The organism is Olleya sp. 1-3 (assembly GCF_002836085.1).
Classification (GTDB): Bacteria; Bacteroidota; Bacteroidia; order Flavobacteriales; family Flavobacteriaceae; genus Olleya; species Olleya namhaensis.
In genome coordinates, this window is sequence record NZ_PJBW01000001.1 from 403699 (window position 1) to 461369 (window position 57671).

General features: G+C 33.9%; 51 protein-coding genes (2 of these 51 only partly in view). 10 read left to right on the top strand and 41 right to left on the bottom strand.

The genetic code is table 11. The features are described from left to right. The 3 genes from CXF54_RS01745 to CXF54_RS01755 all read left to right on the top strand — a co-directional run. Window positions 1-678, top strand: partial view of an efflux RND transporter permease subunit gene (locus CXF54_RS01745; protein WP_101202193.1) — the end only. Its footprint begins 2574 nt before the window's first position; 678 of the gene's 3252 nt are visible here — the last part of the coding sequence; its start codon lies beyond the left edge, outside the window; the stop codon is at window positions 676-678. Beyond that, window positions 671-2119 (top strand): TolC family protein, encoded by a 1449-nt coding sequence (locus tag CXF54_RS01750; protein ID WP_101202194.1) that lies wholly within the window; start codon window positions 671-673, stop codon window positions 2117-2119. Before CXF54_RS01745 ends, CXF54_RS01750 begins: the two co-directional genes overlap by 8 nt. Window positions 2120-2189: 70 nt before the next feature. Then, window positions 2190-3101: an ABC transporter ATP-binding protein gene (locus CXF54_RS01755; RefSeq protein ID WP_101202195.1), complete on the top strand. Its 912-nt coding sequence runs from the start codon at window positions 2190-2192 to the stop codon at window positions 3099-3101. Here the strand turns inward: CXF54_RS01755 and CXF54_RS01760 are convergent. The 20 genes from CXF54_RS01760 to pdxA form a co-directional block, all read right to left on the bottom strand. Continuing rightward, complete coding sequence (locus CXF54_RS01760; RefSeq protein ID WP_101202196.1) at window positions 3091-3648, bottom strand: 4'-phosphopantetheinyl transferase superfamily protein; 558 nt, start codon at window positions 3646-3648, stop codon at window positions 3091-3093. The genes CXF54_RS01755 and CXF54_RS01760 overlap by 11 nt on opposite strands. Further along, on the bottom strand, window positions 3645-3899 hold the full coding sequence (locus CXF54_RS01765; protein WP_101202197.1) for an acyl carrier protein: 255 nt from the start codon (window positions 3897-3899) through the stop codon (window positions 3645-3647). The genes CXF54_RS01760 and CXF54_RS01765 overlap by 4 nt, the downstream gene beginning before the upstream one ends. A gap of 3 nt (window positions 3900-3902) precedes the next feature. Further along, entirely contained in the window at window positions 3903-5174 is a 1272-nt protein-coding gene (locus CXF54_RS01770; protein WP_101202198.1) for a beta-ketoacyl-[acyl-carrier-protein] synthase family protein, read from the bottom strand. Window positions 5175-5234: 60 nt separating this feature from the next. Then, window positions 5235-5675 (bottom strand): 3-hydroxyacyl-ACP dehydratase FabZ family protein, encoded by a 441-nt coding sequence (locus CXF54_RS01775; protein WP_101202199.1) that lies wholly within the window; start codon window positions 5673-5675, stop codon window positions 5235-5237. A gap of 2 nt (window positions 5676-5677) precedes the next feature. Then, complete coding sequence (locus CXF54_RS01780) at window positions 5678-6475, bottom strand: SDR family oxidoreductase (RefSeq protein WP_101202200.1); 798 nt, start codon at window positions 6473-6475, stop codon at window positions 5678-5680. 131 nt (window positions 6476-6606) lie between these two features. After that, window positions 6607-7659 (bottom strand): type III polyketide synthase, encoded by a 1053-nt coding sequence (locus tag CXF54_RS01785; RefSeq protein WP_101202201.1) that lies wholly within the window; start codon window positions 7657-7659, stop codon window positions 6607-6609. 1 nt (window position 7660) lies between these two features. Continuing rightward, a complete protein-coding gene (locus CXF54_RS01790) occupies window positions 7661-8374 on the bottom strand; it encodes a methyltransferase domain-containing protein (protein WP_101202202.1) in 714 nt (237 codons plus the stop codon). Then, complete coding sequence (locus CXF54_RS01795) at window positions 8371-9498, bottom strand: NAD(P)/FAD-dependent oxidoreductase (RefSeq protein ID WP_101202248.1); 1128 nt, start codon at window positions 9496-9498, stop codon at window positions 8371-8373. The genes CXF54_RS01790 and CXF54_RS01795 overlap by 4 nt, the downstream gene beginning before the upstream one ends. A gap of 63 nt (window positions 9499-9561) precedes the next feature. Continuing rightward, the gene (locus CXF54_RS01800) at window positions 9562-10023 is read right to left on the bottom strand and encodes a 3-oxoacyl-ACP synthase (protein WP_101202203.1); all 462 of its coding nucleotides are present in this window, start codon (window positions 10021-10023) and stop codon (window positions 9562-9564) included. Next, on the bottom strand, window positions 10016-10699 hold the full coding sequence (gene mtgA / locus CXF54_RS01805; protein WP_101202204.1) for a monofunctional biosynthetic peptidoglycan transglycosylase: 684 nt from the start codon (window positions 10697-10699) through the stop codon (window positions 10016-10018). The genes CXF54_RS01800 and mtgA overlap by 8 nt, the downstream gene beginning before the upstream one ends. A 4-nt stretch (window positions 10700-10703) precedes the next feature. After that, window positions 10704-11816, bottom strand: coding sequence for an NAD(P)/FAD-dependent oxidoreductase (locus tag CXF54_RS01810; protein ID WP_101202205.1), 1113 nt, complete (start codon window positions 11814-11816; stop codon window positions 10704-10706). A gap of 22 nt (window positions 11817-11838) precedes the next feature. Next, window positions 11839-13191: a hypothetical protein gene (locus tag CXF54_RS01815; RefSeq protein WP_101202206.1), complete on the bottom strand. Its 1353-nt coding sequence runs from the start codon at window positions 13189-13191 to the stop codon at window positions 11839-11841. Between the two features lie 6 nt (window positions 13192-13197). Then, on the bottom strand, window positions 13198-15084 hold the full coding sequence (locus CXF54_RS01820) for a hypothetical protein (protein WP_157823370.1): 1887 nt from the start codon (window positions 15082-15084) through the stop codon (window positions 13198-13200). Between the two features lie 26 nt (window positions 15085-15110). Then, window positions 15111-15782 carry a hypothetical protein gene (locus tag CXF54_RS01825; protein WP_101202208.1) on the bottom strand — a complete coding sequence of 224 codons (672 nt, stop codon included), beginning with the start codon at window positions 15780-15782 and terminating at the stop codon, window positions 15111-15113. A 95-nt stretch (window positions 15783-15877) separates the two neighbouring features. Then, window positions 15878-17230 carry an acetyl-CoA carboxylase biotin carboxylase subunit gene (gene accC, locus CXF54_RS01830; protein WP_090836975.1) on the bottom strand — a complete coding sequence of 451 codons (1353 nt, stop codon included), beginning with the start codon at window positions 17228-17230 and terminating at the stop codon, window positions 15878-15880. Between the two features lie 85 nt (window positions 17231-17315). Next, the gene (gene accB / locus CXF54_RS01835; RefSeq protein ID WP_101202209.1) at window positions 17316-17792 is read right to left on the bottom strand and encodes an acetyl-CoA carboxylase biotin carboxyl carrier protein; all 477 of its coding nucleotides are present in this window, start codon (window positions 17790-17792) and stop codon (window positions 17316-17318) included. Between the two features lie 32 nt (window positions 17793-17824). Continuing rightward, complete coding sequence (locus CXF54_RS01840) at window positions 17825-18820, bottom strand: beta-ketoacyl-ACP synthase III (RefSeq protein ID WP_101202210.1); 996 nt, start codon at window positions 18818-18820, stop codon at window positions 17825-17827. Window positions 18821-18995: 175 nt separating this feature from the next. Beyond that, window positions 18996-19196, bottom strand: a complete 201-nt coding sequence (gene rpmF / locus CXF54_RS01845) for a 50S ribosomal protein L32 (protein WP_027879374.1) — start codon at window positions 19194-19196, stop codon at window positions 18996-18998. 9 nt (window positions 19197-19205) lie between these two features. Then, the gene (locus CXF54_RS01850; RefSeq protein WP_090836981.1) at window positions 19206-19745 is read right to left on the bottom strand and encodes a YceD family protein; all 540 of its coding nucleotides are present in this window, start codon (window positions 19743-19745) and stop codon (window positions 19206-19208) included. Window positions 19746-19817: 72 nt separating this feature from the next. After that, window positions 19818-20864 carry a 4-hydroxythreonine-4-phosphate dehydrogenase PdxA gene (gene pdxA / locus CXF54_RS01855; RefSeq protein WP_101202211.1) on the bottom strand — a complete coding sequence of 349 codons (1047 nt, stop codon included), beginning with the start codon at window positions 20862-20864 and terminating at the stop codon, window positions 19818-19820. A 66-nt stretch (window positions 20865-20930) separates the two neighbouring features. On the opposite strand from pdxA, the gene CXF54_RS01860 reads away from it, so the two are divergent. Then, a complete protein-coding gene (locus CXF54_RS01860; protein WP_101202212.1) occupies window positions 20931-21521 on the top strand; it encodes a riboflavin synthase in 591 nt (196 codons plus the stop codon). Here the strand turns inward: CXF54_RS01860 and CXF54_RS01865 are convergent. Together CXF54_RS01865 and CXF54_RS01870 are read right to left on the bottom strand one after the other, a co-directional pair. After that, on the bottom strand, window positions 21510-21722 hold the full coding sequence (locus CXF54_RS01865; RefSeq protein WP_101202213.1) for a PID-CTERM protein-sorting domain-containing protein: 213 nt from the start codon (window positions 21720-21722) through the stop codon (window positions 21510-21512). The genes CXF54_RS01860 and CXF54_RS01865 overlap by 12 nt on opposite strands. 244 nt (window positions 21723-21966) lie before the next feature. Continuing rightward, entirely contained in the window at window positions 21967-23511 is a 1545-nt protein-coding gene (locus CXF54_RS01870; protein ID WP_101202214.1) for a hypothetical protein, read from the bottom strand. Window positions 23512-23660: 149 nt separating this feature from the next. Here CXF54_RS01870 and CXF54_RS01875 point away from each other — a divergent pair, with 149 nt between their 5' ends. From CXF54_RS01875 to leuB, 4 genes are read left to right on the top strand one after another with little or no spacing between them, the layout of a single operon-like run. Next, on the top strand, window positions 23661-24836 hold the full coding sequence (locus CXF54_RS01875; protein WP_101202215.1) for a 2-isopropylmalate synthase: 1176 nt from the start codon (window positions 23661-23663) through the stop codon (window positions 24834-24836). A 2-nt stretch (window positions 24837-24838) separates the two neighbouring features. Then, window positions 24839-26221 carry a 3-isopropylmalate dehydratase large subunit gene (gene leuC, locus CXF54_RS01880; RefSeq protein WP_101202216.1) on the top strand — a complete coding sequence of 461 codons (1383 nt, stop codon included), beginning with the start codon at window positions 24839-24841 and terminating at the stop codon, window positions 26219-26221. Window position 26222: 1 nt separating this feature from the next. Then, window positions 26223-26813 carry a 3-isopropylmalate dehydratase small subunit gene (leuD, locus tag CXF54_RS01885; RefSeq protein ID WP_101202217.1) on the top strand — a complete coding sequence of 197 codons (591 nt, stop codon included), beginning with the start codon at window positions 26223-26225 and terminating at the stop codon, window positions 26811-26813. 10 nt (window positions 26814-26823) lie between these two features. After that, window positions 26824-27942, top strand: a complete 1119-nt coding sequence (gene leuB, locus CXF54_RS01890; RefSeq protein ID WP_101202218.1) for a 3-isopropylmalate dehydrogenase — start codon at window positions 26824-26826, stop codon at window positions 27940-27942. A gap of 138 nt (window positions 27943-28080) precedes the next feature. Here the strand turns inward: leuB and CXF54_RS01895 are convergent, their stop codons facing one another. From CXF54_RS01895 to CXF54_RS01905, 3 genes are read right to left on the bottom strand one after another with little or no spacing between them, the layout of a single operon-like run. Further along, on the bottom strand, window positions 28081-29313 hold the full coding sequence (locus CXF54_RS01895; RefSeq protein WP_090836997.1) for an ammonium transporter: 1233 nt from the start codon (window positions 29311-29313) through the stop codon (window positions 28081-28083). A 6-nt stretch (window positions 29314-29319) separates the two neighbouring features. Further along, window positions 29320-29658, bottom strand: a complete 339-nt coding sequence (locus CXF54_RS01900) for a P-II family nitrogen regulator (protein ID WP_090836999.1) — start codon at window positions 29656-29658, stop codon at window positions 29320-29322. Between the two features lie 12 nt (window positions 29659-29670). Then, complete coding sequence (locus CXF54_RS01905) at window positions 29671-30657, bottom strand: outer membrane beta-barrel protein (RefSeq protein ID WP_090837000.1); 987 nt, start codon at window positions 30655-30657, stop codon at window positions 29671-29673. A 445-nt stretch (window positions 30658-31102) separates the two neighbouring features. Here CXF54_RS01905 and gltB point away from each other — a divergent pair, with 445 nt between their 5' ends. Both gltB and CXF54_RS01915 read left to right on the top strand, forming a co-directional pair. Beyond that, entirely contained in the window at window positions 31103-35599 is a 4497-nt protein-coding gene (gene gltB, locus CXF54_RS01910) for a glutamate synthase large subunit (protein WP_101202219.1), read from the top strand. A 3-nt stretch (window positions 35600-35602) separates the two neighbouring features. Then, entirely contained in the window at window positions 35603-37069 is a 1467-nt protein-coding gene (locus CXF54_RS01915; RefSeq protein ID WP_101202220.1) for a glutamate synthase subunit beta, read from the top strand. A 293-nt stretch (window positions 37070-37362) separates the two neighbouring features. Here the strand turns inward: CXF54_RS01915 and argH are convergent, their stop codons facing one another. The 16 genes from argH to CXF54_RS01995 all read right to left on the bottom strand — a co-directional run. Further along, window positions 37363-38637 carry an argininosuccinate lyase gene (gene argH, locus CXF54_RS01920; RefSeq protein WP_101202221.1) on the bottom strand — a complete coding sequence of 425 codons (1275 nt, stop codon included), beginning with the start codon at window positions 38635-38637 and terminating at the stop codon, window positions 37363-37365. Window positions 38638-38775: 138 nt separating this feature from the next. Further along, window positions 38776-39837, bottom strand: a complete 1062-nt coding sequence (locus CXF54_RS01925) for a M20 family metallo-hydrolase (RefSeq protein ID WP_101202222.1) — start codon at window positions 39835-39837, stop codon at window positions 38776-38778. Then, complete coding sequence (argB, locus tag CXF54_RS01930) at window positions 39834-40610, bottom strand: acetylglutamate kinase (RefSeq protein ID WP_198551033.1); 777 nt, start codon at window positions 40608-40610, stop codon at window positions 39834-39836. The genes CXF54_RS01925 and argB overlap by 4 nt, the downstream gene beginning before the upstream one ends. A 217-nt stretch (window positions 40611-40827) precedes the next feature. Beyond that, a complete protein-coding gene (locus CXF54_RS01935) occupies window positions 40828-41763 on the bottom strand; it encodes an N-acetylornithine carbamoyltransferase (RefSeq protein WP_101202223.1) in 936 nt (311 codons plus the stop codon). Window positions 41764-42146: 383 nt separating this feature from the next. Next, complete coding sequence (locus CXF54_RS01940) at window positions 42147-43277, bottom strand: aspartate aminotransferase family protein (RefSeq protein ID WP_101202224.1); 1131 nt, start codon at window positions 43275-43277, stop codon at window positions 42147-42149. Further along, window positions 43274-44074, bottom strand: coding sequence for a pyrroline-5-carboxylate reductase (gene proC, locus CXF54_RS01945; RefSeq protein WP_028282578.1), 801 nt, complete (start codon window positions 44072-44074; stop codon window positions 43274-43276). Before proC ends, CXF54_RS01940 begins: the two co-directional genes overlap by 4 nt. 156 nt (window positions 44075-44230) lie before the next feature. Further along, window positions 44231-45214, bottom strand: coding sequence for an N-acetyl-gamma-glutamyl-phosphate reductase (argC, locus tag CXF54_RS01950; RefSeq protein WP_101202225.1), 984 nt, complete (start codon window positions 45212-45214; stop codon window positions 44231-44233). Between the two features lie 122 nt (window positions 45215-45336). Then, on the bottom strand, window positions 45337-46524 hold the full coding sequence (locus tag CXF54_RS01955) for an argininosuccinate synthase (protein WP_101202226.1): 1188 nt from the start codon (window positions 46522-46524) through the stop codon (window positions 45337-45339). Next, a complete protein-coding gene (locus tag CXF54_RS01960) occupies window positions 46514-47143 on the bottom strand; it encodes a GNAT family N-acetyltransferase (RefSeq protein ID WP_101202227.1) in 630 nt (209 codons plus the stop codon). Before CXF54_RS01960 ends, CXF54_RS01955 begins: the two co-directional genes overlap by 11 nt. A gap of 401 nt (window positions 47144-47544) precedes the next feature. Then, window positions 47545-48813, bottom strand: a complete 1269-nt coding sequence (ilvA, locus tag CXF54_RS01965) for a threonine ammonia-lyase IlvA (RefSeq protein ID WP_101202228.1) — start codon at window positions 48811-48813, stop codon at window positions 47545-47547. A gap of 84 nt (window positions 48814-48897) precedes the next feature. Continuing rightward, entirely contained in the window at window positions 48898-50400 is a 1503-nt protein-coding gene (gene ilvC / locus CXF54_RS01970; protein ID WP_101202229.1) for a ketol-acid reductoisomerase, read from the bottom strand. A 12-nt stretch (window positions 50401-50412) separates the two neighbouring features. Further along, the gene (ilvN, locus tag CXF54_RS01975; RefSeq protein ID WP_090837020.1) at window positions 50413-50943 is read right to left on the bottom strand and encodes an acetolactate synthase small subunit; all 531 of its coding nucleotides are present in this window, start codon (window positions 50941-50943) and stop codon (window positions 50413-50415) included. 1 nt (window position 50944) lies between these two features. Beyond that, window positions 50945-52678 (bottom strand): biosynthetic-type acetolactate synthase large subunit, encoded by a 1734-nt coding sequence (gene ilvB / locus CXF54_RS01980; RefSeq protein WP_101202230.1) that lies wholly within the window; start codon window positions 52676-52678, stop codon window positions 50945-50947. A 112-nt stretch (window positions 52679-52790) separates the two neighbouring features. After that, entirely contained in the window at window positions 52791-54467 is a 1677-nt protein-coding gene (ilvD, locus tag CXF54_RS01985; protein WP_101202231.1) for a dihydroxy-acid dehydratase, read from the bottom strand. A 223-nt stretch (window positions 54468-54690) separates the two neighbouring features. After that, entirely contained in the window at window positions 54691-55911 is a 1221-nt protein-coding gene (locus tag CXF54_RS01990) for an aspartyl protease family protein (RefSeq protein ID WP_101202232.1), read from the bottom strand. 290 nt (window positions 55912-56201) lie between these two features. Continuing rightward, window positions 56202-57671, bottom strand: partial view of an OmpA family protein gene (locus tag CXF54_RS01995; RefSeq protein ID WP_101202233.1) — the 3' portion only. The gene runs 495 nt beyond the window's last position; the window shows 1470 of its 1965 coding nt (coding positions 496-1965); the start codon falls outside the window, past its right edge — the gene reads right to left on this strand; it ends in the stop codon at window positions 56202-56204.

The following is a 57671-nucleotide window of genomic DNA, read 5'->3' on the forward strand; positions in this document are numbered from 1 at the left end:
GGACTGTCTTATGACGAAGCAAGTAGAGGTAACGAATCCACTTATATTTTTATAGTAGTACTAATATTTGTGTACTTTGTTTTAGCCGCACAATACGAGAGTTTTTTATTACCATTTGCAGTAATATTATCACTACCTGTGGGTGTTTTCGGGTCATTCTTCCTGTTAAAATCAATGGGGTTAGCTAACGATGTTTATGCACAAATTGGAGTCATCATGCTGGTCGGATTACTTGGTAAAAACGCAGTACTAATTGTCGAATTTGCAGTACAAAAACAACGTGAAGGTGCTACAATTCTGGAAGCAGCTATTGAAGGTTCTAGAGCCAGATTTAGACCTATTTTAATGACGTCCTTTGCCTTTATCGCTGGATTAATTCCGTTAATAGTAGCATCCGGAGCAGGTGCTATTGCCAATAAAACCATTGGTAGTTCTGCTTTAGGAGGAATGCTTATTGGAACCCTTGGTGGTGTTTTAATTATCCCTGGCTTATACTACATTTTTGCTAAAATGGCTGAAGGAAAAAGTCTTATTAAAGATGAGTCTCATGAGCCATTATCTGAAGAATTTATTAGAAATAGTGAATCTGCTGGTAAACAAACAAAAGAAAATACCGAACAAATAAGCAAATTGAAAAGTCTATTTAAAAAACTAAGCAAAAGAAACAAAGATGAATAATTTTAAAAAACATATAAAGATCAGAAAACGTTTCGTAATAGGTGTTTTAACAATACTATTCTTGTATTCTTGTGCACCTACCAGAATTGTTAGAGCAGAAAACAAGACCGTTCCTGAGCAGTATAAAAGTCAGTCAGAAGACACGACAAATACGGCCAATATGCAATGGAAAGATTTTTTCAAAGATCCTAATTTAGTCGCGTTAATAGATAGCGCTTTAGTTAATAATCAGGAGCTAAACATTATGTTACAGCAAGTGGATATAGCTAAAAACGAAATAAAAGCTAAAAAAGGAGAATACCTCCCTTTTGTTGGTGTTTACGCTGGAGCTGAAGTTGAAAAAGTTGGTGAATACACTAGGAGTGGTGCAGTAGAAAAACACTTAAATATCCGTGAAGGTGAAGAATTCCCGGAGCCTTTAACTAATTTTTCAATCGGGCTTTCTGCCTCTTGGGAACTTGATGTTTGGAAAAAACTTCGCAATGGTAAAAAAGCAGCAGTTTTAGAATATCTAGCGACTATTGAAGGTCAACATTTTATGGTAACGCAACTGGTTACAGAAATTGCAAGCTCGTATTACGAGCTTATGGCTTTAGATAATCAATTAGAAATTATTGAAGAAAACTTAGAGATCCAGCAACAAGCATTAAAAATGGTGAAACTCCAAAAAGAGGCAGCTAGAGCTACTTTATTAGCTGTAAGACGTTTTGAAGCGGATGTTTATAAAAACCAAAGCAGCAAGTTTAAAATTCAGCAAAAAATAGTTGAGACAGAAAATTTAATTAACTTTTTAGTTGGACGTTACCCACAAACAATAACTAGAAGTTCTAGCAATTTTATTACAAAAACGGTTGATAGTATATCTGCAGGAATTCCAGCTCAACTTTTAGCTAATCGTACAGATATTAGACAAGCAGAGTACGAGTTGTCTGCCTCTAAACTAAACGTGAGTGTTGCAAAAGCTAATTTTTATCCTTCTATCGGTCTTAAAGCTGGTGTAGGATTAGAAGCTTTTAAACCTAAATTTTTGACAAGCACACCTGAATCTTTACTTTACAATTTAGTGGGCGATATTGTAGCGCCATTAATTAACAGAAATGCGATAAAGGCAGAATATAAAAATGCAACTGACCAACAATTGCAAGCTCTTTTTGAATATGAAAAAACCATTTTAAATGCGTTTATTGAAGTTACAAATCAGTTGTCTAATGTGGATAATCTTAAAAAAAGCTACCAGCTTAAAGAAGATCAAGTGCAAGCACTTGCAGAATCTATAGACTTATCGCTTAGGTTATTTAAATCTGCTAGAGCAGAATACACAGAAGTGTTGCTAACCCAAAGAGAAGCTTTAGATTCTAAAATTGAAATTATAGAAACTAAAAGGGACCAGTTATTAGCTAACGTAAAACTATATCAGGCTTTAGGTGGCGGTTGGAATTAAATTGTCATGTTTTTTTAAATTTAAAAACCGCTCAAGTAATTGAGCGGTTTTTTTATATTATTTTTGTCTTATGCTGACAGTTAAAAATCTTACCTTTTCTTATAATAAAACACCTGTTTTAAAAAACCTTTCTTTTACTGCTAAACAAGGTGAAAACGTAGCCATTATAGGAGAAAGTGGCTCAGGAAAAAGCACACTATTAAATCTTATTTTTGGCGAATCCGACTTAAATCAAGGTCAGATTTTTTGGAAGGATGAACAAGTTTTGGGACCAAAATATAATTTAGTTGTAGGTTACGACTTTATGAAATACGTAAGTCAAGAATTTGACTTAATGCCTTTTATAACTGTTGAAGAAAACATTGGTAAACACCTTTCTAATTTTTTTCCAGAAGAAAAAAAAGAACGTACTGCAGAGTTACTAGAAGTTGTAGAACTTACTGAACTTGCTAAAACAAAAGTAAAAACCTTAAGTGGTGGTCAAAAACAGCGTGTAGCATTAGCACGTGCATTGGCAAAACAGCCAGAAATTATTTTATTAGACGAGCCTTTTAGTCATATTGACAACTTCCAAAAACAATCACTTAGACGTAATGTCTTTAGATATTTAAAAGACAAAAACATTACATGTGTTGTTGCAACACATGACAGAGAAGATGTTTTAGGTTTTGCAGACAGAATGATTGTTTTGTACGACAACAAAATTGTTGTTAATGATAGCCCAGAAAATTTATTTAAAAATCCAGAAGCACCAGTAATAGCTTCGTTTTTTGGCGAGTTTAATATTATTGGTGATGCTATAATATACGCACATCAATTAAAAATGGTGACCAATTCTGAGCTTAAAGCTACAGTAATACACGCTTATTTTAAAGGACACTATTACTTAATTGAAGCCTTATTAGATGATGATGTTGTGTTTTTTGAGAGTAAAACAAACTTAGAAAAAAATACTACTCAGTATTTAGAAATCACAAGATAGCATAACCACTAAAAGCACCATGATGTGTCAACGAAAAAGAGGCATCTAACAAGTCACTGTTATGCTGTAGTTTAGGCACACCAATATTGTTTTTAATAATAGTTACTTCATCTAAATTTAAAGTTTTTAAAAAGCTCCTTTTTAGGCATTTACTCTGTGCGCCATAGTCTTGACTATGATCTAAAAACCATTCACTTTTATAACTTTTATCAGACGCTATTAACGCAATAGAATAAATAAAATCTTCAGTAATTGTAGATTCTATAAAATAACGATTGTCTTCAATAATTACCTCTCCTTTAAAATTAGACAGTAAAGTACATTCCAAACGTTTTGGATTAAAAAACCGTGTCCCAAACTGTTGTACATTTACTTTATACGCAGCTTCTTTCATGCTCCAAAGTAGCCAAACCATTTGGTCTTGATCTTTAGCAGACCAAATTAATTGCTGCTCTCTTGGCGTAAAAATTTTATCTAAAAAACGTGGACGTTTCCAATTACTATCTTTAGCAGCTTGTTTTAAATCGACAATATCATTGCCTATCATTTTGCTGCTAATTTTTCGTTTACAATATCCATTGCTGCTTTTACGGACGTCATTTTTTCCATGTCGTCGTTTTCTATTCTAATATCAAATTCGTCTTCTACATCCAGAATAACATCTACTAAATTTGCTGAATTTATTTTAAGATCATTTATAAAATCAGTCGCTACAGATAAATTATTAAAAGCGTCTTCGTTTTGAATATAAGGTTGTACAATAGTTTTTAGTTTCGCGATAAGTTCTTCTTTAGTCATAGTCTAATTATATTTTTTAAAAATCACACAACCATTAACATCACCAAAACCAAAACTGGCTTTTGCTGCAATATTAAGGCTTGTATTAATAGTATGTTTTACAATTTTTTCTTCAGAAATTAGTGCAGATATTTCAGGGTGCACGTCCTCGCAATTAATATTAGGAAACACAAATTGGTGTTTTAATTGCAATACAGTAGCGACACTTTCTATACTACCCGAAGCTGCCAAACAATGACCAACCATCGCTTTTAAAGAATTTATATACGGAAAACCTGTTCCGCTTCTACCTAATGCTTTTGTCCAATTTTCGATTTCCAAACTGTCTTTTGAAGTCGCTGTTAAATGCCCATTTATAGTGTCAATATCTTCGGCTAAAATGCCCGAATCTCTAACCGCATCTTGTATGCAACGTTGCACAGCTTTAGCATTTGGAGCAGTCATTGTTCCTCCATCACGTTGTCCTCCAGAGTTTATATTTCCGCCTAAAATTTCAGCATAAATAGTCGCCTTTCTTTTTAAAGCACTTTCTAAAGACTCTAAAACTAGAGCACCTGCACCTGCGCCTGGCACAAAACCACTTGCGGTTTCACTCATTGGTCTAGAGCCTTCTTTTGGAGTTTCATTATGCTTATATGTCATCACTCGCATAGCGTCAAATCCTCCCCAAATATAGGGTCCGTCGTCACTACAACTACCAACCAACATGCGTTTTGCTTGTCCGTTTTTAATACGTTCATAACCCATTAAAATAGCTTCTGTACCTGTGGTACATGCAGATGAGTTTGTAGTTACTTGGTTACCTAAGCCCAAAATTCCGCCTAAAAAAGCACTAATTCCACTAGCCATAGTCTGTACCACAACTGTACTTCCTAATCGCTTTACCTGCTTGTCATCCAATTTATAAATAGCCTCTCTAAACTTGTCTACTCCTGAGGTTCCTGTCCCAAAAACAGTACCCGAATCAAAGTATAAATCACTATTAGGATCAACTTCAAAACCAGCATCTTTCCAAGCATCCATTCCTGCAATGCAACCATATAAAATACCAGAACTATTAAAGCCTCTTAATTGTAAAGGTGTTAAGTATTCTAACTTTTTTTCTTCGGAAATATTAGGAATTCCACCAATACAACATGAAAAATTTAAATCTGCTAATTGCTGATGAAAAGTAATTCCGGATATACCATTTTTTATAGCCTTAGTAAATGCGTCGACACCTACTCCATTTGGTGCAACGACTCCTAAACCTGTTATTACGACTCTGTTTTTCATACTTTATTAATTAAAATACACCTCGACAAACTAAATTTGATCTTTCGTTTACAATTGGTATTATTCTGCTTTCAGCATTCCTGAGATCTGTCCTCTACAAACCAATTCATTTTTCTGATTAAACATTTTTACTTTACATTTCAATTTATTGAAACGAAAGACTTCTTTTTCTGAAACTACAGTCACTGTTTCGCCTGGAAAAACAGGTAAAAAGAAATCTACTTGACTTGACGTTAAAGCTATTTGAGGTTTATTATCTTCCGAAATTTCATCCTTCAACATATAAATACCCAAACATACTACACCTATTTGCGCCATACATTCCGTCAAGATCACGCCTGGCGTAATTGGATTGTCTTTAAAATGTCCTTTGTAGAAATACTCGTCCTTTTTAAAAGTATAACTTCCCGTTACACCTTCATTGGAAATCGTGTTTAATTCATCCACGAATAAAAATGGTTCTTGATACGGTAATAGTAATATGATTTTTTCTTTCGTCATTTTTAACTAATATGTTCGCCTCCATCTACAGGGATTACACAACCATTGATCCAGCTAGCTTCATCTTTAGATAACAAATACACTGCATTTGCAACATCTTCCGGTAATGTTAATCTGTTAAATGGATTACGAAGTAAACTGTGTTCTTTAATTTTATCACTTCCAGGAATCATACGTAAAGACGCTGTATCTGTTACTCCTGCTTGGATGCAATTGGCTCTAATACCATAAGGTGCAAACTCTAAAGCAATATTTCTAGTAATGGCTTCTAATGTTACTTTTGCTGCAGAAACTGCTGCGTAATTTTTCCATGCTTTTGTATTGCCTTCACTTGTAAAACTTATGATTCTTGAATCTTCTGCGAATAATTCGGTTTCAAAAATAGCTTTAGTCCAATCAAACAAACTAATAGCCATAGCGTTTATTGTTAAATTGAAATCGTCAGTTTGAAGTGTCGGTTTTTGGTCATCCAACATTGGTTTTAAATTGCCTTTAGCAACGCTGTGTACTAATGTTCTTATTTTTCCTTCTGAGCCTAAAATTACTTTTAATTCAGAAATAATTTGCATTCTTTTTTCTTGCTTAAAAGCATCAACATTAAACGATTTAAACTGTACTCCTTCTGCTTTTATTATATCAAAATTGCTGTTAATTTCGGCTTCCTGAGTTCTTGAATTTCTGTGAATAATACAAATATTCATACCATGTTTAGCTAGCTTTTTTGCTGTAGCTAAACCCAATCCGCTTGAACCTCCTAAAATGAGTGCCCAATAGTTTTTATGTTGAAAATCTTTTGTCATAACTAATAAATCCTGTTTTAAAAGACACTTCGACTGCGCTCAGTGTGACGTTATATTTTAAAATATGTTGATAGCATTAAGAGACTTCGACAAGCTCAGCATGACATAGCAACTACCATTTGTCTTTATAATTACCATTCTAATAATATACGTTGTGCTGAAAAACCAGGTCCAAAACTCAACATTAATCCTCTATCGCCTTTTGGTAATGGTCTATCCATAAAGCGTTCTAAAACATACAAAACAGTAGCGCTGCTCATGTTTCCGTAAAGTCGCAAAACTTCTTTTGTGTCGTCTATATTCTTCCCTAAGGATCCAAATAAATCTTCTACAGTTTGCACTATTTTTTTCCCTCCTGGATGAAAAATAAGATGATCAATATCTTCAACTGTAATGTTATTACGTTCTAAAAACGGATGGACAATCATAGGGAAATGTTCTGAAATGGTTTCAGGAACAGCCTTATCTAAAATCATTTGCAAACCTGTATTTACCAATTTAAAACCCATCATGGTCTCTGCATCATAAAAATGATACATGGCTTCATCTACTATTTTTGGTCCTACTTCATCTTCATAAGACGATAAAATAACACTTGCCGCACCATCTCCAAAAATGGCAGCACTAACTATATTAACCATTGAAAAATCATCTAGCTGAAACGTTGCTGTTGGCGACTCAACCGCAATGACAGCTGCACGTTTATTAGGATTTGCTTTTAGAAAATTCTTGGCGTAAATAATACCTGAAACACCTGCTGCACATCCCATTTCCGTAACAGGTAACCTAACAATATCCTGCTTCATCTTTAGATTATTTATCAAATAAGCATCTACAGAAGGAATCATAATACCTGTGCAACTTACTGTAATTATATAATCAATATCAGTTGGTTTTAGCGCTGCTTTATCTAATGCTTTTACCAAAGATTGCTCTGCTAATTTTACTACTTCACGAGCGTAAATATCATTTTTTTCTTGAAAAGATGTATTTGTAAAAACTTCTTCTGCATCCATTATAGAGTAGCGCTTGTCAACACCTGCGCCTTCAAAAAGTTTGATAACTTTACGCTGAAAACGGTCGTCTTGACCAGTCATCCAAAGTTTTAAAAAAGGAATAATATCCTTAGTTTCTCTAGTGTACTTTGGAAGTTGTTTGGCTACTGCTGTTATTTTTACGCTCATATTATTGTTGCTTCAAAATCCATTGAAAACGAAACGCCCACTTCCATTGGATCTGATAATTTGCATTTATTTGTTTTGAAATAGTTGTCAACTCTTCCCTTTTGAATCCTCTTAAAACAGAGGTTAGTCCATCTTCCACTATTGTTTTGTTCTTGATAGTTGTACATAACAGTTTAAACAGATAATAGGCTAATTTATGTCTGTGTAAATCATTAACCACTATACCTAATTTTGCTTTTTGCAACACAGGTTTTAAAAACGAAACCAATTGATCCTCTTTAAAATGATGCAAAAATAAAGTGGTTAATACTAAGTCGTACTCTAAGTTATTGAACTGATCTGAAAATATATCTATTGCTTCAAAACTTACGTTATCGTATTTTTGCGATAATAAATTAGCATAATTAACTGTATGAGGGTTTGCATCAATCCCTATTAGTTTAAAATTATAGTTGTTTTTCTTTCCAAAAAGTGATATTTCTCTTAATATATCTCCTCCTCCACACCCCAAATCAATGATTGTTATAGCTTCTGATTTATTATGGTTTTTAAGTGCTTTTTTTAAGCCATTAATAGTCACAATGTTTCCGCCTAACCATTGATTAATTTTGGCTAATTTATCTAATGCATCATGAAGTATTGGACCATTATAATCCAAATCGTCCATTATTTCTTCTGCTTCACTTCTATATTTTGTATTTACTAAAACACTCATTTAATTGTCATTGTTTTACCGTGTGTACGCTTAATAATTTGTGGCAAAATACTTGGTATTGTTTTTACGATACGTATTAAAACCTCAGCCAATTTGTTGTAACTAAATAGCTTTGCTACAATATGACCTGTTGTTAATCGCGATTTAAACTCGGTATTCCATTCTCTAAGATACTGTTTTTCTAATCCTTTTCTGTCCTTTATTGCACCATTAAAAAATTGAATAATTAATAGTGATGCCATTTGTGCACTGCGTATTGCCATGCTCATTCCGTTACCACATAAAGGATGAATCATTCCTGCAGTATCGCCACACATTAACATATGGTTTTCTATAGGGTTTTTGGTTTCGAAAGAAATCTGACTAATAGTTAAAGGCGTTTCAAAAACTGAAGTTGTGTTTTCAAATACTGATTTTAAAGCGGTATTTTTATAAAGCACTTTTCGCTGAAACTCGTCAATATCTTTATACTTTTTAAAAGCCTCAAAATTGGTGATGTAGCATACATTTATACTATCGTCTTCTACTTTTGAGATCCCACAATAACCACCTTCAAAATTATGAAGCGCCACTAAGTTTTCAGGAAAAACGCCTTTTAAATGTGTTTTAACTGCTAAAAAAGGGGATTTGTTTTTAATGAAATTACGATTGAGCTTAACATCCAAATTAGCACGTTTGCCATAAGCACCAATCACTATTTTTGAAGTATACTTATTTGATTTAGTTTCAACCGAAAACACATCATTAGCAAACGTTACATTTTCTACAGTATCTTGAGTAATGGTAGCCTGATTTGCTAATGCAACTTTTGCCAATTGGTTATCTAAACAATAGCGACTAATACCAAAACCACCAAGAGGCAAATTGGCCTTTACAAGCTTGTTTTTAGGTGTAGATAGTTCAAATTTATCAATCCTTTTTGCGCCTAGTTTAAAAACGTCTACTCCCAGAAAGTTTAAATAAGGTAAGACTTCGTTAGAAATATACTCGCCACAAACCTTATGTTTTGGATACTCGTTTTTTTCGATAACCAAAACACTATGCTTATTTTTTGATAAATGGATAGCACTACTAAGACCTGCTAATCCTCCACCAATAATAATAACATCAAAATTTGAGGGAATTATATTCAACTTTTTTCTAATTCAATTTTACTAAAGATACCTCGAAAATTGTTGATTTAGACGTTAGTTAACATTTGTTATTGAAAAATTTTGTTCCCTAAAAACAATATCATCGCCAATTGTTTTACCCAAAAGCAATTGTGCAATAGGCGTATTGGCTGCAATTGCATAAAATTTTTGAGTGTCAACCTCTAGCTCTCCAGCACTTATAGCAATGTAATAATTGGATTTTGTAGTATAAACAACACTACCTAAGCCAATAATTTTAGAGGTCTTTTCTGTACTTATTTTGACTAGTAACTGGTTTACTTTTTGGATTTGAGCTAATTGATGTCCTGCTTTTTCGCGTTCTAACTGCACCATAGCTCGCCCAGTCTCATGCTTATCACCAGCACTACTTTTAGTCTCAGAGGTTAAGGATTCTTGTAATTCTGAAATTGTTTTATTTATGGTATCCAGCCTATTTTTTGTAAACAAAGCGCAACTATCATGCAATGCTTGTTTAATCTTTACTGTGCTATTCATCCTCCGTTTTATAATTTAAAGTACCATAAAAATTCATCTGTGTCATTATCCAACTTTTTCTAGATGCTATATAATTAGTCACCGGATTTGCTTTATATTTTCTCGGGTTGGGTAATATTGCTGCTATAGCAGAGGCTTCTAATTTTGATAATTTTGAAGCTGGTTTTTTAAACCAATATTGAGCTGCCGACTCTGCGCCATATATACCGTTGCCCATTTCTATACTATTTAAGTAGACTTCCATAATACGTTCTTTATCCCAAATGGTCTCTATTAAAAACGTAAAATAAACTTCTAAACCTTTACGTAACCAACTACGCTGTGGCCATAAAAATACATTTTTTGCTGTTTGCTGACTTATGGTACTTCCGCCTTTAACACGTTTTCCTTTTTTATTGTTTTCGTACGCTTTTTCAATTGCATTTAAGTCAAACCCTGTATGTTTTAAAAAACTTTGATCTTCGCTACAAATAACTGCTAACTGCAAATTTTTGGATATGTTTTCTATTGGCTCCCAATCGTGATTCAATAATTTTGGACTGTCTTTTTCAAAATATCTAATAACCATTAAAGGTGTTATTGGTACCGGTACCCATTTGTAAAACACAACTATCCCAACTGTTATAATAACAAACCAAACGAGTATTTTAGCAATAAACCTGAAAATATTATGCATGCTTTTATTCTATAAGATTGGCTAATTCTTCTCCAATCAAACTACCTATCGCTACTCCCATACCACCAAGACGTACGCCACAAAACACATTATTACTAAGTTGCTTTACTATTGGTTTTTTTTGACTACCCACGCCCATAATTCCGCTCCAGCGATGTTCTACTTCAAAAGGCGTGTTTGGTAAGATAGTTGTTTTTAAAAGTGATTCTAATGTGTTTTGAATTAAGTCCGTTTGGGTTAACACTGTAGTTTCTTCGCCTTTAAAATCTAGATTACGGCCACCTCCAAATAGTATTCTACTATCGATGTTACGGAAATAATAATACCCTTCATCCAAATGAAACGTACCTTTAATATGAAGGTTTTTTATAGGCTTTGTAATTAAAACTTGCGCTCTTGCTGGTTTAACTTCCGGAATATTTAAAACTGAAGCGAAGCCATTTGTAGCTATTAATAATTTTGAAGTCGAAAAACTAAATTGATTAGTTTCAACTTTAACAGCATTTGCATCTTCTGAAAAATTAGACACCGAAACATTATTAAGTATTTTAATGCCTTTTAACAGCGCTTTTTGCAATAAAGCCTCCATCATACGACCTGTGTCTATTTGTCCTTCATATTGATTAAAACAGTAGTGATTCTTGATGTTATTAAAACCAAAGGTGTTGTCTTTTAAACTAAAGACGTTGTCTCCAAAAACAGGTTTCAATAAATTATTAACCAACGTTTTTTGTTTTAAGCAGGTTTCAAATAAATCATCGCTAGTATTAAACAATTCGTAGCCTCCTAGTTGTTGGTAATCTATGGTTTTGTCGCCAAGATTGTCTCTTAATTTTTGTAATCCTTTGACGCGTTTTTGCACCAAATCTAAAACCTCTTGTTCTGTATGTGTTTTAAGATCGTCTACAATTTCTGACAAGCTTCCAAAACAAGCAAAACCTGCATTTTTTGTGCTTGCTCCTTGAGGTAAAGTTCCTTTCTCTAAAATTAAAATGTTAGCTTTTGGAAAGCGTGTTTTTAATTGCAGTGCGCAATTTAAACCCACAATTCCACTACCAACAATAGTATAATCTACGTTGGTTAGCCATGATTTTATTTCCCAATAACTTAATGTCATTTTAGTAAGGTACTAAATTTGTTTATTCTTTCTGATTAATAAAAAACTGAGCAAGCGCATTAATGTCTTTATTTTTTAAATTGACTTCACCACTTACATCAATTGTTTCCTCGTGATTACTAATTCCATTAAGCTTTAAAGTTAACAGTTTATCCATATAATTAAACGCTATTGGAAAGTGATTTTGCTCCTGTAGTTTTTTAAAATCAACAGTTAATGCCAAAACCTTTAATGGTTCTATTTTTTTGGTTTCAAAAACACGAGTATCACCTGTGCTTAAAAGCAAACCATTAGTTGTACTGTCTACATTAAATTGATATAAAGGAAATAAGTCTTTACTAATCCTATTAGTGTTTATAATACCTACCTGTTTTAAATACTTATATAGTTTTGTCCCTTGAGTAGACATTTGAATATTAATTTCTGGCACTTCTTTTTCTACAGCAGTTTGTGTTGCTACTTTTTCAAAATCATCATTAAATTGATATGTAATTACCGAATCTATTTGTGTCGTTTTTCTTGCTAATTCTACACCTAAATACCCTTTAAAATAAGCACTTAAACTATCTGTTTGCACCGTAAAATCTTTATGTTTAAAAGACACATAATTAACCGTTGACACTGCATTTAAATCAAGTGTAATACTAGCATCACTAGAAAATTTGCTTGCAATAATTACTTTGGGCACATCTAAATATTCTGGTAAAATAAAGTTGCCATTTATTAACAATTGTCCTGATTTAAAATCTAAATTTAAGTTATTATTTTTAGTGATATAATTAACATGCGCAGTCGCTGCTTTAAGCTTTGACCATTTCTGATCTGATTGATCCAATGTAATACCATTATTAAGAAGGTCTTCAAACACAAGGTTAACATCCTCTTGATTTTGACTAAACACAACAACACATTGCTTAGCATTAAAACCAATTTGCATTTTTTTGTCTTTTGTAAATGCAGTCGTAATAGTTTGGGATGATTTAAAATTTTTAAACTGAAATTTAGAAGTAATAAAGTTTTTAAATGCTGAAGAATCTGAAATTTTAAACGACGTAAAAACAGTTGTTTTTGAGTAATTATTTAGAGTATACAAAAATAGGTTTGCAGGAACAGAAACGCCTTTATCATCAGATTTTTTATCATCCTCAGACTCTTTTTTTGAATCTTTTTTTAAATAATACGACGGGTTTTTAATCGCATTAAAAGCAATAGATTGAAAGATCCCATCTACTCTAACTTTTACAATTTGATTGGCATTTTTATGTATCACATCTTTATAGGACGTATAATCACGATACATTAAAACACCTTTAAAAATTAAGAGCAGCACACTAATACTAATGGCTGCTCTTTTTAATATTTTTTTAAACTTCATTACCTATTACTTTGCAAATTTATCGATAATAGTAAAAATGTACTTTAATGCATTTTTTTCTGATCCAGGAACACCAACTACCATCTTAGTCTCAACGGTATTACCTTTTATTTTTGAAGCCGTCATATAAGCATCCTCAGACGTATTTAAAAACCACTCTAACTTTCCGCTTCCGTCAAGCCCCATTTCTTCAATTGGTAATTGAGAAGCCAACTGCTCTGCGCTTACAAATAATGAAGTGCTATTATCTAACATCCTTTTTTTATGTTTAGAAGATAACTTAGCATCAAAAGTACCCGTTGTTATTTTTCTCATTTCAGCTTTTGATGTTCCTAAAAATGCAATACCATCTTTAATTACAAAGTGCAATGATAATGGGCTTTTTGGAATTACAAAAGTGTAATAACCATTATCAAAAGTCACCATCTCTTTATTTACAGCATACTTTATTAACTTAGTAAACATGCTAGAATCTTCAGTAGATGCCATTAATAAAAAGTCCGGAATTGTTTCTGTTTTAGTTTTTTCAACTTCGATATATTCGTAATCATCATTATAATCATACGTCGTATACGTTACTTCTTGTTTAGAGATACCAGATAATAAAAATAATAAATCACCATTTAACACCTCCCCAACTGCTGCTTCATCCAATAATAAAGAAAACATATCAAGTCCTAAAACAGCTTCTTCTCCGTAATATGGTATGTTTTTATAAATAGACTTTAAAATTATAGGATACTCTTCTAATGTTGCTTTTGTATCCATAGCATAACTCATGTAACCAATCATTCTATCTTCGTTAACATAGTCTAAAAACTTTTTATTAAGCTTTCTAGAGGTCATTTTCTTATAGCTCTCCGCCATTTGATCAGACATTCTGTAGCTAGTACTAAGCTCCATTCTGTCGTTTTCAAGTAATAACTTTGCACTTAAACCATTGTTAGCATACATCTGACCTAAATCAAATCCGGCTAACTCGCTAAAATATACCCCCCCTAAAACATTAGAATACAACTGGCCAAAATCGTGTACCCACAATGTTGCTTCTGCATTGTCATCTAAACTTTTTAAGTAAGATTTATTTTTTAAGATCGAGCGATTAGGTGATTGCTTTAAAATTTGTATTGCCTTTAATGTAGCCCAATTTTCAGATAATTCTCGCTTTATTTTGTTATTTGCATCATACACATCGTAATAACTATAGTTGTCATCGTTATCGTTGTAATCTTCTGTAGACTCAATAACCGTTTCTTCTATTTCTTCTTCTTCATATACTTCTTCAGACACTTCTGTAGACTCTATAACTGTTTCCTCTACTTCCTCTTCATATACTTCTGTTGATTCCACAATCGTTTCTTCTTCATCGTATGCTTCCGCAGATTCAGATTTAAGACCATAACGCGCCATTACGGTTTTATCTTGAAAAAAATAATTATTCATTGATGCGTCCACGACAACTAAAGCTGAAGCATCCCAAAAGATTGCGCTTTCGTTTTGTCCCTGAATTGTTCTAACACCGTTTTGACTAACTATCTCTTTTTTACCTTGCGACGATACTAAGGCTTCAAATTTATTAACGTCCTTCATAGGGACAATAAAAGCGTTATAATTTATACTATCATTTGCTTGAAAAAAGTAATGTGAAGACGCTCCTAAATTAAAACCAAAGTCCTCTAAAGATTTAAAGTCGCTGTTTTTTCTAGACATTTCTTTTAACGTTTCAATACCTACAAAAGAGTTATTAATCTCTTCCATAGAAATTAATTGCAGTAGATTTTTTCCTTTAATAGTCGCTACAATAGAAGCATCACTAGGTATTTTAGATATTGTGTTTTGTGCTACTGCAACTACCGAAAGGCAAAGCATGATTAGGCATGATAATTTTTTCATTACTATATTGGTTGTTAGTTTAAGGATTATTTTTTTAATAAAATTTGAGTACTAAAATCACCTGTACCATTGATTACATCCATAGCACTTACACGTTGCATGACTGCTTTTTTTGATTTAGAAATTTTAGCTTTTTGGTTGTTTTGAGAAGTAACTTCGTTCTCAAATCTATAAATTACAGTGTAAGAGGCATCATCAAACACTTTTTTGTTTTCTGTGTTAAGCTTATTATATGCTTTTGTAACGTCTTCGGAATGTGTATACTTTCTTTTAAACACACCACTATTATCATCAAATGCATACGAAGATTTTATAGCTTTATTTTTTTGATTACTAGAAATCTGATTAGAAATCTTATTAATGTTTTGCACCGAATTAAAGTCACATTGTATTGAAAATACAAAATTATCATAATCGGCAGTTTTCTTGATATTAGAGATGCCCTCAGCTTTATTTAGTTCTGAAACAATATCTTCTAACCCTTTTTGAATATCTGCTCTAGAAGGCACTTTATATCCATTTATAGAGTCTAACAACATTATAGATGCTAACTTCGATTTGCTTTTACTTAAGTTAAGCGTATAGGTCATTGTACCTGTACCATCTGATTTAAGATCTATTTCTTCAATAATCTCAAAACAAGACGTTATAGATAAAAAGCTAATTATTAAAATACAGAATTTAAAATAGTTACGCATTTTCAAGGCTATTGTTTAAGTAATCAAATATACTATTGTTTTTGTTTGTAGTAAAAAAAAACTCCGAAAGAGATTTCGGAGTTTTTAGTTTTGTTTTATTCTTCTATTTGTTTTTCTATGACAAAATCTTCCATGAATTTAGTAGTATAATTACCCGCTCTATAATCAGGATGATCCATTAATTGTCTATGAAAAGGAATTGTTGTTTTAATACCTTCAATTACAAATTCATCTAAAGCACGTTTCATTTTATTAATTGCTTCTTCACGTGTTTGCGCAGTTGTAATTAACTTAGCAATCATTGAATCGTAATTTGGAGGTATACTATAACCTGCATAAACATGCGTGTCTAATCTAACACCATGACCACCTGGCGCATGTAATGTTGTTATTTTACCTGGAGAAGGACGGAAGTCGTTAAACGGGTCTTCTGCATTTATACGACACTCTATTGAGTGTAGTTGTGGTAAATAGTTTTTACCAGAAATTGGCACACCTGCGGCAACTAATATTTGCTCACGGATTAAGTCAAAATCAATAACTTGCTCTGTAATTGGGTGCTCTACTTGGATACGCGTATTCATTTCCATAAAATAGAAATTTCTATGCTTATCTACTAAAAACTCAACTGTTCCTGCACCTTCATATTTAATGTATTCTGCTGCTTTTACAGCTGCTTCACCCATTTTTTTTCGTAATGCTGTTGTCATAAAAGGAGAAGGCACTTCTTCTGTTAACTTTTGGTGACGACGTTGTATAGAACAATCTCTTTCTGATAAATGACAGGCTTTTCCTGTACTATCTCCAACAATTTGGATTTCGATGTGACGTGGCTCTTCAATAAGTTTTTCCATGTACATGTCATCATTTCCAAAAGCAGCTTTAGATTCTGCACGAGCAGACTCCCAAGCGTTTTGTAAATCTTCTTCTTTCCAAACCGCACGCATACCTTTACCACCACCACCTGCAGACGCCTTAAGCATTACTGGGTAACCGGTTTCTTTGGCAACTTTAATACAATCTTCAAAAGTTTCTATTACACCTTCACTTCCTGGAACAACAGGTACACCTGCAGCAATCATTGTTGCTTTGGCGTTAGCCTTGTCTCCCATTCTGTTAATCATATCTTCTGAAGCACCAATAAATTTAATTTGGTGTTCTTCACAGATTTTTGAAAACTTAGCATTTTCAGATAAAAATCCGTAACCTGGGTGTATCGCGTCAGCGTTTGTAATTTCTGCTGCAGCAATAATATTAGACATTTTTAAATAGGACTCACTACTAGCTGCTGGTCCAATACAAACTGCTTCGTCAGCAAATTTGACGTGTAAACTTTCAGCATCCGCAGTAGAGTATACTGCAACTGTCTTTATGCCCATTTCTTTACAGGTTCTGATAACACGTAATGCTATCTCTCCTCTATTGGCAATTAATACTTTTTTAAACATCTTTTTTAAATTAGATAATTAGACGATGGGATTATTCGATTTTAAAGCACTTATTATACATACTTTAATCTCTAACAATCTAAAATTAAGATGGGTCTACTAAAAATAATGGCTGATCAAACTCTACAGGAGAAGAATCGTCCACTAATATTTTAACGACTTTACCTGATACTTCAGATTCTATTTCGTTAAACAATTTCATAGCTTCGATAATACAAAGTACATCTCCTTCTGCTATAGTCTGTCCTACCTCTACAAATAATGGTTTATCTGGAGATGGTTTTCTGTAAAATGTTCCAATAATAGGAGACTTTACAGTAATATATTTTGAATTTTCGTCTTCAGCTGGAGCTGCTTCTGTTGGAGCTGCTGCTACCGGTGCTGGCTGCATTGCTTGTTGCATTGGCATATGGGCCTGCATTGGCATTTGCTGAACGTAAGTTGTTTCTGTATCAGAACCGGTTCTAATCGTAATTTTTACGTCGTCAGTTTCCAATTTAACTTCACTTGCACCAGATTTGGCAACAAATTTAATTAAGTTTTGAATGTCTTTTAAATCCATAATTATAAGTTATTAATTTAGTTTTAGTTAGTTTAAGAGTTGTAGGCCCATTTTAAATAAATAGATCCCCACGTAAATCCACCTCCAAAAGCAGCAAATATTAGATTGTCTCCTTTTTTAAGTTTAGATTCAAAATCATAAAGTAGTAATGGTAATGTTGCAGAAGTTGTATTACCATATCTATGAATATTTTTTAAGACTTTATCGTCTTCTAAATTCATTCGTTTAGCTGTAGCGTCTATAATACGCATGTTAGCCTGGTGTGGCACTAACCATGATACATCATCATTAGTTAAGTTGTTACGTTGCATTATTTTTTCGCAAACGTCCGCCATGTTTGAAACCGCAAATTTAAACACTGTACGTCCGTCTTGATGCACAAAGTGTTGTTTATTGTCTATGGTTTCTTGTGAAGACGGTGTAATTGATCCACCTGCTTCAATTTTTAAAAAATCTCTTCCAGAACCATCACTTCTTAAGTACTCGTCTTGCAACCCTAATCCTTCCGTATTAGGTTCTAACAATACGGCACCAGCTCCATCACCAAAAATGATGCATGTAGAACGGTCTGTATAATCAATAATAGAAGACATTTTATCTGCTCCTATTAATAAGACTTTTTTATAACGTCCTGATTCTATATAGCTTGTTGCTGTAGATAGTCCATAAAGAAAACTTGAACACGCTGCTTGCAGATCGTATGCAAACGCATTTGTTGCGCCTATTTCTGTAGCTGTATAAACAGCTGTAGAAGCAACAAGCATGTCAGGTGTTGCTGTTGCAACAATGACTAAGTCAATTTCCTTAGGGTCTATATTTTGTTTTTTAAGCAGATCTTTAGCTGCATTAATGGCTAGGTATGATGTTCCTTCGCCCTCTAATTTAAGAATCCTACGCTCTTTAATTCCTGTTCTTGATGTAATCCATTCATCGTTTGTATCCACAAGTGTTTCTAGAACCTTGTTAGACAAAACATAGTCTGGTACGTAACCACCAACAGCAGTTATTGCAGCAGAGATTTTGCTCATATTTTAGTTATTTTAGTCAAAAAAAGGTCAAAAACGACCTAAATTGACTTAATTATAATAAAATTAGTCTTTTTTAGACTATTTCTATGCAAAGTAAATGCTTTTTAACGTAAAGAAAAACAAATCATAAAAAAAACGCCCACAAGTGAGCGTTTTTCTATATGCATGCATAGTATTATGCTACGTTTTCTTCTACTGAATTGTCAATTAAAACTTGACCTCTGTAGTAAAGTTTTCCTTCACTCCAGTGCGCTCTGTGGTATAAATGAGCTTCACCAGTTGTTGGGCAAGTTGCAATTTGTGGCGCAGTTGCTTTATAATGTGTTCTTCTCTTATCTCTTCTTGTTTTCGAGATTTTTCTTTTAGGATGTGCCATTTTATATTATTATTTATCCGTTAATAGTTTTTTTAATGTATTCCAACGAGGATCGGTCTCCTCTTTGTCTTCTTTTTTATCTTTTAGCCTTGGGCTAAGCTCATCTAATTTGTCAAGTATATCAGAATCTAATGTTCCGTCTTCAACTCCTGGATGTATGCGCTTACTTGGCAATGCTAATACAATAGACTCATAAATATACTGTTGTATATTAACTTCATACTCTCCATGAGTAATGATTAATATATCAATATAATCGTCATTATATTCATCTCCAAATTTAACTACCAAATCAAAACTAGTTTCTATTGGTAAGTCAAAAGGCTCATTTGTAACATCGCAATTGACGTTTACAGTTCCCGAAATTTCAAAATTTAACTCTAGTAAAGTTGATTTTTTTACAAAAGTTAAATTTACTTTAATATCACATGAGTTAAAATCTTCATACTCAAAGTGATTAAAGAACGTTTGATCTATACTATAATCAAAAAGATGTTTTCCTTCTTTTAAACCTACAAATGGTATTGTAAATTCTTTTAATTGCTTCATTACCACATCTATTTTGAGCCTGCAAATATATAAAAAATTCTTTATTATAAAGACTTATAAACATTTTTTTGTTTATATCTTTCTTTTTGAAAATCCTAATGGGTTTTTAGTAAGCTCTTGATACTCGATTCTATTTTTAAAAATCTGTATTCCTGTAAAGATAGCTTCTTTAAAAGAACCAACATCAGCTACACCTTTTCCAGCTATCTCATAGGCTGTACCGTGGTCTGGAGATGTTCTTACTTTGTTTAAACCTGCAGTGTAATTTACACCTTGCCCAAAAGATAATGTTTTAAAAGGTATTAATCCTTGGTCATGATATGATGCAATTATTGCATCAAAATTTTTATAATTGTTCGATCCAAAAAAGCTATCTGCCGCATATGGACCAAAAACTAGCTTACCAGAGTCCTTTATTTTTTGAAGTGTTGGTCTTAAAACGGTATCATCCTCCGTTCCAATAACACCATTATCTCCTGTATGTGGATTAATGCCTAAAACTGCAATTTTAGGTTTGTCGATTTGAAAATCTTGCTTAAGCGAATTGTAAACTGTATTAATTTTTTCTTCTATCAGTTTTGGTGTGATATGCATTGCAATATCCTTTACAGGAACATGATCCGTTAATAAACCAACGCGTAACCCATCAGAAACCATAAACATAAGACTATTGCCTTCTAATTCTTGATTAAGATAATCTGTATGACCAGGAAACTTAAAGGTTTCGGATTGAATATTATGTTTATTAATCGGAGCAGTAACTAAAAGATCTATTTCTTCTTCCTTTAAAGATTTAGTAGCCTGTTCAAGAGACTTAATTGCATACTCTCCAATTTTTAGATCTTCTTGTCCAAAATTAATAGCAACATTTTCTTTCCAGCAATTTAAAACATTAACACGTCCATGCAGGACTTGACTAACATTTTGAATCCCGTTTAAGTTAATATCTAAATTAAAATGGTTTTTAACAAAACTCATTGTTTTGATAGAGGCAAAAATAATAGGCGTACAAAAATCTAACATTCTATTGTCTTCAAAAATCCTTAAAACAATCTCTGCTCCTATACCGTTTAAATCTCCTATAGAAATTCCTAGTTTAATATTTTCTTCTTTCTTCATTAATTCTACTAACTATTGTTTGTAAATTTACCAAAGCAAATTTAACTAAATAATACCATTAAGTTTATGTTTACAGGAATAATTGAAACACTGGGTACGGTCAAACAATTATCAACTATAAAAGATAATTTAGATATTACTATTGAAAGCACTATATCTAGCCAATTAAAAATAGATCAAAGTGTTGCACATAATGGTGTTTGTTTGACTGTTGTCGAAATCAATGATAACCAATATAGAGTTACTGCCATTAAAGAAACTTTAGACAAAACTAATATTGGTGATTTACAAATAAATGATTTTGTTAATATAGAGCGCGCCATGAAGCTTGGTGACCGACTAGATGGTCACATTGTACAAGGTCACGTAGACCAAACAGCTGTTTGTATAGAAGCAAAAGACACTAATGGAAGTTGGTTATATACTTTTGAATACGATCCAAAACTAAATAATATAACCATAGAAAAAGGGTCTATTACTGTAAACGGAGTTAGTCTAACGGTTGTTAATTCTCAAAAAAACAGCTTTAGTGTTGCTATCATACCTTATACATATGAGCATACTAATTTTAAACAATTTAAAATTGGGACAAAAATAAATTTAGAATTTGATGTCATTGGAAAATACGTAAAGCGCCTTAACGAATTAAGCCTTTAATAATTTTTTAGAAGACACTACTTTATACACACCGTATACAAGACCTAACACAACCAATATTACGAGACCTCCATCAATAGGAAGACCTGGTGCAGGTGGCGCTCCGTTTTCTAAAGGTGGTGGTGGTCCAGAATCGGCCATACCAACTACGCTTATTAATAAAAATAAAACGTTTACTATTAATGTTTTTATTGTCTTCATGCTTGATTTGAGAGTGTAAATGTATGAAAAAAACTAAGCTATCAAAACTTTTAAAACGCTTTTTTCTTAAAAAACCTCTTTAAAACGCTTTTTTTATCGATGAAATGCCGATTTCGATATGTTTTCGCCCATTCAACGAAGGCTTTATCAATCTCTATTTATTGTAATACAAAAACAGTTCCAAACTATCAAAAACGCTAAAATCAAGTGCAAATCACAAGTTAGCAGCTTAAATAAACTGTTTTTAACCATGTAAATCTAGGTATTTGTCTTTTACAATCTGACCTACCGGTCTATTACTAATTTTACTCTCAAGCCAAGAGATTACGTCTAAATACAAAAATGCACGACGCTCAAATGGATGATCTTCAAAAGGTTTTAAGACTTCTAAAAGTTTCTTAAACTCCCTTTTAATATCCTGAGGGTAAATATCCTGAAGCCCTCTAATAAACTTTATCATTTCTTTTTGCACCTCGTGCAAATCATTCATCTTTATTAAAAACTTATAAGTACTACGCAATAAGGTTTCTAAATGATAATCTAAACCAGCCTCATAATGCGCAACTAAATTTAAAACTCTAGAAAAGCATAATAAGTCCTCTCGCATAGATAAAGACTTGTTTGATATAATTTTATCCAAATATCTAATACACTCCTTATTATTACCCGCTCCAAAATGCAAACTGGCAAACTTATAATAAAAGACCATTTTATGGTGTGCATCAATCTTATTAGAATATACCATCAAATCAGCTTCTACCTCTGGAATTAAACCAAGACCATTTTCAAAGCTTCCATCTATAAAATACTGATTTATTTTATGAAAATTACCATATAAAAACACCAAAGAAGCCACATTCTCATCCTTAGGAAAATCAGGACGCTCTACAATAGCATAAAAATCAGATAGCTTACCAACAAATTTAGGCTTGTTTTTAATAAAATATAAAGCCTCTAACAAATAGTTATTTCCCTTTAGGAAGAATACTGGATTTAAACTAATCATGCTTGGGTTTTCATAGAACAAGTCCACCCATTTTAAGGCATACTTATAACAGTTTAAAAAATCCTGCATTAAAAAACTATACCATAAATGCGTTTTATAAAACCAAAGCTTTTCTCTAAATCCTAACTTAGCTACATCAACCTCAGGAAGCCTGTCTTCAAAATATGTAGTTACTGCTTTACTTTCTGCTTCGTTTTTAACATAACCTGTCTTTAATATTATGCTATATAACTGTAAAGACAAATTAGACAACTTACTAGTTATTACATTTAATTCACTTAACTCCTTAGCCTGCACAGTTAACTGATCTGCACGACTACCTATACTTCTGGTAATATATTGTGATTCAATTATTTTCTCAAGTTCAACAATTTCAAATGCTAAGTTTTTTTCTTCATTTAAAATAGCCAATTCTTTTGCCTTATCTAAGATCTTTAAGCTTTGCTTATACAACCCTTTATGATACAATATTGAAGCAAAATCTAATTGCTCTCTAATTTGAGAGCGTATATTTTGATGGGATGGGTTTAATTTTAAACTAATCAAAACCTGCTTATACAAATGCGCCTTAACGTTTGCTAATTGCTGTTTTTTAACCACACCACTTTTAATAATAGCAGCTTCATCATACACTTTAGACTTATCAAGAAGATTAAATAGGTTTAAAAATTTAGAATCAGAATTAACCCCAAGCCTTCCAACATACAGCTTAAACTGTCGCTTTTCGGACTTAGTTAAAGACTTAACTAATAAAAACAAATTATCTTTTTGGGCTTTAGTCATCAACTAATTATTAATTTAAAATACTGATTATCAACTAATTAATATTGTTTTCAAAGACTGAACATCGTAACATCACAAATAACAGACATCTATAACAGTTAACCAAAGTATACATTAGTAATTCAAAAGAAAAATAATTCTCTCTTAAAATGTCAAAAAACTCAATTCAAATATTTGATACTACTCTACGTGATGGCGAACAAGTGCCAGGATGTAAGCTAAACACAGAGCAAAAGGTAATTATTGCTAAGCAATTGGACCAACTAGGTGTTAATGTAATCGAAGCAGGTTTTCCCGTCTCTAGTCCAGGTGACTTCAAATCGGTAGAAGAAATATCAAAAATCGTAAAAAATGCTACCGTTTGCGGCTTAACTAGAGCTGTAGAAAACGACATAAAAGTAGCTGCCGAAGCATTAAAACATGCTAAACACCCAAGAATCCACACAGGAATTGGCACATCAGACTCCCACATACTTCATAAATTTAAATCTAACAAAGCGGATATTATACAACGTGCTTACGATGCTGTAAAATATGCTAAATCCTTTGTTGAAGATGTCGAGTTTTACGCTGAAGATGCCGGACGTACAGACAACGAGTATTTAGCAAGAGTATGCGAAGCTGCAATAAAAGCCGGAGCAACAGTACTAAATATCCCAGATACTACAGGATACTGTTTACCTAGTGAGTATGGCGCAAAAATTAAATATTTAAAAGAGAACGTTAAAGGAATTGAAAAAGCCATTTTATCGTGTCATTGCCATAACGATTTAGGTCTAGCAACTGCCAACTCTATTGAAGGCGTTATTAACGGAGCAAGACAAATAGAATGTACCATAAACGGAATTGGAGAGCGTGCTGGTAACACTGCGCTTGAAGAAGTAGTCATGGTTTTAAAACAGCACCCTTACCTAAACCTAGACACTAGTATAAAAACCGAAATGCTTTACGGACTTAGTCAATTAGTATCAGAAAACATGGGTATTTACACGCAACCTAATAAAGCCATTGTTGGCGCTAATGCTTTTGCACATAGCTCAGGTATACATCAAGATGGTGTGATTAAAAACCGTGAAACATACGAGATAATCAATCCTAAAGATGTTGGTGTTACAGAATCTGCAATTGTTTTAACCGCCAGAAGTGGTCGTGCCGCTTTAGCATACAGAGCAAAAAATGTGGGTTACGAACTAACTAAGCTTCAATTAGATGATGTTTATGCCAACTTTTTAAATTTTGCCGATAGAAAAAAAGAAATAAATGATGGTGATATCCACCAGATTATTGAAACTAGCAAAATGTATCAACAAATAATTTCGGCTTAATTATGGGACTAACATTATTTGACAAAGTTTGGGATGCTCACGTTGTAGAGACCGTTAAAGACGGACCACAAGTATTATATATTGACAAACACCTAATACATGAGGTGACCAGTCCACAAGCTTTTAATGAGCTAGAAGAACGCAACATTCCTGTTTTTAGACCAAAACAAATTGTTGCCACTGCAGATCATAATACGCCAACACAAAACCAACACTTGCCAGTTAAAGATTTATTGTCTAGAAATCAATTAGAACAACTATCTGAAAACTGCAAAAAAAACAATATTACACTTTACCAACTAGGACACCAATACAATGGGATTGTCCATGTTATGGCTCCAGAATTAGGAATTACCCAACCAGGAATGACAATGGTTTGCGGAGATAGTCACACCTCAACACATGGTGCTTTTGGAACCATCGCTTTTGGTATTGGAACCAGTCAAGTGGCACAGGTTTTTGCTAGTCAATGCTTACTTTTAACTAAGCCAAAAAGCTTAAGAGTGACTGTTAACGGTAAACTTAAAAATGGCGTATTACCAAAAGATGTTATTTTATACATCATTGCCAAATTAGGCACAAACTCAGGCACAGGTTACTTCTGCGAATATGCGGGAGATGTTTTTGAAAACATGTCCATGGAAGGCAGAATGACCGTTTGTAATATGAGTATTGAAATGGGCGCTCGAGGCGGAATGATTGCCCCAGACCAAACCACTTTTGACTATGTAAAGAATAAAGAATTTGCGCCAAAAGGAGATGCTTTTGACAAAAAAGTAGCCTATTGGAAAACACTACCAACGGATGCAAATGCTGTTTTTGATAAAGAATATGCTTTTGACGCGGAAGATATAGAACCTATGGTAACTTATGGTACCAACCCAGGAATGGGAATTAAAGTGACTGAAAACATACCAACTATAGACGATGCTTCTTTTGAAAAATCTTTACAATACATGGATTTCAAAAAAGGAGAATCTTTAATCAATAAACCTATTAACTATGTCTTTATTGGAAGCTGTACCAACTCTAGAATTGAAGATTTTAGAGTAGCTGCAAACTACATAAAAGGAAAACAAAAAGCTGATAATGTTACCGCTTGGTTAGTTCCTGGTAGTAAACAAGTAGAAGCTCAAATTATAAAAGAAGGTCTTAAAGATGTATTTGACGCAGCCGGCTTCGAGCTAAGACAACCGGGTTGTTCCGCTTGCTTAGCTATGAACGACGATAAGATTCCGCAAGGCGAATATTGTGTTTCAACATCAAACCGAAACTTTGAAGGAAGACAAGGACAAGGCTCTAGAACTATTTTAGCCAGCCCTTTAGTTGCAGCTGCAACCGCTATTGAAGGCAAAATTGTGGACATAACAAAACAACTAAATTAAGATGGAAAAGTTTACAACATTACAATCTCAAGCTATTCCGTTAGCAATAGAAAACATAGATACAGATCAGATAATTCCTGCTCGATTTTTAAAAGCAACAGACCGAAAAGGCTTTGGAGACAACCTTTTTAAAGATTGGAGATTTAATAAAGATGATTCAGTAAATGAGTCTTTCTCTTTAAACAACCCTAAATACTCAGGAAGCATTTTAGTTGCGGGAGATAATTTTGGTTGCGGCTCTAGTCGCGAACACGCAGCTTGGGCTTTAAGTGATTACGGCTTTAAAGTTATTGTTTCAAGTTTTTTTGCGGATATTTTTAAAGGAAACGCCTTAAATAACGGGCTATTACCTGTTCAAGTTTCAGCAGAATTTTTAAAAGTACTATTAGACGTTACCACAGAAAATCCAGAGACTATTTTAGAAGTTAATCTTGAAGAGCAAATTATTTCCGTAAAAGACACTTCTTTTAAGGAAGCTTTTGACATTGATGCTTACAAAAAAACCTGTATGATTAATGGTTATGATGATATTGACTATTTATTAAGTAAAAAAGAAACTATTTCGGCTTTTGAAGCCAAAAAAACATACTAATAATTATACTATGAAATTAAACATAGCAGTTTTACCTGGTGACGGTATAGGTCCAGAAGTGACTAATCAAGCAATCAAAGTTTTAAAAGCTATTGCTTTAGAATTTGATCACACCTTTTTATTTAAAGAAGCTCCTGTTGGCGCAGAGGCAATTGACAAACACAACAACCCATTACCTGACAACACCTTAGATTTGTGCAAATCTAGTGATGCCATTTTGTTTGGAGCTATTGGAGCCCCTAAATACGATAATGATCCAACAGCAAAAGTTAGACCAGAACAAGGCTTACTAAAACTTAGAAAAGAACTTGGTTTGTACGCAAACATAAGACCTGTAAAAGCGTATGATATGCTTTTAGATAAATCACCTCTAAAACAACACATTATAGAGGGAACAGATATTAGTATTTACAGAGAATTGACAGGCGGAATTTACTTTGGTAAAAAATATTTAAGTGAAGACGGAAATACAGCGTCTGATTTATGCGAATATTCTAAATACGAAATAGAACGTATCGCACATTTAGCATTTAAAAACGCGCAAAGCAGAAAGAAAAAGATAACACTAGTAGATAAAGCTAATGTTTTGGAAACATCTAGATTATGGCGCAAAGTCGTTACCGATTTAGCAAAGGACTACCCAGATGTAACCTTAGATTTTTTATTTGTTGATAATGCTGCCATGCAAATGATTTTAAATCCAAAACAGTTTGATGTTATTTTAACCGAAAACTTATTTGGAGACGTTATAAGTGACGAAGCTAGTGTAATTGGCGGTTCTATTGGATTACTAGCATCTGCCTCCATTGGTGACAAATATGCAATGTTTGAACCTATACATGGATCATACCCGCAAGCAACAGGAAAAGGGATTGCAAACCCAATTGCATCTATATTAAGCGCAGCAATGCTTTTAGAGCATTTTGACCTTCACGAAGAAGCCAATCTAATTAAAGAAGGTGTTGAAAAATCTTTAAAACTAGAAATTACAACGCCAGATTTAAACGCATCCTACACTAATGTCTCTACCTCTAAGGTTGGAGATTTTATTGCCGATTTTATAAGTAACCCAAATGACACGAATATTAATTTCAATAATATTCACTTAGGACAATCTACGATTATTTAACACTGTTTTTGTTAGTCTAAAACATGCTCAGCAATTAAATTGCTGAGCTTTTTTTTGCTTTATACTATTTAAAATTAGACATAAAAAAAAACCTGAAAACAAAATGTTTTCAGGTTTTTCCAACAAATTAACTAAAGCTTAATGTTCATTTAATCTAAAGTCTGGATACGCATCCATACCATGCTCATGAGCATCAAGTCCTTCCAATTCCTCTTTTTCAGAAACTCTAATTCCAACTGTTTTCTTTAATGTATAAATAATTAAAAACGACGATACTATACACAAAACAGCATAAGAAACCACACCTATAAGCTGACTTACAAACTGTGCACCACTAGCTAATTCCCCAAAAAGACCAACAGCTAAAGTCCCCCAGATACCGCATACTAAATGTACCGCGATAGCTCCAACAGGATCATCTAACTTTAACCTATCAATTAAAGACACTGCAAACACAATAATTGCACCTGCCACTGCTCCAATAATTATAGCATCAGTAGGACTCATCTGATCTGCTCCCGCAGTAATCCCAACTAATCCTCCAAGAATTCCGTTTAAAAACATCGTTAAATCCAAGTTTTTAAACTTAAGTAAAGACACAAAAGCTGCAACAACACCTCCACTGGCAGCTGCCAAACAAGTTGTTACTAAGGTTAATGATGTTAAAGACGGGTCTGCAGATAATACAGAACCACCATTAAATCCAAACCAACCTAACCAAAGTATTAACACACCAGCTGTAGCTAAAGGAATGTTATGTCCTGGAATAGCTTGTATTTTTCCATTCTTAAATTTACCAATTCTAGACCCTAACAAACACACCGCAACTAATGCAGCCCATCCACCAACAGAATGCACTAATGTAGATCCTGCAAAGTCATAAAAAGGAGTTTCTAGTGTTTGTAAAAATCCACCACCCCATTTCCATGAACCAGCAATTGGATATATTAATCCAACATATATTATTGTAAAAATCATAAAAGGTCCAATCTTCATACGTTCTGCTACTGCTCCAGACACAATAGTTGCTGCTGTTGCTGCAAACATCCCTTGAAATAAGAAATCTGTCCAATATGTATAACCTTCATTATATGCCAAATCTAAAGCACCTTCTGCTGTTACTGGCGCATCTAATCCAAAACCAGCAAATCCTATAAACCCATTAAATTCACCAGGATACATTAAATTAAATCCTACTAAACAGTAAAGCAATAGACCTACCGTAATAATAAATATGTTTTTAAATAAAATGTTTAATGTGTTTTTTTGTCGTGTTAACCCAATCTCTAAAAATGCAAATCCTAAATGCATAAAGAAAACTAAGGCTGTACAGATCATCATCCATACATTGTTTATTGTAAGTAATTCCATTGTTTTTTATTTTAAAGTGTTTCCGCCTTTTGCTCCTGTTCTTATTCTATAGACCTCATCAATTTGTGAGACAAATATTTTACCATCACCAACCTCTCCAGTAGAACCTGATTCTAAAATGGCTTTTATGGTTACTTCTTCAAAATCATCATTAACAACTATTGATAAATAGCGTCTTTGTATATCACTTGTACTATAAGAAACCCCTCTATAAACATGCCCCTCTTTTTCGTTACCTAAACCTGTAACATCCCAATAAGAGAAAAAATTTACGCCAACTTCATGCAATGCATTTTTAACTGCAGAAAATTTAGATTTTCTGATTATTGCTTCTACTTTTTTCATAATTAATTTTTATTAGAATTTATATATCGCTGCCAAAACAAAAGAACCTAAGCTTTTTGTTGCCATTAAATCTGTATCAATAAAATCGTCTTCAGAACTACTATCAAGTCTAAATTCTGGTTTAATAATTAAATCTTCGTCAATAACCAAACTTCCAGTAAGCGTTAATCCAATAACACTTGGATCATCATCTACAGATTCGCTTTGTGTTTGAAAATATTCCCCTCTTAATCCTATAGTAAAGGTGTCACTAATACCATATTGAGGATACAAATCCACGCCATAAAATCCTTCACCATCATTATCCGCATACGCTGCATTGATCCCAACAAAAAAGTCTTCTGAGGCATCAAAACCTCCAGTATAATCTACTTCAAAACCTAAACCGGCAGCATCATATAATAAGTTTAAATACTGACCATCATATCCTAGTTGCGCACCTACTGCATAACTTCCGTCTGGATTAAACTCCGTAACATCCGTTTGATTAAACACTCCTAACATTAAGCTAAAATCTTCTGACAAAGTAAAGTCTGCTTTCAAACCCGTATGAGAGAATGGTCCATTAGAAAACAAATAAGAAGTACTATAATTAAAGTTTCCTGCTGGCGCAATAACTTCGTAACCTAAAAACGTATTAAACTTACCTAAGGTTAATTTTGTGTTTTCGCTAATGTTATAAAAAGCAAACAACTGATTTAATACTGTTGCACTTGCAGCTTCACCTCTTGGCCCAAAGACTAAATCCGCAACAGCTCCAACACGTCCTTTTTCGTAGGATGCAATAATATTTCCCATTCCTAAAGAAAATCCACCCGTATCGGCAAAAGATGTTGCAGGTGCAATTTGATTTTCATCATTTGGCGCTGTTAAATTGGTTCTGTAGTATGCATCCACACTACCTTCAAAAGCAAACTTTTTTTCTGGTGTATTAGCATCCTCTTGAGCAAACAAAGTTGTTGCAACCAAAAGAAGCGATAGGGTCAGTAATTGTTTCATAAAAATTGGTATTAAATTGGTTGGTTAATATCCCAAATCTATGTTAAAAAAAATTTAACCCCTAAAAAACATAGGGTTACTAACTCATTTTTATTATAATTCTATTTTACCCCCTGTTTTTTATAGGGTATCACAAAATACTTGTGCTTTTTTTAATAATCTCACATTGCCGATAATGAACAATTCTTATAAAATTCACGTTTTATTTAAATATTGTTCAGTTTTTTATATTTTACGCAATCGTTTTCGCAATAAACAATCCTATTTACTGTGTTTTTTGCTTTGATGATTTGTTAGTTTAATCAGTATAAAATTGTTTATAGTGTATTATATAATAGTCTAAATCAGAATTTCGGAAAAGTGTTTATACTTTTTTTAAATTCAATTACTAGCGTGTATCTTACAGTTGTAATAAGGCCCAAAAAGCCTTTAAAATTGACTTATTATGCTAAAAAAACAAGGACTTTATTTACCAGAATTTGAACACGATAATTGTGGTGCAGGATTTATATGTAGCTTAACAGGAAAACGATCTAACGACATCATCCATAAAGCACTTGAAATTTTAGTAAAATTAGAACACCGTGGTGCTGTAAGTTCAGACGGAGTAACAGGAGACGGCGCAGGTATATTAATTGATATTCCGCATAAATTCTTTAAGATTTTCTGTGAGTTTGATTTACCTGAATCTGGAGAATACGCAGTTAGTAATGTATTTCTTCCTAAAAAAGAAAACCAACGTCAATACTGTATTGATGTTTTTGAAAAAGAAATCCAAAATCAAGGCCTTAAATTAATTGGCTGGAGAGACGTACCAGTTAATAGTACTGTTTTAGGTGAAATTGCAAAAGTAACAGAACCTTTTGTAAAGCAAATTTTTATCGGAAAGGCTAGCGATACCCAAACCGAAAGAGAATTCAACATAAAATTATATGCTGCACGAAAAATTGCAGAACACACTATATATGACTCTAAATTATCAGAATCACAATTCTTCTACCTACCAAGTCTATCTACTAAAATCATAATATTTAAAGGCTTATTAATGCCGGAACATATTAACGAATATTACTTAGACCTATTTAACTCGGCTTTAGACACAAGATTAGCATTAGTACACCAACGTTTTTCTACCAACACATTTCCAACTTGGGATTTAGCACAGCCTTTTAGATACATCTGTCACAATGGAGAAATAAACACCGTTAGAGGCAATGTATCACGCATGTTTTCTCGTGAAGAAATCATGGAAAGCCCATTATTTGGAGATGATATTAAAAAGATAATCCCTACTATTTTAAGAGGAAAATCAGATTCTGCAACCCTAGACATGGTTGTGGAATTACTATTAATGACGGGACGTTCGCTTCCAGAAGCAATGATGATGTTAGTACCCGAAGCTTGGGAAAAAAACCCACACATGTCGGATTCTAAAAAAGCGTTTTACGAATACAACTCCTGCTTAATGGAACCTTGGGACGGACCGGCTTCAATCCCATTTACAGACGGTAATTTTATAGGTGCTGTTTTAGATAGAAATGGATTACGTCCTTCAAGATATACCGTAACAAAACAAGGAAACGTTATTATGTCTTCCGAAACTGGTGTTGTAGACATTGCTCCAGAAAACATAGAATTCCATGGTCGTTTAGAACCAGGAAAAATGTTTTTAGTAAACATGAGCGAAGGTCGTATTGTTAATGATGAAGAAATCAAAGAAGAAATAGCAGCCAAACATCCTTACAGGCAATGGTTAAACGAAAATCTAGTCCATCTTCGTGATATTGAAGCCAAAGAAGGCCATATAAAATATGATGAAATTGATCTTAAAAAACGTGAAGTTGTTTTTGGCTATACAGAAGAAGATTTAAATACTATTATTCGTCCGATGGCACAATTAGGGAAAGAACCTATTGGATCCATGGGAAGCGATACGCCAATTGCTATTTTATCAGAAAGACCACAATTAATCTATAACTACTTCAAACAATTATTTGCTCAAGTTACCAATCCGCCTTTAGATGGAATTAGAGAAGAGTTAATTACAGATATAAGCTTAACGCTTGGTAGTGACGTCAATATATTTGATATCAATGCGGAACATTGTAAAAAATTAAAAATTCAGAATCCGGTTATTTCTAAACACGATTTAGATAAGATTAGAGATTATGATACTAATCCTGATTTTAAAGTCGAATCTATTTCGATGTTATACGAAGTAAATCGTGGATTAAATGAACTGGAAGTCGCACTTGAAAACTTAGTCACTAAAGCTTCTAAAGCTATTGACGAAGGTGCAAACATCATTATTCTATCAGATCGATTTGTAGACGAAAATCACGCACCAATTCCTGCGCTTTTAGCCTGTTCTTACGTCAATCACGCCTTACACAAATTAAAAAAGCGTTCTAGAATCAGTTTAATTATTGAGTCCGCAGAACCTCGTGAAGTACACCATTTTGCTTTATTATTTGGTTATGGCGCAAGTGCTGTAAACCCATACATTGTAAATGAAATTGTTCAACAACAAATCAACAATGCAGATCTTACAGATTTAGAATATTTAGCTGCCATTAAAAACTACAATAAAGCAGTTGGAAAAGGGATTTTAAAGGTGATGAACAAAATTGGGATTTCAACCTTAAACTCGTACCGTGGCTCTCAATTATTTGAATGTATCGGAATTAAAACCTCGACAGTCGAAAAATACTTCCCAAATACACCAACACGTATTCAAGGTATTGGCTTAAGAGAAATTGAACAAGAAATTGTTAAACGTCACAAAAGGGCTTTTCATAAAAATACAGAACCACAAATTGAAGTTGGTGGAGATTACAGATGGAGACGTGGACAAGAAAAACACATGTTTAATCCTCTAACAGTTGCGAAACTTCAAGAATCGGTAAGAACCAATAAAGCATCTACCTTTAAGGAGTTTTCAGACTTAGTAAACGATCAATCTAAAAGCTTAATGACTATTAGAGGTTTGTTTGAGTTTGATCAATTTGACCCAATTCCTTTAGAGGAAGTAGAACCTTGGACAGAAATTGTAAAACGTTTTAAAACCGGAGCCATGTCTTATGGTTCTATTAGTAAAGAAGCACACGAAAACTTAGCGGTTGCTATGAACAGAATTGGAGGAAAATCTAATTCTGGTGAAGGTGGAGAAGACCAAGAACGTTTCTACAAAAGCTCACAAGGAGACTGGAGAAACTCAGCAATCAAACAAGTCGCTTCAGGACGTTTTGGAGTCACTTCCAACTACTTAACAAGCGCAAGCGAAATTCAAATAAAAATAGCACAAGGTGCAAAACCTGGTGAAGGTGGACAATTACCTGGACCAAAAGTGAATCCAGAAATTGCAAAAACAAGAAATTCAACGCCCTATGTAGGATTAATTTCACCTCCTCCACATCACGATATTTATTCGATTGAAGATTTATCGCAATTAATTTACGATGTAAAATCAGCAAATAGAGAAGCTAGAATTAATGTAAAACTAGTATCAGAAATTGGTGTTGGTACAGTAGCAGCAGGAGTTGCTAAAGCAAAAGCAGACGTTATTTTAATTGCTGGTTTTGATGGAGGAACAGGAGCAACGCCTTTAACTTCACAAAAACACACAGGTTTACCTTGGGAACTTGGTGTTGCAGAAGCACAGCAAACCTTAGTGATGAATGACCTTAGAAATCGTGTAGTTTTAGAATGTGACGGACAATTAAAAACAGGTCGCGATGTTGCTATTGCTTGCTTACTTGGCGCAGAAGAATTCGGTTTTGCAACAGCACCTTTAGTAGCTTCAGGATGTATTATGATGCGTGTGTGTCATTTAAACACATGCCCAGTCGGAATTGCAACTCAAAACCCAGACTTACGTAAAAAGTTTAAAGGAAAACCAGAACACGTTGTTAACTACATGTATTTTGTAGCACAAGAATTACGTGAGATTATGGCAAAACTAGGGTTTAGAACCATCAACGAAATGGTTGGACAATCTCAAAAACTAAACAGAAACAAAGCCATAGACCATTATAAATCTTCAGGAATTGACTTAACACCAATCTTACACAAAGTAGAAGTCGCTGAAGATGTACAACTATACAATACGTATTGTCAAGACCATAACTTAAATGTGCACTTAGATTTTAAAATCATAAAACAGGCACATCAAGCTTTATTTAGAAGACAAAAAACAAACTTAGCTATGCCTATCACAAATATAGATAGAGCAGTTGGAGCAGTTATAAGTAACGAAATTTCGAAAATTTATGGAGCAGATGGCCTACCTGAAGACACTATAGATATTGATTTTACAGGTTCTGCAGGACAAAGTTTTGGAGCCTTCGCAACCAAAGGTTTAAAATTTACCGTGCACGGAAACACAAATGATTACCTAGGTAAAGGGTTATCCGGAGCTAAATTAATTATTAAAGTGCCAGAAAAATGCACCATTATTCCGGAAGACAATATCATTACAGGAAACGTAACACTGTATGGCGCGACCTCTGGAGAAGTTTATATAAATGGTAAAGCTGGAGAGCGTTTTTGTGTTAGAAATTCAGGAGCACAAGCAGTAGTCGAAGGTATTGGAGATCATGGTTGTGAGTATATGACTGGTGGAGTTGCTGTTATTCTTGGTACTGTAGGTCGAAACTTTGGAGCAGGAATGAGCGGAGGAGTCGCTTATGTATTAGATGACAAAGGCACGTTCAAACAGAATTGCAATTCGGAAGATTTAAATATCGATCCAATTGAAAACGAAGCAGATAGTCTTCAGCTAAAACAATTAATCGAAAATCATTTTGAAGCAACAGGAAGCCCATTAGCAGCACGTATTTTAAAAGACTGGAACAACTACCTTCCAAAGTTTAAAAAAGTGTTACCAGAAGAGTACAGACAAGCCTTAGTGAGATTAGAACAAGAACAACTAGAATTAGCGTAAATTATGGGAAAGATAACAGGATTTTTAGAGTTTAAGCGTGAGAACGAAAGTTATATAACGCCAGAAAAACGCATAGAGAATTACAAAGAATTTACGGTTCCGTTACCAGAAGATCACCTGAAAGATCAAGGCGCTCGTTGTATGGATTGCGGAATTCCGTTTTGCCATAGTGGTTGTCCGCTTGGGAATTTAATTCCAGATTTTAATGATAAAGTTTATAAAGGAAAATGGAAAGAAGCTGCTGAAATTTTACACAAAACTAACAACTTCCCAGAGTTTACAGGACGCTTATGTCCAGCACCTTGCGAAGAAGCTTGTGTACTTGGTATTAACGAAGACCCAGTAACCATAGAAAATATTGAAAAAAACATAGTAGAAACCGCCTTTAATGAAGGTTGGATTGTAGCACAACCACCAAAAGTAAGAACCGAAAAAACAGTTGCTGTTATTGGTTCTGGACCTGCTGGATTAGCTGCCGCACAACAATTAAATCGCGCAGGACATACCGTTACTGTTTTTGAACGTGACGAAAAAGTGGGTGGTTTATTACGTTATGGCATTCCAGATTTTAAAATGGAAAAAACCGTGATTGACAGACGTGTTGCTGTTTTAGAAGAAGAAGGTATTATTTTTAAAACCAACGCTCATGTTGGTAAAAACATAGACGCCAACCAGCTTAAAGACGACTTTGATGCTGTTGTTTTATGTGGTGGCGCAACCGTAAGAAGAAGCATTCCTATACCTGGAGCGGATTTAAAAGGGGTAACGCAAGCGATGGATTTCTTAAAACTAAACAACCAATACGTGGATGGTTTAGTCGATTTTAAAGACGTTATTTCTGCTAAAGGAAAAGACATTATCGTAATTGGTGGTGGAGATACAGGAAGTGATTGTATTGGAACGTCCAATCGTCATGGCGCAACCTCTGTGACTAATTTCGAAATATTAAGTAAACCTTCTGTAGGTCGCCCTGCAAATCAACCTTGGCCTTATTGGCCTATGAAGTTAAAAACAACCTCATCGCACCAAGAAGGTGTCGAGCGTTTTTTTAGCATTTCAACTAAAGCGTTTATTGGCGATAAAAAAGGAAACCTAAAAGGCCTAAAAACGGTTGAAGTAGAATGGATTTTTACACCAGGTGAAAGACCTCAACTTAAAGAGGTTCCAAATACCGAAAAAGAATGGAAATGCGACATCGCATTATTAGCACTTGGTTTTACAGGCGCTGAAAAAACACTAGCAGATCAATTTGGTTTAAAAATGGATTTTAGAAGTAATATTGAAGCAACAATAAAAGATTACAAAACAAATATCCCTGGCGTTTTTGCAGCTGGAGATATGCGTCGTGGACAATCGTTGATTGTTTGGGCTATTTCGGAAGGTAGACAAGCAGCACATCATATTGACACCTATTTAATGGGAGAATCCTGTTTACCTTTAAAGGATGACAGCGATTTACCTCGGGTTTAAACAAACACAACTCTTTGTCATATTGAGCACAGTCGAAATGCTATCTAAAATTAAACCTTAAGGTTTTCGACTGCGCTCAAACTGACAGTGATATAGCTAAAACACTTTCTTGTTTTGAACGACTATCCACAAAGGGGAATAAACTTAAATCAAATCCTACAGAAGTAGGATTTTTTCAATTTCAAGAATCAGTACAAAAACGAATGCCACATTGAGCGCAGTCGAAATGCTATTAAAGCCTAAATCATAAGATTTTCGACTACGCTCAAATTGACAGTTATAAGCCTAAAACGTTACGCAGGATACTTCCCTCTAATCCCATCCAAACACAAATTACCAATACTACCAACATGCGTGTGTTTTTTAGAGGTATCTGGTACATAATTTCCACTTTCCACTTCGCCTCCAATTTTTTGATACGCTTCTCTAAAAGGCGCACCTCCCACAACCAATGTATTAATATTATCTACCGTAAATAAGTATTGATATTTAGCATCATTCAAATCAATATCTTTTACAATGACTTGCTGAATGGCGTAATTAAAAATATCTAATAAATCTTTTACATCTTCAATTGCTGCAATTATATTTTCCTTTAACAACTGAAAATCTCTATGGTAACCACTTGGTAAATTATTAGTAATTAAAACCATTTCAGTATGCAAAGCTTGTATTTTATTGGCTTTCCCACGGATTAATTCAAACACATCAGGATTCTTTTTATGTGGCATAATACTACTCCCCGTCGTTAACTCATCCGGAAAGGCAATAAAGCCGAAATTTTGACTATTATACACACAAATATCCATTGCAAAACGCGCTAAAGTATTACACACACTTCCTAAAGCTAAAGCGATTGTTCGTTCGCTTTTTCCTCTACTCATTTGCGCAGCAACAACGTTGTATTTTAAGGTTGAAAACCTTAATTCTTTAGTCGTTAATTCTCGATCAATAGGAAACGAGCTTCCGTAACCTGCTGCAGAACCTAATGGATTTTGATCTACGGTTTTTAATGCTGCATCTAGCAAGTATACATCATCAATTAAAACCTCAGCATAAGCAGAAAACCACAATCCAAAAGAAGATGGCATAGCTACTTGTAAATGGGTATAACCTGGAAGTAAAGCGTCTTTATGAGTTTCCGCCAAACCTAAAAGGGTATCAAAAAACGTTTTTGTCTTCGTATTAATTTCTTTTAAATTCTCCTTGTAATAAAGCTGAAGCGCAACTAAAACTTGATCGTTTCTAGAACGTGCGGTATGGATTTTCTTTCCGACATCTCCTAAAGTTTTAGTCAGCTCATATTCAATTTTAGAATGCACATCTTCAAAGGATTCTTCAATAACAAAGGTTCCGTTTTCTATAGTTTCCGCAATAGCGTGCAAACCATTTTTTAATTGTTGCAATTCTTCCGAAGAAATAATGCCAATAGACTCCAACATTATTGCATGCGCTAACGATGCTTGCACATCGTACTTTGCAATATGCATATCAATTTCTCTATCGTTTCCAACGGTAAATTGTTCTATTTTTTTATCGATACTTATTCCTTTGTCCCAGAGTTTCATAATCTTTAGTTTATCTGTTGATTTGTTCTTCGTCACTTCGAGTGATTCTGATTTTTTTATCAGAATTGTATCGAGAAGTATTTTCTTGTTTTCGATACATTTCTCCTTATTGTCGAAACACTCAAACTGACGAAAATCTTACAATACTTTTTCTAATAATTCAATATATATTTTAATCCCTTCTTCAATCTCATTCACGTAAATAAACTCGTCAGCCGAATGTGAACGTGTACTATCTCCTGGACCTAATTTTAAGGAAGGACAACTTAATACTGCTTGATCTGATAAAGTTGGCGAACCGTAAGTGCTTCTTCCTATTTCAAGTCCTGCAATTACCAAAGGATGATCGATAGGAATGGACGACGAATTTAATTTTATGCTACGCGGAATAATACTATCACAAGGCGCTTCCTTTTGTAGAATATCGACAATTTCTTGATTGGAATATTTATCGTTCACACGAACATCTAGCACTAATTTCACATCTGCTGGCACTGCATTGTGTTGCTTACCTGCGTTTATTTGCGTAACAGTCAACTTTACCTCTCCTAAAGCTTCCGAACTTTTATCGAACATGTGATTTTTAAACCATTCTAAAACTGGAATGGTATTATAAATAGCATTATCATGATTTGGATGCGCAGCATGACTAGGCGTTCCTTTTACGATTGCATCAAACACAACTAAGCCTTTTTCAGCAACAGCTAAATTCATTAAAGTTGGTTCTCCAACAATAGCGACGTCTACTTTTGGAATAACACTTAACATACTATTTAATCCATTTTCTCCACTGCTTTCTTCTTCAGCGGAAGCGACAATAACCAGATTAAAATTTAGATTTTCTCTGCTATAGAAATAGGCAAACGTTGCTAACAAACTCACCAAACATCCTCCAGCATCATTACTTCCTAAACCATATAATCTTCCATCTTCAACAATGGCTTTAAAAGGATCTTTTGTATAACCATTATTTGGTTTTACCGTATCATGATGCGAGTTTAATAATAGCGTTGGTTTGCTCTCGTCAAAATATTTATTGGTTGCCCAAACATTATGATTGGTTCTTTTAAAAGGAATATCCTGTTGCACAAACCATTGCTCAATATGCGCTGCTGTTGGTCCTTCTTCTGAAGAAAACGACTGCGTTTCTATCAATTGTTTTAATAAAGCAATTGCTCTTGTTGTTAGTTTTTCTATCATTTGGTAATGGTTGTGTGTTTATTATTTTTATCGAAAAGCATTTCTGATTTACCAATACAAACTTTTTGTACTTGATTATTTACAGCATGAAAACAGTTATTTAATTTTGGCAGCATGCCTTCATAAATAATATCATTTTCAATTAACGGTTGATAGGTTTCTGTGTTGATGTTTTCGATAACAGAATCGTCATTATTTACATTTTCTAAAACTCCGTTTTTTTCGAAGCAATAATATAATTCCGTTTTATATATTGAAGCAAAACCTATTGCTAATTCCGAAGCAATCGTATCTGCATTTGTGTTCAGTAATTGTCCGTTTTTATCATGAGTAATCGCACAAAACACAGGTGTAATTTCATTATTTAAAAGAATTTCTAACGTTTCAGTATTTACGTGTTTAACATCCCCAGCAAAACCATAATCGATAGGTTTTGATGGTCTTAAATCTGAAACTATTGTGTTGCCATCCGCTCCAGAAAAACCAATAGCATTACAATTGTTGGCTTGTAATTGTGCGACTATAGTTTTATTAATTTTTCCAGCATACACCATTGTAATAATATCTAAAGTCACTTGATCGGTTACTCGTCTTCCGTCAATCATTTTAACCTCAACTTGCATTTTTTGCGCCAATTTGGTTGCTAATTTCCCACCACCATGCACTAAGATTTTAGGAGCATCTATAGTAGCGAATGCTTTTAGGAATTGCTGTAAGGCGTTATCATCATCGATGATGTTTCCTCCAATTTTTATGATTTTTAGTGTTTTCATGCTTATTCTTATTTTGATGTGATACTGAAATGAATTCAGTATGACGTGACGGGTTAACATCAACTTGTTACTTACTTTAAATCTTCAGTCGTCAAGCTGAACTTGTTTCAGAGTCTCATTATTTACTAGTTGTGTGATGCTGTAATGAAATCTGTTTGACTATGTAATCTGTTTCAATTAAAAGATTGCTTCAATCGTTCCTCATTCGCAATGACGTTTATAATTCCTCCAAAATCTGTTTCAAAACAATTTGTGCAGCAAAAGTCCTATTATTTGCTTGCTGAATAACCACTGATTGCTCACTATCCAAAACCGCATCTTCCACAACCACATTTCGTCTTACAGGCAAACAATGCATGAATTTTGCGTTTCCTAATTTCGCTTTAGTCATCATCCAGCTTTCATCTTGACTAAGTACTTTTCCATAGTCATTATAACTACTCCAATTTTTCACATAGACAAAATCTGCATGTTTTAATGCTTCTTCTTGATTGTGATTTATTGGTGTGCCTTTTGTGATTGCTTCACTCAATTCATAACCTTTAGGATGTGTAATGGTTAAATCGACATCCATATTTTGCATCATTTCTACAAACGAATTCGCAACTGCTTGTGGCAACGCTTTTGGATGTGGAGCCCAAGACAAGACTACTTTAGGTTTTGGCTTTTCTGTTAATTCGGTAATGGTAATTGCATCTGCCAATGCTTGTAAAGGATGCGCTGTAGCACTTTCCATATTCACAATTGGTACTGTAGCGTATTTTACAAAGCTGTTCATTACAAACTCACTTTCATCTTTTTGTTTATCGGTTAAACTAGGAAACGCTCTAACCGCAATCACATCTCCATATTGAGAAATCACTTGTGCAGCCTCTTTAATGTGTTCTGTCGTGTTTGCATTCATGATTGTTCCATCTTCAAACTCTAAATTCCAAGCGTCATTTACGTTTAAAATCATCACCTCCATTCCTAAGTTTTTTGCAGCCTTTTCTGTACTTAATCGCGTTCGTAAACTGGAATTAAAAAACAGCATAACTAATGTTTTATGGTTTCCTAAATCTTGAAATTCAAAAGGATTATTTTTTAGTAAAATTGCGTCCTTTATGGTTTCTTGAAGATTTGATATGTCTTTTATTTCTGTATACTTTTTCATCTATTTATTACTTTAATCTTACTGAATTCATTTCAACTACTCACTGTTATGTGATTCTGAAACTAGTTCAGAATGACGTTGCTATTTAATTCTTATTTCTAAGCATTTAATGCTCAATATAACTGCTATTACAAACACTTATTTTCATGTATCCACAACTCTCGTCAAGCTGAATTTATGTCAGCTTCTCACTGTTATGTGATTCTGAAACTAGTCCAGAATGACGTAGCTATTTAGTTCTTCTTTCTAAGCATTTAATGCTCAATATAACTGCTATTACAAACACTTATTTTCATGTATCCACAACTCTCGTCAAGCTGAATTTATTTCAACTTCTCATTATTATGTGATTCTGAAACTAGTTCAGAATGACGCTACTCAAGCTACCCTTGCAACTCACTTTTTAAAGCCTCAAAAAACAAATCGACATGTTCTTTTTTGATGGTTAAAGGCGGAAGAATTCGTAATAAATTAGGATTCTTCGCACTTCCTGTAAATATTTTATGTTCAAAAATTAGCTTTTTACGTAGTTCTGCAATCGGAAAATCAAATTCCAACCCTAACATTAAACCACGTCCTTTTATGTTTTTAATTGCCGAAATTCCTTTTGCTTTTTCAATAAAATAAGCTGAGATATCTTTAGCATTTTGCATCAAATGCTCTTCTTCAATAACTTCTAAAACCGTCAAAGAAGCTACACATGCTAAATGATTTCCACCAAAAGTGGTTCCTAACAAACCAAAAGATGCTTTAATGTCTGGATGAATTAAAATACCACCAATCGGAAACCCATTTCCCATACCTTTGGCAATCGAAATAATATCTGGAGTCACATTATATTTCTGAAACGCGAAGAAATCGCCAGTTCTTCCAAAACCAGATTGCACCTCATCTGTAATAAAACACGTATTGTATTTTTTACATAATGCATCGACACCTTCGTAAAACGCTGCAGTACTTTCGTCTAACCCTCCAACACCTTGAATACACTCAATAATTACTGCACAAACATCGTTTTTAGCTAGTGCTTTTTCCGCACCTTCCAAGTCTCCTAATTCTAGAATTTCAACCTCTTGCTGTGCATTAATTGGCGCAATAATCTTCGTATTATCTGTTGCCGCAACTGCTGCTGATGTACGACCATGAAAACCATTTTTAAAAGCAACTACTTTTTTCTTTCCGTTATGGAATGACGCCAGTTTTAAAGCATTTTCATTGGCTTCTGCACCAGAATTACATAAAAACAACTCGTAGTTTTTACAACCAGATAACTGCTCTAACTTGTCGGCTAATTGTACTTGTAATGGATTCTGAATCGAGTTGCTATAAAATCCTAATTTGGCTACTTGATCAGAAATGGCAGCCACGTATTTTGGATGAGAATGCCCAATAGAAATCACTGCATGTCCACCATATAAATCTAGATATTTGGTGTTATTTTCATCAAAAACAAAGACATCATCTGCCTTTACAGGTGTGATATCGAATAAAGGATACACGTTAAATAAACTCATATCTGCTCTTCTTTAATGTTACTAATCTTGTTAAACGAGGCAATCATACCTTGTATTAAAGACGAACTCAATCCTTTGTGTTCCATCTCATTCAAACCTTCAATCGTACACCCTTTTGGCGTGGTTACACGATCTATTTCCTCTTCTGGATGATTCCCATTGGTAATCAATAAGCTCGCAGCGCCTTCACTAGTATACATCGCTAATTCTTGCGCTTCTTTAGCATCAAACCCTAACTGAATAGCAGCTTGTGTTGTCGCTCTAATTAAACGCATCCAAAACGCAACACCACTCGCACAAACCACAGTGGCTGCTTGCATTTGACTTTCCGGAATACTTAACGAATGTCCTAAACGGTTAAAAATAGCCTCAGCGATTTTAATACGTTTTGCACCTTGCACATTACTACACAAACACGTCATGGATTTACCAACTGCAATCGCAGTATTCGGCATCGCACGAATAATAAATTTATCTGCTCCAACTTGCGCTTCAATCTTAGGAATTAGAAAACCTGTAATGGTCGAAATCAAGACGTGCTTCTCTGTTAATTCCGGCTTAATGTCATTCAATATTTGCTCAAAATGCGCTGGTTGCACTGCAAAAATGATGATATCAGATTGCCTTACAGCTTCGGTATTATCCGTCGTTAAATGCACATTTTTATAACCATCAAATTCTTGAATGTCTTCCAAATTCCGTTTGGTTAAATACAAACTAGTAATGGCATTATTGGTTATCAATCCTTTTGCGATGGACTTTCCTAAGTTTCCTGTTCCTATAATTGCTATTTTCATAATTTTATATTGTTTGGGCGTTACCACAAGGGTCGCGTTTTCCGTTATATCTTTTTTGCCTTGTTCTCGATACAAATTTGCTCATGCTTCACAAATTCACTCGAACTGACGTCAAAAAAGGATGCCACTTCAACCGCTAACGCAGCAGCTGTACTTTTAAAAATAAGTTGCTTTTAGTTTTAAACCTTCTGTTTCATCAAAACCAAACATTAAATTCATGTTTTGAACAGCTTGTCCCGAAGCGCCTTTCAATAAATTATCAATAATGCTTGTCACCAATAATTTGTCTTCATGTTTATGTAAATGAAGAATACACTTATTGGTATTTACTACTTGTTTTAAATGAATCTCATCATCCGAAACTACAGTAAAAGCAGCATCTTTATAAAATTCGCTATACAATGCTTTTGCGTCTTCCAAACTTCCTGAAAACTTGGTGTAAAGCGTAGCAAAAATTCCTCTAGAAAAATCACCGCGATTTGGCATGAAGTTGATGTCTGACTTAAAGTTAGATTGCAACAGTTTCACCGATTGATTAATCTCTCCTAAATGTTGATGCGTAAAAGCCTTATAATGCGAAAAGTTATTATCTCGCCACGTAAAATGCGTAGTTGCAGATAACGATGTTCCTGCTCCTGTTGCTCCTGTAACTGCATTAACATGTAAATCGTTTTGTAAAACTTCAGCTTTAGCTAAAGGCAATAATGCTAACTGAATAGCAGATGCAAAACACCCTGGATTTGCAATGTAATTCGCTTTTTTAATCGCTTTTTTATTCAATTCCGGCAAACCATAAACAAACGTTTTTCCTTCAAAAATGGCGTCTTTAGTTAATCTGAAATCATTACTTAAATCAATAATTTTAGTTTCAGTAGAAAATGAATTGTTCTCTAAAAATGCTTTAGAATTTCCGTGACCTAAACACAAAAACAACACGTCTACTTTTGAGTTAATTTTACTTGAAAACTCCAAATCTGTACTACCAATTAAATCTTGGTGTACTTTATATATCTTATTTCCAGCATTAGAGGTACTGTAAATAAAATTGATGTTAGCTTTTGGATGATTTAACAACAATCTAATAAGTTCTCCAGCTGTATAACCTGCTCCTCCAATAATTCCTATTTCTAATTTTTTCATTTTGATTCTTTTACTTTACCATTCTTCGCTTAACACTTCGACTGCGCTCAGTGTGACACAGAATAATAATTTGCTTTAATTATCATTTTTGAGATACTGAAACACGTTCAGCATGACTAAAATCAAGAATTTACTTGTTGATAAATCTTATTTTGATTACCAACTATTTTGATAAAGCCTTTAGCTTCTTCAGCCGTCCAACCTTTATTTTCTTCGCCATAACTTCCAAACTTTGCATTCATTAAATCATGCTTAGAACTGATTCCGTCTACAGTAAAATGGTATGGTTTTAAGGCCACAAAAACATCTCCCGATACTTTGTCTTGGCTGCTTTGTAAAAAGGCTTCCATGTCGCGCATTACAGGGTCTAAATATTGCCCTTCATGCAAATGCATTCCGTAGAAATTTGACATATAATCTTTGTGCTGTAATTGCCATTTTGTTAGTGTATGCTTTTCTAATAAATGATGTGCTTTTATAATCACCAAAGCAGCTGCTGCTTCAAATCCAACACGTCCTTTAATACCAACTATTGTATCGCCAACATGAATATCTCTACCAATTGCATAAGCAGATGCTAAGTTGTTTAAGACTTCAATATTAATTTCCGGATTGTTTTTAATTCCGTTAACAGCAACCAATTCTCCTTTTAAAAAAGTTAATGTTACTTTCTCTTCTTCGGCATGTTTTAATTGTGATGGAAATGCCGTTTCTGGTAATGGTTTTTCTGATGTTAATGTTTCTTCTCCACCAACACTAGTCCCCCAAAGTCCTTTATTAACAGAATACTTTGCCTTTTCCCAAGAAGCTTCAATACCGTTTTCTTTTAAGTAATCAATTTCTTGTTGTCTGCTTAAACTTCCATCTCTAATGGGCGTGATAATTTTAATATGTGGCGCCAAGGTTTGAAAAATCATATCAAAACGCACTTGATCGTTTCCTGCTCCTGTGCTTCCGTGTGCGATATATTCCGCATCAATACTTTTAGCATATTCGATAATTTCGATTGCCTGAATAATACGCTCTGCACTTACAGATAAAGGATAGGTGTTATTCTTCAAAACATTTCCGAAGATTAAATACTTAATCACTTTATCATAATACGAGGCAATTGCGTCAATGTTTTTATAAGTTGACACACCCATTTTATATGCATTAGCTTCAATGGTTTGAATTTCTGCATCAGAAAAGCCACCCGTATTTACACTTACCGCGTGCACATCGTAACCTGCTCTACTTAAACTTACTGCGCAATAGGATGTATCTAATCCACCACTATATGCTATTACTAATTTGCCTTTATTTTTCATTCTTTTCTTTTTTAAGGAACATGGATTGTTTTATATTTTTCAATCTGGTCCATACTTTTTTATCATGATTATTTACTGTTGGTTTTGTTGCTTCCTTTTTAGAAGGATCATACAACATACCTGTACATAAGCACATTTTTTGCTCTGTTCTTGTCAAAACATCAAAGTTTTTGCAGGTCTGACAGCCATTCCAAAAGGATTGATCGTCTGTTAATTCTGAAAACGTAACAGGTTTATAACCTAAATCACTATTCATCTTCATAACTGCTAAACCTGTAGTAATACTAAATACTTTAGCCTCCGGAAACTTGGTTCTAGAATGCTCGAATATTTTCTGTTTGATCTGTTTAGCTAAGCCAATGTTTCTAAAATCTGGATGTACAATTAATCCAGAATTGGCTACAAATTTGCCATGACCCCATTGTTCGATATAACAAAAGCCTGCAAATTTATCGCCCTCTAAAGCAATAACAGCATTACCATTTTCCATTTTGGTAATGATGTATTCAGGCTTACGTTTTGCAATACCAGTTCCTCTAACTTGAGCAGCATCAGCAATAGTGTTACAAATAATATCTGCGTAAATACTATGCGATTTATCAGCAATAACAATTTCCATTGTAATTGAATTTTAAATTAAAAAATGTGATAATTTTTGTTTTTGAAAGCAGAACCGGACTCACCTTAGTTCTATAAATAGAAGTACACCCTAAGGGCGACGACGGAAAATTGGACGTAGGGTTATCCTGTTATTATTTCTAATAACTGTATTTAAAAAAGGAAATATTTGTGTTGAATTGTTCACTGTCTGAAAAAAAATAAAAACTATTAACTAAAAGCTTGAAGTATGCGTATTAGCGACGTCGTCTGCGTAATAGCAAACTTGTGGGTCTTTCGTTTTTATTTAGTGTTGTAAACATGGTACAAACGTATAATTTAATTTGATACAAAAGTTGATTTTGTGTCATTTTTGATGAATTTTTACGAATTTGAAAGTATTTAAGGTCATAATTATCAAAATCACACTAAAAACTGAAATAAATCAGGCTTATCATTTAGATAATCTCCATAAAAATTATGACGCTTCATTTTAGTAATTAATGGCTCTAAATCGTTTGGAGATTTCAACTCAATTCCAACCACAGCAACATCATTTTCGCGGTTTGCTTTTTTAGTATATTCAAAATGAGTAATATCATCTGTATCACCTAAAATATCAACAACAAAATCTCTTAATGCTCCTGAACGCTGTGGAAACTTAACAATAAAATAGTGCTTTAAATCGGCATGTAATAGCGCACGTTCTTTAATTTCTGCCGTACGCGTGATATCATTATTACTTCCGCTTATAACACAAACTACATTTTTACCTTTAATTTCTTCTTTAAAATACTCTAAAGCAGATAAACTTAAAACCCCTGCAGGCTCTGCTACAATCGCTTCTTTATTGTATAAATCTAAAATGGTTTGGCAAATCTTACCTTCATCTACAGTAACCACACGATGTAATGTCTCTTTACAAATAGCAAAATTTAAATCACCAACACGCTTAACCGCAGCACCATCTACAAAACTATCAATCTCTTCTAACTCGGTGTTTTTATTATTTCTTATTGACGTCAACATCGAAGGTGCGCCTTTTGGCTCTACACCTATAATTTTTGTCTGTGGCGATAACAACTTAAAAACAGAGGATAATCCTGAAGACAAACCTCCACCACCAATAGGTACAAAAACGTAATCTATTGGGTGAAACTCCGTTTGATCTATAATCTCTAAACCGACTGTTGCTTGACCTTCAATAACTTTTTTATCATTAAATGGATGGATAAACGCTTTGTTTAAACGCTCGCAATCTTCCATTGCTGCATGATAAGCATCATCAAACGTATCGCCTACTAAAACCACCTCTATATAATCTTCTCCAAACATTTTAACCTGTTCCACCTTTTGATTTGGTGTTGGAGAAGGCATAAAAATGGTGCCTTTTATTTTTAACAATTTACAAGATAAGGCCACTCCTTGTGCATGGTTTCCAGCACTTGCACATACAATTCCTTTTTCAGCTTCAGCTTCAGTTAAAGATGACATTTTATTGTAAGCACCTCTAATTTTATAGGAACGTACTTGCTGTAAGTCTTCGCGTTTAAACATGATGTTTGCTTCAAATTGCTTTGAATATCGCATGTTTGAAATTAAAGGAGTTACAGTTGCAACTCCTCTTAATTTTTCGGCAGCAGCCTCAACAGCTTCTAAAGTAGGCCTGTATGTTGTTTTGGTTTCTTCCATGTTTATTTCCCACGACAGTGGAAATATTTTTGTTTTATAAATGAAACACTTCGACTGCGCTCAGTGTGACAAGCTAATTAGTTATTATGCTAAAACTGATGCTTCTGTTTTAACATCTGATTTTATAATCTTCATTGCTGTCATCGCAGCTCTTAATCGTTTTCCGACTGCTTCGATTGGATGATTTCTAATCGCATCGTTTACTGCTATTAATTCGATATTATCAACTCCTGTTGTTACAGAAAATGATTTGCCAATTATGTCTGTTTTAACCGTTTTCATAAAATCAGTTAATAACGGTTTACAAGCATGGTCAAATAAATAACAACCATATTCTGCAGTATCCGAAATAACTCTGTTCATTTCAAATAATTTTTTTCTAGCAATTGTATTCGCTATTAATGGCAACTCATGAAGCGACTCGTAATACGCAGAATCTTCAATAATCCCCGCACTTACCATCGTTTCGTAAGCTAATTCTACACCAGATTTCACAAATGCTACTAATAACGTCCCGTGATCAAAATACTCTTGCTCAGAAATGTGATCTGATGTTAATGCTGTTTTCTCAAAAGCAGTTTCGCCTGTTGCAGCTCTCCATTTTAAAAGATTTACATCATCATTTGCCCAATCTTCCATCATTGTTTCTGAGAAATGACCAGAGATAATATCATCCATATGCTTTTCAAACAAAGGACGCATGATATCTTTTAATTCTTCAGATAATTGGTATGCTTTTACTTTTGCTGGATTAGATAAACGGTCCATCATGTTTGTAATTCCACCATGTTTTAACGCTTCAGTAATTGTTTCCCAACCAAACTGGATTAATTTTCCAGCATAACCAGGTTCAATACCTTCTGCAACCATTTTATCGAATGACAAAATTGCTCCTGTTTGAAGTAAACCACATAAAATGGTTTGCTCTCCCATTAAATCACTTTTTACCTCAGCAACAAAAGACGATTCTAACACACCTGCACGATGCCCTCCAGTAGCAGCAGCATAAGCTTTTGCCTGAGCCCAACCTTTATTTTCTGGATCGTTTTCTGGATGTACAGCAATTAATGTTGGCACACCAAACCCCCGTTTATATTCTTCTCTAACTTCTGTTCCTGGACACTTTGGAGCAACCATAATAACAGTAATATCCTCTCTTACCTGAGTCCCTTCTTCAACAATATTAAATCCGTGAGAATAACTTAATGTCGCGCCTTTTTTCATTAAAGGCATTATCGCTTTTACTACGTTTGTATGTTGCTTATCTGGTGTTAAATTCAATACTAAATCTGCAGTAGGAATTAACTCGTCATAAGTCCCAACAGTAAATCCGTTAGAATTTGCGTTTTTAAAAGACTCGCGTTGCTCATCAATTGCAACCTGTCTTAATGTGTACGAAATATCCAAACCAGAATCTCTCATGTTTAAACCTTGGTTTAAACCTTGTGCACCGCAACCAACAATTACAATTTTTTTCCCTTTTAATGCATTTACACCATCTTCAAACTCTGAAGCATCCATGAATCTACATTTACCTAATTGATCTAATTGATTTCTTAATGATAATGTGTTAAAGTAATTTGACATTGTCTTGTTTTTTTAATGTTGGAATGCTTCTAGCATTGTTGATATTTTCATTTCTTCTTTAGATACTGCAATACGTCCTGAACGTGTAAATTGCATGATTCCAAAAGCACTTAACTCTCTATGTAGTAATTCGATCTCTTCTTTACGTCCTGATTTTTCAATCACAAAAAAATCGCGATTTACCGTTACAATTCTTGCGTTGCTTTCTTTGATTATATTCTGAATTGAACGCTCGTCAAATAACAAAGCTGATCTCATTTTAAAGATGCAAGACTCTTGGTAAATAATCTCATCTTCTGTATGATAATAGGCTTTAATAACCTCGACTTGCTTTTCTATCTGACCAATAATTTTCTTGATATTATCTTCGGACATATTTACTACTATAGTAAATCTAGACACGCCCTCAATTTCTGAAGGAGACGTGTTTAAGCTCTCTATATTAATATGTCTTCTTTGGAATATTGCTGAAATCCTATTCAACAACCCTATATTGTTTTCAGTATAAACAGATACTGTATATAATTGTTTTTCTGTGCTCATATTACTCTAATCTTACGTCTGAAACTGATGCTCCTGTTGGTATCATTGGGAATACATTTCCTTCTTTTTCTACACAAACTTCTAAAAAATAAGGCCCATCGGTGCTTATCATTTTAGCAACTGCGTCCCTTAAATCTTCTCGTTTTGTTACTTTCTCTGCTGGTATAGAATAACCTTTAGCAATAGCAACAAAGTCTGGATTTGTCATTTCGGTTGAGGCATAACGTTTATCAAAAAACAGTTGTTGCCACTGTCTAACCATACCTAAAAACTCATTATTTAAAACCACTATTTTAACACCTGCTTTTTGCTGAAAAATAGTACCTAATTCTTGAATGGTCATTTGATAACCACCATCTCCTGAGATTGAAATTACCTCACGATCCGGAGCTGCCATTTTTGCTCCAATTGCAGCAGGTAAGCCAAAGCCCATTGTCCCTAAGCCTCCGGACGTAATGTTACTTCTGGTTTTGTTGAAATTAGCATATCTACAAGCAATCATTTGATGCTGACCAACGTCTGTCACAATGGCTGCATCACCTTTAGTTTGACTATTAATTTCTTTTAACACCTCTGCCATCGTCAATCCTTCCTTTGTAGGATATAAGTCATGTTTTATTACTTTTTCATATTCAATAGCATATAAATCCTTGAATTTTTGATGCCATTCTGGATATGTTTTTTCTTCTAAAAGCGGTAATAAGGCAGCTAAACTTTCTTTAGAATCACCTAAAACAGCTACTTCTGTTTTTACATTTTTATCTATTTCGGCAGGATCAATTTCAAAATGAATCACTTTTGCCTGTTTAGCATACGTAGATAAACTTCCGGTTACACGATCGTCAAATCGCATTCCGATTGCAATTAATACATCACAGTCGTTAGTTAATACATTTGGCGCATAATTACCGTGCATACCAACCATACCAATATTTAAAGGATGAGCGGTTGGTATTGCTCCTGCACCTAAAATAGTCCAAGCCGAAGGGATTCCTGCTTTTTCCACGACTGCCTTAAATTCGGCTTCAGCCTGACCTAAAGACACACCCTGCCCCCAAACAATCATTGGCTTTTTTGCTGAATTAATAAGTTTTGCAGCAGCTTCAACTGAAGCTATATTTAATTCTGGAACAGGAATATAACTCCTGACACCTTTACATTTTTCGTATTTAAAATCGAATTCTTCAAACTGAGCATCCTTTGTAATATCTATCAAAACGGGTCCTGGGCGTCCACTTCTTGCAATATAAAAGGCTTTAGCCATTGCTTCTGGAATCTGAGAGGCTTTGGTAACCTGACAATTCCATTTTGTAACTGGAGTAGATATACCCACGATATCCGTCTCCTGAAACGCATCACTACCCAATAAATGCGAAGCTACTTGCCCCGTAATGCAGACCATTGGTGTGCTATCTATTTGTGCATCTGCGATACCTGTAATTAAGTTTGTAGCTCCTGGTCCCGACGTTGCAATTGCAACACCCACTTTACCAGAAATACGCGCATAACCTTGTGCTGAATGTGTTGCACCTTGCTCATGTCGTGTTAATACATGATGAATTTTGTCCTGGTACTTATAAAGCTCGTCATAAACAGGCATGATTGCTCCTCCAGGATAACCGTAAAGGATATCAACTCCTTCGGCTAACAAACATCTGATAACTGCTTCACTACCAGAAATACGCTCTGTAGTTTGCGTTGTGTTTGTTTCTTTTTTTATTGTTTTTGTATCCATATTAATCTTGTTAGGATCATTATATTTTTCTATACAGAGACTCTTCGATACTTCGACTGCGCTCAGCAGAGACTTTACTCAGAGTGATTTCTTATTTTCAATTGTGTTCTATCTAAAACTCGTCAGTCACACATCCTTTTGATGCAGACGAAACGGTTTTAGCATATTTATACAACACCCCTCTTTTAAATTTTAAATCTGGTGCTTTCCATGATTGTCTTCTTTTTTGTAATTCTTCTTCTGAAACTTCCAAAACAATACTATTTGTTTCTGCATCGATAGTAATCATATCGCCATCTTTTACAAAAGCGATAGTTCCACCTTCTTGTGCTTCAGGCGTAATATGTCCAACAACAAAACCATGTGTCCCTCCAGAAAAACGTCCATCTGTAATTAGTGCGACATCTTTACCCAAACCTGCTCCCATAATTGCAGCAGTTGGTTTTAACATTTCTGGCATTCCTGGACCTCCTTTTGGACCTTCATATCTTATGACAACAACATCTCCTTTTTCTACTAACCCATCTCTTATCCCATCATTTGCAGCATATTCGCCTTCAAACACTTTGGCTTTACCAATAAAACTTAGACCTTCTTTTCCTGTAATTTTAGCAACACTTCCTTCCGTTGCTAGATTACCATAAAGCATACGTAAATGGCCAGAGATTTTAATAGGTTTCTCGATTGGTCTTATAACGTCTTGACCTTCTTTTAAGTCAGCAACATCTAATAAGTTTTCTGCAATTGTTTTTCCTGTAACGGTTAAACAATCCCCATGAATTAAACCTTTCTTTAAAAGGTATTTTAATACTGCAGGAATTCCTCCAACAGCGTGTACATCTTCCATTAAGTATTTTCCGCTAGGTTTTAAATCTGCTAAAAATGGTGTAGTATCGCTTATTTTTTGAAAATCTTTTAAAGTGAAATCAATATCTGCAGCTCTTGCAATTGCTAAAAAGTGAAGTACTGCATTTGTGGAACCTCCTAAAATAGTAACTAATCTAACCGCGTTTTCAAGAGATTTACGAGTAATAATATCTGATGGCTTGATGTCTTTTTCTAACAACACACGCATCGCTTCTCCTGCTTTTACAGATTCGGCTTTTTTAGCATCGCTTAATGCTGGGTTAGACGAGTTAAAAGGCAAGGTCATCCCTAAAGCTTCAATAGCCGAAGCCATTGTGTTTGCAGTGTACATCCCACCACAAGCTCCTGCTCCAGGACACGCTTTTTCAACAATGCTTTGGTACTCCGTCTCTTCCATAGTTCCGGCAACCTTACTTCCCCAAGCTTCAAAAGCAGAGACGACATCTAGTTTTTGTCCGTTATGACAACCAGAATCTATTGTACCACCGTATACTAAAATACTTGGGCGATTTAATCTAATCATTGCAATTAATGCACCTGGCATATTCTTATCGCAACCGACAACTGTAATTAAACCATCATAACTCATGGCTTGTACTACAGTTTCCATAGAATCTGCAATAATATCTCGAGATGGTAATGAGTAGCGCATACCTGGTGTCCCCATAGAAATACCGTCACTAACACCGATAGTATTAAAAATAAGACCAATAATGTCTTCGTTTTTAGTCCCTTCTTTTGTCAATTTTGCTAAATCATTTAAATGCATATTACAAGGATTACCTTCGTAACCTGTGCTTGCAATACCAATGATTGGTTTAAAAAAATCTTCTTTAGTTAATCCAATAGCGTGCAACATAGCTTGAGCAGCTGGCTGCGTTGGATCTTGAGTGACTGTTTTACTGTATTTGTTTAATTCCATTTATGGTCTACTTCTATTTAAATAATAATCTAAAGTAGAGGTTTGACCTTTTATAGCTAGTCTGTTTTTAAAACACAGACTAAATTCAGGCTACAAAATAATAGTTTAATTAATTGACAATCAACGTTTTAAATAGTATTTATTATGACACCCAAGATGTTTAATTTTATTCAATTTCTATAAAAAAGTATTTATAGATCTTGAGGATAATAAAAAAAGTGAATTAATTGCTTAATAAAACCTTTTTTTCCAGCGCTACAGTTAATTGCTTTGTATCCCTTTGGATGACAAGTTTAACCTTGTCAGGACGGTTAGTACTTAGAATCTCACACCATTTTTGATCCGTCACTTTTGTAAAATCTACATCGTTTACGCTTAAAATTTTATCATTAATTTTAAGGCCTTTTTCTTCCGCTTCTGAATTTTCAGAAATTGAACTGATAAAAACGGATTCATTTTCAAGTCTAATTCCGTAACCATGACCACTAAATATAATTTGGTCATCTGATATCTTATTTTCAATAAACCATGCTTTACGATCTTTCCAACTTAAAACCACTCTGTAATTTTTTAAAAATCCTGCACCGATAGTCCTTGAACCAAATTGCCCAAAAGACATCAGGGTACTTGGTGCCTCAAAATCACCTGTTTTAAAACTATCAACAATTGCTTTATAAGTAGTTGACGTTTTTATATCTCCGTATACTCCCGCTACAGTGCTTCCGCCAATAGATTTGACATATTTAATATCAGCATTTTCTTCTCTTAGTTTTTTAAAATCGTACGAAAAAAGAGAAATACCACCACCATAACCATAATCTATCATAGTACTATATAATTTTTCGTTACCTAAATAAGCTGTTATTGCAGGGGTCCCATCGTAACCAATAAAGATTTTAGTGTATGGCGCATCCTCCGGAATACTAATAGCGTCAATAGTATTTGCAAATGTAATCTCGTGCTTTACCATATCTACTTCCCAAACAGCATTCCGCATAAAATTTGCACCTAAAAACCCATCTATTCCTGTACACTTAAAATCTTTTACAGCTTCAATATCAAGCACAGCTGCTCCGGTATCAAAAAAATTAATTCCATTTAAATTTATAGTATCCATTTTAACAAAATTTAAATTTTTAGAGGTGTTTCCTAAATCATAAACCTCCTCTTTACCTATAACCTCTAAATTTAATTCTTCCACCATTCTAGGTGAAATTGCAGTAACTGCGCCAGTATCAAATAATAAACGGTACGCTTTACCTTTAATTAAGACCTTAACAAAAATAGCATTACCGTAAGGCTCATATTTAAATGTTGATTTAAACACTTTATCTTCAATACTACCTTTTTTTAGTAGCTTTTTAACATTCTGAGAGGTACATAAAAAAGAAGATAGAAGCACTATAAACAAAACAAAAACGGACTGGATACTTTTAAGATACATATGCTAACTAGTATTTATTTTTAATTGAATATTAATAAAATCACCTGACTTGTAATCAATTAGAGTAATTGTTTGGTATGTAAAAAAAAACATTAAAAATGGATAGAAGAAACCCTTTAACATATATAAAACAAAAAAACCGATTCAAATTAATGAATCGGTTTTGATGGTGGTCTCTCTTCCATCAATATGCTAAAGTACTTCCCTTATTATTATTGAAATAGCAAGGATTTAATTTCTTATTTGCATAACAATGTTTTATGTAAAAACGTTAAACAGATTAATCTAAATTACATTCTAACTATAATAAATTCTGACCTTCTATTTAGTTGATGCTGTGCTTCTGTACAAGGTATACCATTTTTACAATTGTTTACTGTTTGTGTTTCTCCATAACCAATAGCGCTTAAAATCCGATCTGCATTAATACCTTGTGATATAATATAATCCCTTGCTTCTTTAGCACGTCGGTCTGACAACTCAATATTATAATTGTCCGGAGAACGAGAATCTGTATGAGACTCTATATTAATTAACATATTTGGGTATTGATTCATCATTAATACCACTTTATTAAGTTCTATTGTGGCATCATTTCTAATAAACGATTTATCTAAATCAAAATATATAATTCCAATTTTAATTTTTACTAAACCTCTATCTTCATAAAAACCTTTATTAATGATTTTTAATCCAAGAGGCACAATTGTTTCTTCTCCATCTTTAGATGTAATAAAAGGTTTTTCGTTGGGATTATAACCCACCTTACTTACTTTAACGTCATATCGCGTAATACAATCTAAATCGCTTTTAAAAGCGTAATTACCATTAAGATTAGTTTGTGCTTGCATTAGTTCTTTTCCGCTTTCGCTGAAAATTTTCACTGTTGCATTAGCAATACGCTCTCCTGTTACTTCATTTGAAACATAACCTGTTACCCAACCGCTACAATCACCTGAAACCTGCTCTCTATTTTCTGATGGATTTCTATCAAACGAATATATATCATCATCGCCTTTTCCTCCTGCTCTATTAGAGCACACAAAGCCTAAATTGGTATCTTCTTTAACAATATAAGCAAAATCATCTAAGGGGCTATTTAATGGAGCTCCAAGATTTATTGGGTTTTCAAAAACGTTATCATTATTAACTTCAAAAACATCTAAACCTCCTAAACCTAAATGCCCATCTGAAGCAAAATATAGTTTCTTGTTTGTAATAAAAGGAAACATTTCGCGTCCTGCTGTATTTATTTTCGGGCCTAAATTACGAGGTTGAGAATAAGTACTATCAGCTATAATATCAACTACATAAATATCTGTTGCACCAATAGATCCAGGCATATCTGACACAAAATACAATAGTTTTCCGTCCTCGCTGATAGTTGGATGTCCAACAGAATAATCATCGCTGTTAAATGGCAACTCTTTTACATTATGCCATTGTACTGTTTCGTTTAAACTAATATTTAAGTCTGCACTGTATAATTTTAAATGGTTAATACCTTCTCCGTCTCTACCTAATTTACCATTAAAGTTATTTCTTGTAAAATAGACTTTCTTTTCATCCGGAGAAAAAGCTAAAGTTGCTTCATGGTATTTTGTTTCTAATTCTTTTGAAAACGCATTTAAATACTCAACATCTGATGCTGTAGCATTAATTCTTCCCAGTTGAAAATTTAAAAACGGCTGCTCGTTCCAACTATAAGTTCTTTTATGAAAATAAGATGTATCAATTGCTGAAGAGTAAACTAATCGCTC

Bases quoted from the DNA above. Each gene is read 5' to 3' on its own strand.
- CXF54_RS01760 (WP_101202196.1), bottom strand. From the start codon at position 3,648: ATGATAGGCAATGATATTGTCGATTTAAAACAAGCTGCTAAAGATAGT.
- pdxA (WP_101202211.1), bottom strand. From the start codon at position 20,864: ATGAAGAAAGAAGAAAATATTAAACTAGGAATTTCTATAGGAGATTTA.
- argB (WP_198551033.1), bottom strand. From the start codon at position 40,610: ATGAAAACACTAAAAATCATAAAAATTGGAGGAAACATCATCGATGAT.
- ilvN (WP_090837020.1), bottom strand. From the start codon at position 50,943: ATGAGCACAGAAAAACAATTATATACAGTATCTGTTTATACTGAAAAC.
- ilvB (WP_101202230.1), bottom strand. From the start codon at position 52,678: ATGGATACAAAAACAATAAAAAAAGAAACAAACACAACGCAAACTACA.
- proC (WP_028282578.1), bottom strand. From the start codon at position 44,074: ATGAAAATAGCAATTATAGGAACAGGAAACTTAGGAAAGTCCATCGCA.
- CXF54_RS01960 (WP_101202227.1), bottom strand. From the start codon at position 47,143: ATGGAAATTGTTATTGCTGATAAATCGCATAGTATTTACGCAGATATT.
- CXF54_RS01925 (WP_101202222.1), bottom strand. From the start codon at position 39,837: ATGATAGAAAAACTAACAACAAGAGCAATTGCTTTATTAAAACAATTG.
- ilvA (WP_101202228.1), bottom strand. From the start codon at position 48,813: ATGGAAGAAACCAAAACAACATACAGGCCTACTTTAGAAGCTGTTGAG.
- CXF54_RS01915 (WP_101202220.1), top strand. From the start codon at position 35,603: ATGGGAAAGATAACAGGATTTTTAGAGTTTAAGCGTGAGAACGAAAGT.
- leuB (WP_101202218.1), top strand. From the start codon at position 26,824: ATGAAATTAAACATAGCAGTTTTACCTGGTGACGGTATAGGTCCAGAA.
- CXF54_RS01815 (WP_101202206.1), bottom strand. From the start codon at position 13,191: ATGAAGTTTAAAAAAATATTAAAAAGAGCAGCCATTAGTATTAGTGTG.
- leuD (WP_101202217.1), top strand. From the start codon at position 26,223: ATGGAAAAGTTTACAACATTACAATCTCAAGCTATTCCGTTAGCAATA.
- CXF54_RS01790 (WP_101202202.1), bottom strand. From the start codon at position 8,374: ATGAGTGTTTTAGTAAATACAAAATATAGAAGTGAAGCAGAAGAAATA.
- CXF54_RS01905 (WP_090837000.1), bottom strand. From the start codon at position 30,657: ATGAAACAATTACTGACCCTATCGCTTCTTTTGGTTGCAACAACTTTG.
- CXF54_RS01770 (WP_101202198.1), bottom strand. From the start codon at position 5,174: ATGAAAAACAGAGTCGTAATAACAGGTTTAGGAGTCGTTGCACCAAAT.
- CXF54_RS01820 (WP_157823370.1), bottom strand. From the start codon at position 15,084: ATGAAAAAATTATCATGCCTAATCATGCTTTGCCTTTCGGTAGTTGCA.
- argH (WP_101202221.1), bottom strand. From the start codon at position 38,637: ATGAAACTCTGGGACAAAGGAATAAGTATCGATAAAAAAATAGAACAA.
- mtgA (WP_101202204.1), bottom strand. From the start codon at position 10,699: ATGCATAATATTTTCAGGTTTATTGCTAAAATACTCGTTTGGTTTGTT.
- CXF54_RS01780 (WP_101202200.1), bottom strand. From the start codon at position 6,475: ATGACAAAAGATTTTCAACATAAAAACTATTGGGCACTCATTTTAGGA.
- gltB (WP_101202219.1), top strand. From the start codon at position 31,103: ATGCTAAAAAAACAAGGACTTTATTTACCAGAATTTGAACACGATAAT.
- rpmF (WP_027879374.1), bottom strand. From the start codon at position 19,196: ATGGCACATCCTAAAAGAAAAATCTCGAAAACAAGAAGAGATAAGAGA.
- CXF54_RS01825 (WP_101202208.1), bottom strand. From the start codon at position 15,782: ATGCGTAACTATTTTAAATTCTGTATTTTAATAATTAGCTTTTTATCT.
- ilvC (WP_101202229.1), bottom strand. From the start codon at position 50,400: ATGTCAAATTACTTTAACACATTATCATTAAGAAATCAATTAGATCAA.
- CXF54_RS01800 (WP_101202203.1), bottom strand. From the start codon at position 10,023: ATGAATAGCACAGTAAAGATTAAACAAGCATTGCATGATAGTTGCGCT.
- CXF54_RS01895 (WP_090836997.1), bottom strand. From the start codon at position 29,313: ATGGAATTACTTACAATAAACAATGTATGGATGATGATCTGTACAGCC.
- CXF54_RS01765 (WP_101202197.1), bottom strand. From the start codon at position 3,899: ATGACTAAAGAAGAACTTATCGCGAAACTAAAAACTATTGTACAACCT.
- CXF54_RS01865 (WP_101202213.1), bottom strand. From the start codon at position 21,722: ATGAAGACAATAAAAACATTAATAGTAAACGTTTTATTTTTATTAATA.
- CXF54_RS01935 (WP_101202223.1), bottom strand. From the start codon at position 41,763: ATGAAAAAGTATACAGAAATAAAAGACATATCAAATCTTCAAGAAACC.
- CXF54_RS01810 (WP_101202205.1), bottom strand. From the start codon at position 11,816: ATGACATTAAGTTATTGGGAAATAAAATCATGGCTAACCAACGTAGAT.
- CXF54_RS01750 (WP_101202194.1), top strand. From the start codon at position 671: ATGAATAATTTTAAAAAACATATAAAGATCAGAAAACGTTTCGTAATA.
- CXF54_RS01860 (WP_101202212.1), top strand. From the start codon at position 20,931: ATGTTTACAGGAATAATTGAAACACTGGGTACGGTCAAACAATTATCA.
- CXF54_RS01850 (WP_090836981.1), bottom strand. From the start codon at position 19,745: ATGAAGCAATTAAAAGAATTTACAATACCATTTGTAGGTTTAAAAGAA.
- CXF54_RS01870 (WP_101202214.1), bottom strand. From the start codon at position 23,511: ATGACTAAAGCCCAAAAAGATAATTTGTTTTTATTAGTTAAGTCTTTA.
- CXF54_RS01955 (WP_101202226.1), bottom strand. From the start codon at position 46,524: ATGAAAAATAAAGGCAAATTAGTAATAGCATATAGTGGTGGATTAGAT.
- CXF54_RS01875 (WP_101202215.1), top strand. From the start codon at position 23,661: ATGTCAAAAAACTCAATTCAAATATTTGATACTACTCTACGTGATGGC.
- ilvD (WP_101202231.1), bottom strand. From the start codon at position 54,467: ATGGAATTAAACAAATACAGTAAAACAGTCACTCAAGATCCAACGCAG.
- CXF54_RS01755 (WP_101202195.1), top strand. From the start codon at position 2,190: ATGCTGACAGTTAAAAATCTTACCTTTTCTTATAATAAAACACCTGTT.
- CXF54_RS01775 (WP_101202199.1), bottom strand. From the start codon at position 5,675: ATGACGAAAGAAAAAATCATATTACTATTACCGTATCAAGAACCATTT.
- leuC (WP_101202216.1), top strand. From the start codon at position 24,839: ATGGGACTAACATTATTTGACAAAGTTTGGGATGCTCACGTTGTAGAG.
- accC (WP_090836975.1), bottom strand. From the start codon at position 17,230: ATGTTTAAAAAAGTATTAATTGCCAATAGAGGAGAGATAGCATTACGT.
- CXF54_RS01900 (WP_090836999.1), bottom strand. From the start codon at position 29,658: ATGAAAAAAGTAGAAGCAATAATCAGAAAATCTAAATTTTCTGCAGTT.
- argC (WP_101202225.1), bottom strand. From the start codon at position 45,214: ATGAAAAAATTAGAAATAGGAATTATTGGAGGAGCAGGTTATACAGCT.
- accB (WP_101202209.1), bottom strand. From the start codon at position 17,792: ATGGATTTAAAAGACATTCAAAACTTAATTAAATTTGTTGCCAAATCT.
- CXF54_RS01990 (WP_101202232.1), bottom strand. From the start codon at position 55,911: ATGTATCTTAAAAGTATCCAGTCCGTTTTTGTTTTGTTTATAGTGCTT.
- CXF54_RS01785 (WP_101202201.1), bottom strand. From the start codon at position 7,659: ATGAGCGTAAAAATAACAGCAGTAGCCAAACAACTTCCAAAGTACACT.
- CXF54_RS01840 (WP_101202210.1), bottom strand. From the start codon at position 18,820: ATGAGCAAAATCTCTGCTGCAATAACTGCTGTTGGTGGTTACGTACCA.
- CXF54_RS01940 (WP_101202224.1), bottom strand. From the start codon at position 43,277: ATGAGTTTATTTAACGTGTATCCTTTATTCGATATCACACCTGTAAAG.